The organism is Nonomuraea sp. NPDC049378 (assembly GCF_055586745.1).
On sequence record NZ_JBVJHP010000001.1, the window covers coordinates 412552 to 469018 of the forward strand.

At 71.9% G+C, this 56467-nt stretch carries 50 protein-coding genes and 1 pseudogene (1 of these 51 cut by a window edge); 29 read left to right on the top strand and 22 right to left on the bottom strand.

Going from position 1 to position 56467, the window contains the following annotated elements:
* Window positions 1-1020, bottom strand: a 1020-nt coding sequence (locus ACZ6SA_RS01820; RefSeq protein ID WP_465826061.1) for an ABC transporter substrate-binding protein, incomplete at its 3' end; no start/stop codon positions are given.
* A gap of 13 nt (window positions 1021-1033) precedes the next feature.
* On the bottom strand, window positions 1034-2035 hold the full coding sequence (locus ACZ6SA_RS01825; RefSeq protein WP_465826063.1) for a LacI family DNA-binding transcriptional regulator: 1002 nt from the start codon (window positions 2033-2035) through the stop codon (window positions 1034-1036).
* A 259-nt stretch (window positions 2036-2294) separates the two neighbouring features.
* Between ACZ6SA_RS01825 and ACZ6SA_RS01830 the strand changes: the two genes are divergently transcribed.
* From ACZ6SA_RS01830 to ACZ6SA_RS01840, 3 genes are all read left to right on the top strand, one after another.
* Window positions 2295-3794 (top strand): multicopper oxidase family protein, encoded by a 1500-nt coding sequence (locus ACZ6SA_RS01830; protein WP_465826064.1) that lies wholly within the window; start codon window positions 2295-2297, stop codon window positions 3792-3794.
* A gap of 119 nt (window positions 3795-3913) precedes the next feature.
* Window positions 3914-5320 carry an APC family permease gene (locus tag ACZ6SA_RS01835; protein ID WP_465826066.1) on the top strand — a complete coding sequence of 469 codons (1407 nt, stop codon included), beginning with the start codon at window positions 3914-3916 and terminating at the stop codon, window positions 5318-5320.
* Entirely contained in the window at window positions 5317-5955 is a 639-nt protein-coding gene (locus ACZ6SA_RS01840; protein ID WP_347641916.1) for a GOLPH3/VPS74 family protein, read from the top strand. Before ACZ6SA_RS01835 ends, ACZ6SA_RS01840 begins: the two co-directional genes overlap by 4 nt.
* Window positions 5956-5961: 6 nt before the next feature.
* On the opposite strand, the gene ACZ6SA_RS01845 is transcribed toward ACZ6SA_RS01840, so the two are convergent.
* On the bottom strand, window positions 5962-6306 hold the full coding sequence (locus ACZ6SA_RS01845; protein WP_465826068.1) for a hypothetical protein: 345 nt from the start codon (window positions 6304-6306) through the stop codon (window positions 5962-5964).
* Window positions 6307-6322: 16 nt separating this feature from the next.
* Window positions 6323-8077 carry a hypothetical protein gene (locus ACZ6SA_RS01850; protein WP_465826070.1) on the bottom strand — a complete coding sequence of 585 codons (1755 nt, stop codon included), beginning with the start codon at window positions 8075-8077 and terminating at the stop codon, window positions 6323-6325.
* 316 nt (window positions 8078-8393) lie between these two features.
* Here ACZ6SA_RS01850 and ACZ6SA_RS01855 point away from each other — a divergent pair, with 316 nt between their 5' ends.
* Window positions 8394-9044: a hypothetical protein gene (locus ACZ6SA_RS01855; protein WP_465826072.1), complete on the top strand. Its 651-nt coding sequence runs from the start codon at window positions 8394-8396 to the stop codon at window positions 9042-9044.
* Between the two features lie 65 nt (window positions 9045-9109).
* Here ACZ6SA_RS01855 and ACZ6SA_RS01860 read toward each other — a convergent pair whose 3' ends face one another.
* Window positions 9110-10237 carry an ROK family transcriptional regulator gene (locus ACZ6SA_RS01860; protein WP_465826074.1) on the bottom strand — a complete coding sequence of 376 codons (1128 nt, stop codon included), beginning with the start codon at window positions 10235-10237 and terminating at the stop codon, window positions 9110-9112.
* A gap of 88 nt (window positions 10238-10325) precedes the next feature.
* Entirely contained in the window at window positions 10326-10541 is a 216-nt protein-coding gene (locus ACZ6SA_RS01865) for a hypothetical protein (RefSeq protein WP_465826644.1), read from the bottom strand.
* On the opposite strand from ACZ6SA_RS01865, the gene ACZ6SA_RS01870 reads away from it, so the two are divergent.
* Entirely contained in the window at window positions 10479-11030 is a 552-nt protein-coding gene (locus ACZ6SA_RS01870) for a Gfo/Idh/MocA family oxidoreductase (protein ID WP_465826630.1), read from the top strand. The genes ACZ6SA_RS01865 and ACZ6SA_RS01870 overlap by 63 nt on opposite strands.
* Window positions 11027-11278 (top strand): hypothetical protein, encoded by a 252-nt coding sequence (locus ACZ6SA_RS01875; protein WP_465826076.1) that lies wholly within the window; start codon window positions 11027-11029, stop codon window positions 11276-11278. Before ACZ6SA_RS01870 ends, ACZ6SA_RS01875 begins: the two co-directional genes overlap by 4 nt.
* Window positions 11279-11281: 3 nt before the next feature.
* Here the strand turns inward: ACZ6SA_RS01875 and ACZ6SA_RS01880 are convergent, their stop codons facing one another.
* Genes ACZ6SA_RS01880 through ACZ6SA_RS01890 form a run of 3 tightly spaced genes read right to left on the bottom strand, consistent with a single transcriptional unit; the run spans window position 11282 to window position 14764 of the window.
* Window positions 11282-12394 carry a 5-methyltetrahydropteroyltriglutamate--homocysteine S-methyltransferase gene (locus ACZ6SA_RS01880; RefSeq protein ID WP_443150453.1) on the bottom strand — a complete coding sequence of 371 codons (1113 nt, stop codon included), beginning with the start codon at window positions 12392-12394 and terminating at the stop codon, window positions 11282-11284.
* A gap of 6 nt (window positions 12395-12400) precedes the next feature.
* Window positions 12401-13906, bottom strand: a complete 1506-nt coding sequence (locus ACZ6SA_RS01885; RefSeq protein WP_465826078.1) for an acyl-CoA synthetase — start codon at window positions 13904-13906, stop codon at window positions 12401-12403.
* A gap of 51 nt (window positions 13907-13957) precedes the next feature.
* Window positions 13958-14764, bottom strand: a complete 807-nt coding sequence (locus ACZ6SA_RS01890) for a PaaX family transcriptional regulator (RefSeq protein WP_347641909.1) — start codon at window positions 14762-14764, stop codon at window positions 13958-13960.
* Window positions 14765-14886: 122 nt separating this feature from the next.
* On the opposite strand from ACZ6SA_RS01890, the gene ACZ6SA_RS01895 reads away from it, so the two are divergent.
* From ACZ6SA_RS01895 to ACZ6SA_RS01930, 8 genes are all read left to right on the top strand, one after another.
* A complete protein-coding gene (locus ACZ6SA_RS01895) occupies window positions 14887-16083 on the top strand; it encodes an ABC transporter substrate-binding protein (RefSeq protein ID WP_465826080.1) in 1197 nt (398 codons plus the stop codon).
* A 21-nt stretch (window positions 16084-16104) separates the two neighbouring features.
* Window positions 16105-16842, top strand: a complete 738-nt coding sequence (locus ACZ6SA_RS01900; RefSeq protein WP_465826082.1) for an ABC transporter ATP-binding protein — start codon at window positions 16105-16107, stop codon at window positions 16840-16842.
* Window positions 16839-17498, top strand: a complete 660-nt coding sequence (locus ACZ6SA_RS01905) for an ABC transporter ATP-binding protein (RefSeq protein WP_347641906.1) — start codon at window positions 16839-16841, stop codon at window positions 17496-17498. The genes ACZ6SA_RS01900 and ACZ6SA_RS01905 overlap by 4 nt, the downstream gene beginning before the upstream one ends.
* A 48-nt stretch (window positions 17499-17546) precedes the next feature.
* On the top strand, window positions 17547-18407 hold the full coding sequence (locus ACZ6SA_RS01910; RefSeq protein ID WP_465826084.1) for a branched-chain amino acid ABC transporter permease: 861 nt from the start codon (window positions 17547-17549) through the stop codon (window positions 18405-18407).
* Complete coding sequence (locus ACZ6SA_RS01915; RefSeq protein WP_465826086.1) at window positions 18404-19393, top strand: branched-chain amino acid ABC transporter permease; 990 nt, start codon at window positions 18404-18406, stop codon at window positions 19391-19393. The genes ACZ6SA_RS01910 and ACZ6SA_RS01915 overlap by 4 nt, the downstream gene beginning before the upstream one ends.
* A gap of 58 nt (window positions 19394-19451) precedes the next feature.
* A complete protein-coding gene (locus tag ACZ6SA_RS01920) occupies window positions 19452-19892 on the top strand; it encodes a VOC family protein (protein WP_465826088.1) in 441 nt (146 codons plus the stop codon).
* 39 nt (window positions 19893-19931) lie between these two features.
* Window positions 19932-22691, top strand: a complete 2760-nt coding sequence (locus ACZ6SA_RS01925) for a helix-turn-helix transcriptional regulator (protein WP_465826090.1) — start codon at window positions 19932-19934, stop codon at window positions 22689-22691.
* A gap of 98 nt (window positions 22692-22789) precedes the next feature.
* Window positions 22790-23677 (top strand): alpha/beta hydrolase family protein, encoded by an 888-nt coding sequence (locus ACZ6SA_RS01930; protein WP_465826092.1) that lies wholly within the window; start codon window positions 22790-22792, stop codon window positions 23675-23677.
* Window positions 23678-23750: 73 nt separating this feature from the next.
* On the opposite strand, the pseudogene ACZ6SA_RS01935 reads toward ACZ6SA_RS01930, so the two are convergent.
* Together ACZ6SA_RS01935 and ACZ6SA_RS01940 are read right to left on the bottom strand one after the other, a co-directional pair.
* Window positions 23751-23875, bottom strand: a pseudogene (locus ACZ6SA_RS01935) (phosphorothioated DNA-binding restriction endonuclease); the annotation flags it as partial.
* Window positions 23876-24245: 370 nt separating this feature from the next.
* Entirely contained in the window at window positions 24246-25388 is a 1143-nt protein-coding gene (locus tag ACZ6SA_RS01940; RefSeq protein WP_465826093.1) for an RNA-guided endonuclease InsQ/TnpB family protein, read from the bottom strand.
* Here ACZ6SA_RS01940 and ACZ6SA_RS01945 point away from each other — a divergent pair.
* The gene (locus ACZ6SA_RS01945) at window positions 25309-25593 is read left to right on the top strand and encodes a transposase (RefSeq protein ID WP_465826094.1); all 285 of its coding nucleotides are present in this window, start codon (window positions 25309-25311) and stop codon (window positions 25591-25593) included. The genes ACZ6SA_RS01940 and ACZ6SA_RS01945 overlap by 80 nt on opposite strands.
* A gap of 386 nt (window positions 25594-25979) precedes the next feature.
* Here the strand turns inward: ACZ6SA_RS01945 and ACZ6SA_RS01950 are convergent, their stop codons facing one another.
* The 3 genes from ACZ6SA_RS01950 to ACZ6SA_RS01960 form a co-directional block, all read right to left on the bottom strand.
* A complete protein-coding gene (locus ACZ6SA_RS01950) occupies window positions 25980-26876 on the bottom strand; it encodes a lysostaphin resistance A-like protein (protein ID WP_465826096.1) in 897 nt (298 codons plus the stop codon).
* 179 nt (window positions 26877-27055) lie between these two features.
* Window positions 27056-27649 (bottom strand): hypothetical protein, encoded by a 594-nt coding sequence (locus ACZ6SA_RS01955; RefSeq protein ID WP_347641900.1) that lies wholly within the window; start codon window positions 27647-27649, stop codon window positions 27056-27058.
* A gap of 85 nt (window positions 27650-27734) precedes the next feature.
* A complete protein-coding gene (locus tag ACZ6SA_RS01960; RefSeq protein ID WP_465826098.1) occupies window positions 27735-28487 on the bottom strand; it encodes a class I SAM-dependent methyltransferase in 753 nt (250 codons plus the stop codon).
* 193 nt (window positions 28488-28680) lie between these two features.
* On the opposite strand from ACZ6SA_RS01960, the gene ACZ6SA_RS01965 reads away from it, so the two are divergent.
* Window positions 28681-29832, top strand: coding sequence for a COG1361 family protein (locus ACZ6SA_RS01965; RefSeq protein WP_465826099.1), 1152 nt, complete (start codon window positions 28681-28683; stop codon window positions 29830-29832).
* Here the strand turns inward: ACZ6SA_RS01965 and ACZ6SA_RS01970 are convergent.
* Entirely contained in the window at window positions 29793-30293 is a 501-nt protein-coding gene (locus tag ACZ6SA_RS01970) for an Lrp/AsnC family transcriptional regulator (RefSeq protein ID WP_132508840.1), read from the bottom strand. The genes ACZ6SA_RS01965 and ACZ6SA_RS01970 overlap by 40 nt on opposite strands.
* A 154-nt stretch (window positions 30294-30447) precedes the next feature.
* Here ACZ6SA_RS01970 and ACZ6SA_RS01975 point away from each other — a divergent pair, with 154 nt between their 5' ends.
* The 5 genes from ACZ6SA_RS01975 (at window position 30448) to ACZ6SA_RS01995 (ending at window position 36615) form a co-directional block, all read left to right on the top strand.
* Window positions 30448-33843: an indolepyruvate ferredoxin oxidoreductase family protein gene (locus ACZ6SA_RS01975; RefSeq protein WP_465826100.1), complete on the top strand. Its 3396-nt coding sequence runs from the start codon at window positions 30448-30450 to the stop codon at window positions 33841-33843.
* Window positions 33844-33845: 2 nt separating this feature from the next.
* A complete protein-coding gene (locus tag ACZ6SA_RS01980) occupies window positions 33846-34985 on the top strand; it encodes an acyl-CoA dehydrogenase family protein (protein WP_465826102.1) in 1140 nt (379 codons plus the stop codon).
* Window positions 34986-35407: 422 nt separating this feature from the next.
* Window positions 35408-35809: a helix-turn-helix domain-containing protein gene (locus tag ACZ6SA_RS01985; protein WP_465826103.1), complete on the top strand. Its 402-nt coding sequence runs from the start codon at window positions 35408-35410 to the stop codon at window positions 35807-35809.
* On the top strand, window positions 35809-36297 hold the full coding sequence (locus ACZ6SA_RS01990; protein WP_465826631.1) for a DUF6941 family protein: 489 nt from the start codon (window positions 35809-35811) through the stop codon (window positions 36295-36297). Before ACZ6SA_RS01985 ends, ACZ6SA_RS01990 begins: the two co-directional genes overlap by 1 nt.
* A 99-nt stretch (window positions 36298-36396) precedes the next feature.
* Window positions 36397-36615, top strand: coding sequence for a hypothetical protein (locus ACZ6SA_RS01995; protein ID WP_347641894.1), 219 nt, complete (start codon window positions 36397-36399; stop codon window positions 36613-36615).
* 78 nt (window positions 36616-36693) lie between these two features.
* Here ACZ6SA_RS01995 and ACZ6SA_RS02000 read toward each other — a convergent pair whose 3' ends face one another.
* The gene (locus tag ACZ6SA_RS02000) at window positions 36694-37149 is read right to left on the bottom strand and encodes a hypothetical protein (protein WP_465826105.1); all 456 of its coding nucleotides are present in this window, start codon (window positions 37147-37149) and stop codon (window positions 36694-36696) included.
* A gap of 254 nt (window positions 37150-37403) precedes the next feature.
* Here ACZ6SA_RS02000 and ACZ6SA_RS02005 point away from each other — a divergent pair, with 254 nt between their 5' ends.
* Together ACZ6SA_RS02005 and ACZ6SA_RS02010 are read left to right on the top strand one after the other, a co-directional pair.
* The gene (locus tag ACZ6SA_RS02005; protein WP_465826106.1) at window positions 37404-38546 is read left to right on the top strand and encodes an NADAR family protein; all 1143 of its coding nucleotides are present in this window, start codon (window positions 37404-37406) and stop codon (window positions 38544-38546) included.
* 86 nt (window positions 38547-38632) lie between these two features.
* Window positions 38633-39370, top strand: a complete 738-nt coding sequence (locus ACZ6SA_RS02010; RefSeq protein ID WP_465826108.1) for a phosphotransferase family protein — start codon at window positions 38633-38635, stop codon at window positions 39368-39370.
* 28 nt (window positions 39371-39398) lie between these two features.
* Here ACZ6SA_RS02010 and ACZ6SA_RS02015 read toward each other — a convergent pair whose 3' ends face one another.
* Both ACZ6SA_RS02015 and ACZ6SA_RS02020 read right to left on the bottom strand, forming a co-directional pair.
* Window positions 39399-40928, bottom strand: a complete 1530-nt coding sequence (locus ACZ6SA_RS02015) for an AbgT family transporter (RefSeq protein ID WP_347641890.1) — start codon at window positions 40926-40928, stop codon at window positions 39399-39401.
* A gap of 131 nt (window positions 40929-41059) precedes the next feature.
* Window positions 41060-42109, bottom strand: coding sequence for an Lrp/AsnC family transcriptional regulator (locus tag ACZ6SA_RS02020; RefSeq protein ID WP_465826110.1), 1050 nt, complete (start codon window positions 42107-42109; stop codon window positions 41060-41062).
* Between the two features lie 73 nt (window positions 42110-42182).
* Here ACZ6SA_RS02020 and ACZ6SA_RS02025 point away from each other — a divergent pair, with 73 nt between their 5' ends.
* From ACZ6SA_RS02025 to ACZ6SA_RS02035, 3 genes are read left to right on the top strand one after another with little or no spacing between them, the layout of a single operon-like run.
* Window positions 42183-43655: an amidohydrolase family protein gene (locus ACZ6SA_RS02025; RefSeq protein ID WP_465826111.1), complete on the top strand. Its 1473-nt coding sequence runs from the start codon at window positions 42183-42185 to the stop codon at window positions 43653-43655.
* Window positions 43652-44632 carry a threonine ammonia-lyase gene (locus ACZ6SA_RS02030; protein ID WP_347641887.1) on the top strand — a complete coding sequence of 327 codons (981 nt, stop codon included), beginning with the start codon at window positions 43652-43654 and terminating at the stop codon, window positions 44630-44632. The genes ACZ6SA_RS02025 and ACZ6SA_RS02030 overlap by 4 nt, the downstream gene beginning before the upstream one ends.
* Complete coding sequence (locus ACZ6SA_RS02035; protein ID WP_443150435.1) at window positions 44622-44972, top strand: RidA family protein; 351 nt, start codon at window positions 44622-44624, stop codon at window positions 44970-44972. The genes ACZ6SA_RS02030 and ACZ6SA_RS02035 overlap by 11 nt, the downstream gene beginning before the upstream one ends.
* A gap of 23 nt (window positions 44973-44995) precedes the next feature.
* Here ACZ6SA_RS02035 and asnB read toward each other — a convergent pair whose 3' ends face one another.
* Window positions 44996-46528 (bottom strand): asparagine synthase (glutamine-hydrolyzing), encoded by a 1533-nt coding sequence (gene asnB / locus ACZ6SA_RS02040; protein ID WP_465826113.1) that lies wholly within the window; start codon window positions 46526-46528, stop codon window positions 44996-44998.
* A gap of 86 nt (window positions 46529-46614) precedes the next feature.
* Here asnB and ACZ6SA_RS02045 point away from each other — a divergent pair, with 86 nt between their 5' ends.
* Complete coding sequence (locus tag ACZ6SA_RS02045; RefSeq protein WP_465826115.1) at window positions 46615-49779, top strand: ATP-binding protein; 3165 nt, start codon at window positions 46615-46617, stop codon at window positions 49777-49779.
* Here the strand turns inward: ACZ6SA_RS02045 and ACZ6SA_RS02050 are convergent.
* From ACZ6SA_RS02050 to ACZ6SA_RS02060, 3 genes are all read right to left on the bottom strand, one after another.
* Complete coding sequence (locus ACZ6SA_RS02050) at window positions 49761-50597, bottom strand: ABC transporter permease (RefSeq protein ID WP_347769720.1); 837 nt, start codon at window positions 50595-50597, stop codon at window positions 49761-49763. The two genes, ACZ6SA_RS02045 and ACZ6SA_RS02050, sit on opposite strands and share 19 nt — an antisense overlap.
* Window positions 50594-51595 (bottom strand): ATP-binding cassette domain-containing protein, encoded by a 1002-nt coding sequence (locus tag ACZ6SA_RS02055; protein WP_465826116.1) that lies wholly within the window; start codon window positions 51593-51595, stop codon window positions 50594-50596. Before ACZ6SA_RS02055 ends, ACZ6SA_RS02050 begins: the two co-directional genes overlap by 4 nt.
* 81 nt (window positions 51596-51676) lie before the next feature.
* Window positions 51677-52366 (bottom strand): adenylate kinase family protein, encoded by a 690-nt coding sequence (locus tag ACZ6SA_RS02060; protein WP_465826118.1) that lies wholly within the window; start codon window positions 52364-52366, stop codon window positions 51677-51679.
* Between the two features lie 164 nt (window positions 52367-52530).
* Here ACZ6SA_RS02060 and ACZ6SA_RS02065 point away from each other — a divergent pair, with 164 nt between their 5' ends.
* Window positions 52531-53790 carry a C39 family peptidase gene (locus ACZ6SA_RS02065; RefSeq protein ID WP_465826119.1) on the top strand — a complete coding sequence of 420 codons (1260 nt, stop codon included), beginning with the start codon at window positions 52531-52533 and terminating at the stop codon, window positions 53788-53790.
* 179 nt (window positions 53791-53969) lie between these two features.
* Window positions 53970-56467 carry the 5' portion of a caspase, EACC1-associated type gene (locus tag ACZ6SA_RS02070; RefSeq protein ID WP_465826120.1) on the top strand. Its footprint extends 2014 nt past the window's final position, so 2498 of the gene's 4512 nt are visible here — the first part of the coding sequence; the start codon lies at window positions 53970-53972; its stop codon lies beyond the right edge, outside the window.

Below are 56467 nucleotides of genomic sequence, written 5' to 3' on the forward strand. Positions count from 1 at the left end.
GGGTGGGCCTGCCGTGACTGCGATTGGGGGGGTGTGCTGGAGAACGCCCCAGAAGGGGGGGGTTGGGGTGGTTTGGGGGGGCACCAGCATGCTGGTGCCCGCCGCCTGGGTGACCTGCTCCTTGTTCTTCAGCGGCGGCGCGACGCCGAGGTCGATGTCGGCGCTGGTCTTCCTGATCGGTTCGAGGTCCCAGGGCCCGGTGAGGATCATCGCGGCGCGCTTGGCGGAGAACAACTTCTGCGGGCCGGAGTAGTCGGTGCTGGACACCGGCACCGGGGCCACCTTGTGCTTGTGGATCAGGTCGGCCTGGAACTGCAGGGCGGCGATCGCGTCCTCGATCGGCGTCATGACCTTGCCGGTCTCCGGGTCGAAGGGGGTGACGCCGGCCTGCATCATCCACGGCCAGATGTAGCCGTGGTCCTGGTTGAGCGCGACACCGTGCACGCCGTCCTTGGTCAGCTTCTTCGCCGCGGCGAGGAACTCCTCCCAGGTGGTCGGCGCCTCCACCCCGGCCTCGCTGAGCATGCCCTTGTTGTAGAGCAGCGTGTTGCAGGTCAGGTGGAGCTGCACGCCGTACACCTTGCCCTGGTAGGAGTTGCGCTCGACGGCGACCGGCTGCCAGTCGGAGGGGAAGCCCATCGCCTCGCCGTCGCGGTCGACGTAGTCCTGCAGCGAGCGGGCGTTGCCGGAGATGGCGAACTCCTGCACCCACCCGCCGGGCTCCTCGACCACGTCGGGCACCGTGCCGGAGGCGAAGTCGGCCAGCAGCCTCGTGCGCAGGTCGGGCCACTGGTATTTCTGCAGGTTGACCTTGACCTTGTTGGCCTGCTCGAACTCGGCGATCACCTTGCGGTAGGCCTGGTAGTCGTGGCCGGCGTTCCAGTAGACGGTGAAGGTGCCGGGGGCGGCGGTCCGCGCGGGCGGCGCTCCCGCGCAGGACGACAGCACCGGCACCGCGGCGGCGGCGCCGGCCAGGCGGAGCAGGTCGCGGCGGGTCATGTGGGGGGCGTGGGAAGACATCTCGGATTCCCTTCTAGGAGGAGCCCCGCCGCAGGAAGGTCCAGGAGCGGACGATCTCGCGGGCGGGCGGCGGCTCCTCGGCCTGGAGGCGGTCGAAGAGCAGGCGTGCGACGTCGGTGTAGTCGTGGCGGAGCGGGCCGACGGTGCTGAGCTGCGGATTGCTGATGAGACCCTCGTCGATGTTGCCGACGCCGACGACGGCCACGTCGTCGGGCACGCGCAGCCCGGCGTCCCTGGCGGCCCAGATCACGCTGATCGCGGCCCGGTCGGAGGCGGCGAAGATCGCGTCGGGGCGGTCGGGGGAGCTCAGGAGCTCGGCGGCCGTCTGGTAGGCCGAGACGCGGTCGTCCGCGCCGGAGGTGACGATCCGCTGGTCGACACCGTGTCGTTCGAGGGCGGTGGTGTAGCCGAGCAGCCGTCCCGCGGGTTTGTCGCGGTAGAGCTCGAAGCGGTGCGCCATGAACGCGATGCGCCGCCTGCCCCCCGCCAGCAGGTGCTCGACCGCCTGCGCGCACGCCTCGGTCTCGGGGGTGCGGACGACGTCGCAGCCCTCGAGCCCGCTCTCGTTGCTCAGCACCACCATCGGCAGGCCGGTGGCGGCGAGCCCGGTGAGCAGGTCGTGGGTGAAGTGGTCGCCGACGACGTTGACCAGCGCGCCGTCGGCGATGCCGCCGCGCAGCACGTCGACGGCCGCGGTCGCGCGCGCCTCCGAGTAGACCGTGAGCGTGACCACGGAATAGCCGCGGGCGTCGGCCATCTCGTGCAGGTCGGTGGCCAGCCGCTCGTCGCTGGGAACGCCGCCGAGCGAGCTCAGCACCAGGCAGACGCGCTGCGTGCGGCGCTTGCGCAGGCTCCTGGCGGCCTGGTTGGGGGTGTAGCCGAGCTGCCGGGCGGCCTCGAGCACCCGCTTCCTCGTCTCGGCGGCCACGGGGCGGTCCCGGCCGCTGAGCACGTAGGAGACGGTCGCCACGGACACGTTCGCCAGCTCGGCCACCTGTCGTGCGGTGGGTCTCATGTTAGTCGAATAACCTAGCATTTCCGACTGGAATACGGGGAATCTTTCTGGGCAAACATCGCGATCACGGCTGGAGTCGAGGGAGCTGCACACCTCGGCGTCTCAGGCGTGTGAATCGATTAACACCATAGTTTTCACCACCCCGCCCGATCAATAGGCGTGCGCGCCCGGAGTTCCAGCCCTCTGCCCGATCCCCAGCGTGGCGAAAGGCGTTTTCTGTCACTCTCCGTTACCTTTCCAGGTGAACGGGGGAGGATCTATGGAGAACCGAGCAATTGGGCGAGTATCACGCCGGACGTTCGTTACCGGCACGTTCGCGGCTCTGGGGTTGGGCGCGGCCCTGGAGGCGCCGGCGGCCGGCGTCGCGGCGCGGCCGCGCGGGACGGTGCTGCGGGCCGGGCCAGCCAAGGTGAGGCTGGGCAAGCGCACCGTCTCCACCTGGGCCTACAACGGCCTGCTCCCCGGCCCGCTCGTCAGGGCCACAGCCGGCGAGACGGTCGCCGTCCGGCTGGTCAACGACCTGCCCGCGCCCACCACCGTGCACTGGCACGGCATCAGGATCGACTTCCCCATGGACGGCGCACCCGGCTTCTCCCAGGACCCCACCCGGCCCGGCGGCACCTTCGACTACGTCTTCCGGGTGCCCGACCCCGGCACGTACTTCTACCACTCGCACGTCGGCACCCAGCTCGACCGCGGGCTGTACGGCCCGCTGGTCGTGGCCGACCCGCACGAGCCGCTCCGGTACGACGAAGAGTTCACGATCGTGCTCGACGACTGGCTCGACGGCATCGACGGCACCCCCGACGACGCCCTGCGCCGGCTGAACTCCTCCACCGAGCACGACGACACGCTGCGCAGCGAGGCGCTGGGCGGCGTGGCCGCGGAGATGCGCCACCCGCTCTACCTGATCAACGGCCGCCCGCCGGCCGCCCCCAAGACGCTCGCCGGCTCTCCCGGGCGGCGCGTCAGGTTCCGGGTCGTCAACGCGGCCGCCGACACCGCCTTCCGGGTCGCGCTCGGCGAGCACCGCATGACCGTCACCCACGCCGACGGATTCCCGTGCTCGCCCGTCACCGTGGACACGTTCGTCATCGGCATGGGCGAGCGGTACGACTTCGTCGTCACGCTCAAATCGGGCGCGTTCCCGCTGGTGGCGCAGGCCGAGGGCAAGGGCGGGCGGGCGTACGCGGTGGTGCGGACCTCGCGCGGGGCCGACACGCCGCCGCCGCGGGTCAAGGTGCCGGAGCTCAAACGACGGATGCTGAAATATCAGGACATGGACGCGCGGCCCACCGACCACCTCCCCCTCCCGACCAGAGCCGTCGCCGTGACACTCGGCATGCGCGAGTCGGGCAACGAGTGGACGCTCAACGACCGGCTCGCGAGCGACCCGCTGCGGCTGCGCGTCGAACCGGGCGAGACCCTCAGGATCGTCCTGGACAACCAGTCGCCCATGTGGCACCCGATGCACCTGCACGGCCACACCTTCCAGCTGCGCGCCCGCGGGCGGTCAGGGCCGCGCAAGGACACCGTGAACATCAAGCCGCGCGAGCGCCTGCACATCGACGTGCACGCCGACAACCCCGGCGAGTGGATGTTCCACTGCCACAACCTGTACCACCAGGAGCAGGGCATGATGGGCGCCATCGGCTACGGCCAGGCCCCGCCGCTGCGCCCCGGCATGATCCACGGCGGACACTCCTCCGGCGAGGAGAGCCACTCTCCTGGCAGGAAGGGCCGCCAGGGCGGCCGCTGACGCGCGCCGGCACTGCCATGTGGCACATCACCGTGATCACTCTTGCGACCCGGCACCGGGCTACGCGAGGATCGCCGGACTGGATCCCCGCCCTGCATGACGACACGGAGAGGCTTGTCGTGCGCGCTTCAGAGAACATCGAGCAGTTCGGTTACCGGCAGGAGTTACGCCGCGGGGTCGGGTTGACCGACCTCGTGTCCTACGGCCTGGCCTTCATGGTGCCGATCGCACCCTTCGCGATCTTCGGCCTGGTCTATGCCCGCTCCGGCGGCATGCCGGTACTGGCGTACCTCGTCGGAATGATCGCGCTCCTCTTCACCGCCGCCTCGTACGCGCAGATGGTCAAGGCGTTCCCCCTGTCGGGCTCCGTCTACAACTACGCCGGTCGCGGCATCGCCCCGCCGGTCGGGTTCATGACCGGATGGATGGTCCTGCTCGACTACATCCTCGTGCCCTGCCTGCTCTATCTGGTGGCCTCGCTCGCCATGAACGACCTCGTGCCGGACGTCCCCGTCTGGGCCTGGCTGATCGTCTTCGTGGCCGTGAACACCGGGATCAACCTGCGCGGCATCCGCATGACGGTCAGGCTCACCCGCCTGATGATCGGCTTCGAGCTGCTCGTCCTGGGGCTGTTCCTCGCCGTGGGCCTCTGGGCGCTGCTCCAGGGCAAGGGCCACGGGTTCAGCCTCTCACCGCTGTTCAACCTGGAGACCTTCTCGTGGCCGGTGATGTTCGCCGCGGTCTCCGTGGCGGTTCTGTCGTTCATCGGCTTCGACGGCATCAGCATGCTCGTCGAGGAGTCCACCGGCGGCTCGGCCCAGGTGGGCAGGGCGATGCGGGTGGCGCTGCTGCTCGCCGGTCTGCTCTTCGTCACCCAGGTCTGGGTCGCCTCCCTGCTGGTGCCCGACCCCGGCGGGCTGCTGGTCGAGGACAGCGGCACCGCGTTCTACGACGCCGCCGCCGTGGCGGGCGGCGCATGGCTCAAGGACGTCACCCTGACGGCCACCGCGCTCTCCTGGGGCGTGGCCAACACCATGGTCGCCCAGGTCGCGGTGTCGCGCCTGCTCTACGCGATGGCGCGCGACCGGCAGCTCCCGTCGTTCCTCGCCAAGGTGTCGGTCAGGCACTCGGTCCCGGCCAACGCCATCGTCTTCGTCTCCCTGCTGTCCGTGGGCATCGGCCTGTGGATGTCCAGCCGCTCCGACGGCGTCGACCTCCTCACCAGCCTGATCAACATGGGCGCCATGGCCGCCTTCATCGTCCTGCACGTGTCGGTGATCGTGCACTACGCGCTGCGCCGCGGCTCCGACAAGCTGTGGTCGCACCTCGTCGCGCCGCTGATCGGCATGGGCATCCTGGTCTTCGTGGTGATCAACGCCAACGTCCTCGCCCAGGTGGTGGGCCTCGCCTGGCTGGGCGCCGGCGTCGTGGCACTGGCCGTCCTCTATGCCCTGGGCCGCCGGCCGGCCCTGGACGGCATGCCCTCCCAGGCTGGACGGGAGCCGACGAGGACCTCCGCTCCATGAGCGCGCTGCCCCTCCACCAGGACCTCTACCTCATCGCCCACGACCAGTCGGGCAGGCCCCTGATCCATCAGTCGTCGATGTCGCTCGGGCTGGCCGGCGCCGTGCTGCTCGACCTCGCGCTCGGCGGGCGCGTCGCCGTCGCCAAGGGCCATGCCGCCGCCACCCGGCGCGCTCCCACCGGCGACGCGATCGCCGACGGCCTGGTCTCCCTCCTCCTGCGCCACCACGCCGGCAGGGAGCTCAGGTATCTGCTCAAGAAGACGGCGGACGGCATCCACGACCGCACCCGGGAGGCGCTGCTCGCCTCGGGCGTGCTGGTCCAGGTGAGCGGGCGCCGGCTGGGCGTGCTGCCGTACACGCGCTACGAGCCCGCCGACATCGCCTCGATCGTGCGGGCCTCCGCCGGGGCGCGCTCGGCGGTCGAGGGCTGGAAACAGCCGGACGCGCGGTGCGCCGCGCTGTGCGGGCTGGTGGCCGTGCTGCGGGTCGAGCAGGAGCTCTATCTGGACCAGCCGGGCGCCCGGCTGGTCGCCCGCCTGCGCGAGATCGCCCGCGAGAGCTCCCCCGTGGTCGGCGAGGTGGTCACGGTGGTCGACGCGCTCGTCGGCGAGGCCGCCGTCGCCGTCTACCGCTGACCGGCCTCAGGGGAAGAGGGCGCGGAGTTGCGAGACCACCTCGACGACGGGCGCCACCTCTGCGGCGCGGGCCGAGAGCCGGCTGAGCGCGTCGAGGATGCGCGACCGGTCAGGCTCGGTCTCCGCCAGCTCCTGCCGGATGTCACCCGCGTCCCTGCGCGCCCGCGCCGGCTCGGCGAGGTCGGCCTCGTGCGCCGCGAGCAGGCGCTCCAGCCGTTCCAGGAGCGCTCCCGCCTCGCCGCCCGCCGGATCGCCGCCGTTGACGACGACCGCGCGGGCGTGGACGCCCATCGCGATCGGCCCGCTGATCCGGCCGTCGCCGCTGACGTGCACGCCGTATTCGTCGCCCATGGGATCTCCTCGCTCGTCACGCGCCCGGCCGGGCACTGGTGTGGACGGTCGCCGACGCGTGCCGGCCGAAGGCGATGGGGCCGCTGACCGAGCCGCCCGCGCCCACGGACACGGTGTTCATGGTCACGCTGGCCGCCTGCAACCGGTAGGCCCCCGTGTCGACCTCGTGATCCTCCAGGAAGTCGAGGACGGCCTCGGTGAGCCGCTGCTCGATCATCCGGGTGTATTTCGCGACGTCGAGCACCTGGATGTAGGTCTGCAGGTCTTCGCTCGCCCCGAGCTCGCGGACGCTGAAGCGGGCGCCGTAGGGATAGACGATGTGTTTGTGCGGGTCGGGCGTCATCAGGCTCTGGCGCACGGCCTGCACCGCGGTGCGGGCGACCCGCGCGGGGGCGGCCAGCACGTCGCGCAGCAGCCGGAGCTTGAACATCTTGACCGCCTCCCACGCGATCCGCACGCCGGTCATCGTCGGCAGCTGGTCGACCACGTGGTAGGCGCCGAGGGCCGGCGGCAGAACGGTGACGACGAACTGGGTGTAGAGCATCCGCCCCTCGACCGCGAGGTAGATGAAGGCGGACGTCAGCGCCTCCTGGTCTTCCGCCGGGGCGACGAGGTTGCCGCTGGGGTCGCGGATCTCCTGGCCGTCGTTGTTGATGGTGAGCCGCTGGTAGTAGCGCACGCCGCCCTGGGGGTGGCGGATGATGGCCTCGATCTCCTCGGGCGTGACCTCGCATTTCGGCAGGCCGTGCTGGCCGATCATCGGATGCGCCGTCCTGGTGCGGTCACCGTGCCAGTCGCTGACCGTGAAGATGCCCCTGGTCACCACGTGGTCGCCGATGTCGAGGCGCTGGATGCCCTCGTTGGGCCGCAGGACGCGGTCGCGCATGTCCTTGAGGCGCTCGCGGACGAACGCGTGCAGCTCCACCGGGTCGATGTCGACGGGGTCGTTGCGCCGCCTGCTCACGTGGTCGTGGCGGACGCGGTCGAGCTCGACGGCGATCGACCAGCTGCGCTCGATGGACCCGGCGCCCATGAACGCGTCCTCGTTGGCGTACATCGTCACGTTGCCCCACTGGGCCCTGCGGATGTAGTCGAGGCGGCGGGCCGTCTTGGGGTGGGTGACCCCGGTGACCGGCTCGGGCGTGCCCGGCCTGAGCGTGCCGGCGAGCGTGAGGTAGATCGCCACGCGGTAGACCACGACGATGGCGAGCGTGGCGGCCGGGATGAACAGGATCTCGACCAGCGTGCTCCCGCCTCCGCCGGATGAGGACTCCGGCTCGTACGCGCTGGAGTAGGTCGAGCCGGAACCGGTCAGGTCGTCCAGCATCGGGGCCAGGCCGTACATGAAGGGCCACAGGACGACGAGCGCCCCCGTGAGCAGGATCGTCACGCGCACGCGCAGCGGCGCTCGGCGGACGCCGTCGACGGTGAGCAGGACGAAGGGGACGAGGACGAGCATCCACATGATCGTGGTGAACGGGGTGAGCAGCAGGCCGGCGGCGAACAGTAGGGTGATCATCCCGTCGCGGACGGTGAGGATCGCGCGGGCGCGGCGGCAGTGGTGGAGCACCGGCATGAGGTCGAAGCCACCGTAGGAGGGCGGGATCGCACGATAGGGGTCGAACAGCAACTCGTCGAGCACCCGGTCGCGGAAGCCGTTGTCGAGGTAGGCGGCGGCGCAGAGATAGCGCGTGGCGTTGCTGACGGGCGGCGGGCCCGATGACGAATCCGCGGTGCGCCGGAATTGCGCGGACGAGCTGTCTACTGCCATGTGTTCCGCCCTTCCTTTTACGTTCGGAACCGACCCTAGGGGAGCTTGTTCAAATAGTCTCGGCGTCAGCAAAGCGCGCGCAAAAAGGTGTAGGACAAATGCAGCATTTCGCCGGAATTGATGAAATATGCGGGAGGACGCGTTGACCCACGACCCCGGCTCCAGCCGCCTGTGCGGACGATGCGGGTCCGACGTCGGCGGCCTGCTCCAGTGCCCGCGCTGCCGGGCCCGGCTCTCCTCCCCCGCTACACCCTCGCCGGGCACGCACCGCCCCGGGCCTTGCCGTCCGCGGCGGCGCGCACCGCTCTGGCGGCGGATGCCCCTGCTCACCGGCCTGGCCGCCGTGAGCCTGGTGGCCGCCGTGAGCTGGTGGGCCGTCGCCGGCCGCGCCCCGGCGCCCGCCGGGACCGCCGGCGCGGGACAGGCCGGGGCGTCCGAGCCCGCGGGCGACGCGCTCCCGCCGGCCGCCGGCGAGACTCCCTCCGCCTGGCCGCCGGCCGACCCCACCCCCTCGCCGGGCGCGGCGGCGGAGCAGCAGGCCGGAGACGTGAACGACCTGCTGTCCAGCAGCAGCTACGCACGTACCAGCCTCTCCGAGGCGATCGAGCGCGCGCGGAGGTGCGAGCGGCGCGGGCGCGACACCATCCAGGACATCACCGACCGCCGGCGCGGGCAGCTCACCGACGCCCGCGCGCTGGATGTGACGGCGCTCGAGGGCGGCACGGAGCTCAAGGACGCCCTCGTCGACGCGCTCAGCGCCTCGTACGAAGCCGATGCGGCGTTCCTCGCCTGGGCGCGGCGGCAGAGCGGCGGAAATTGTACGGGCTCCACCGCCGGCGACCGCGACTTCCGCCGCGGCATCGACAGATCCGAAGACGCACAGGCGGCGAAAGTCCGCTTTTCCGAAATGTGGCGCTCAATAGCGACGAAATACGATTTGACCGCCTGGAAGCCGGACCACATCTGACGTATCGATATTCGCAGCGCGGTGCCGCTGTGTTACAGCTGGCTCACGAGCGCGGTGCGGCCGTGTTACAGCTGGCTCACGAGCGCGGTGCGGCCGTCGAGCACGCGGTCCTCGACGTCGTCGAGCGCCAGGCGTACGGCGCCGAGCACCACTCCCTCGTCGCCAAGCGCCGACATGCGCACCTCGGGCGTGCGGATGCACCAGCGGTCGAGCTCGCGCCTGAGCGGCTCGATGAGCACGTCGGCCGAGCGCGAGAAGCCACCGCCGACCACGACCATCTGCGGGTCGAGCGCCAGCACCAGCGCGGAGGCGCCGAGCGCCAGATCCTTGACGTAGCGGCGGACGGCCGCGGCGGCGGCCTTGTCGCCGGCCCGCGCGGCGGCGAACACGTCGCCCGCCTCGCCGCTGGCGGCGCTCAGACGTTCCTGCGCCCGGATCCACCCGAGCACCGGCAGCGCGCCGATCTCGCCCGAGGCGTTGGCGAAGCCCCTGTGCAGCTTCCCGTCGATGACCAGGCCCGCGCCGGTGCGGAACCCGGCCAGCAGGAACACCATGTCCTTGGCGTAGCGGGCCACGCCGCGCCAGCACTCGGCCAGCGCGGCGAGCTTGCTGTCGTTCTCCACCAGCACGGGGCCGGGGGCCAGCCGGCGCACGTGCGCGGCCAGGTCGACGCCGGTCCACTCGGGCAGCGCCTCCGAGAGCAGCACCCGGCCCGCGCCGTCGACCAGGCCGGTCGTGCCGACGCCCGAGGCCCACACGTCGCCACCGGCCAGGCCCGCCCCTTCCAGGCATTCCGCCGCGGCCCGGTCGACCGCCTCCAGCCGCTCGACCCGTCCCATCCCGGGCGTGACGGGCACGCGGGCGCTGTGCAGCACGGCGCCGTCCAGGTCGGCGACGACCGCGCGGATCTTGTGGCGGCCGATGTCGACGCCGAGCACCCGCCCCGCCTCGGCCCGGAAGCGGTAGCGCCTGGCCGGGCGGCCCACGCCCCCCGCGGTGGCGCCCGCCTCGGCGACCCAGCCCTTGTTCAGCAGCTCGCGGACGACGTCCTCGGTGGACGCGCGCGACAGGCCCGTGCGCTTGGCGACCTCGGTGAGCGTGAGCAACGGCCCGCCCTGCAGCGTCTTGATCACGGCGAGCGCGTTGAGCTGCCTGAGCCGCGACAGGTCACCACCGCTCAGTTCGCCGGCCATCGGTCCCCCTTGCTGTCAGCTTTCCCAGACCGAATAATGATGCTTTCCACGATATTTCTTCGGCGAAGGTTCCATGACTGAGGTGACTCTAGCCGTCGTCGGCGGCGGCCTGCGAGGGCTGACCTACGCGCGCCGCGCGCACGCCACGGGCGCCGGGCGGGTGGTGGCGGTGGCGGATCCCGACCCGCTCGCCGGCTGGAAGGAGCTCGCGGCGGGCGGGCGGGTCGCCGACGCGGCCGTCATCGCCACCCACGACCAGCTGCACACCGAGCCCGCGGTGACGCTGGCGGACCTCGGTTACCACACTCTCCTGGAGAAGCCGATGGCCACGAGCGAGCCGGAGGCGGCCAGGATCGCCGACGCGGCCCGGCGCAACGGCATCCTGCTCGCCGTTCGGTACACGCCGTACACGCGCCTGGTAGTGCCACGACATCGACTGGCTGGTGCACCTCTTCGAAAGGCAGCCCGCCCGGGTCTCGTCGTTCGGCTCCCTGTCGCGCATCCACGCCGGCGACCGGCCCGCAGGGGCTGCCGACCGGTGCCTCGGCTGCCCGGTGGAGCCGTCGTGCCCGTACTCGGCGCCCCGGCTCTACCTGGGCTGCCTCGGCGATCCGTCGAGCGAGTTCTGGCCGCTGTCGGCCGTCACCCCAGGCCGCACCGAGGAGGACGTGCTGGAGGCGCTGCGCACCGGCCCGTACGGACGCTGCGTGTACGCGTGCGACAACGACGTCGTGGATCACCAGGAGGTCGTGATGGAGTTCGGGCGACGGGGCGACGTGCTCGTTCACGATGAGCGCGTTCACCCCCATGGAGCACCGGCGCACGCGGCTGTTCGGCGCCCACGGATACGTCGACGGCGACGGCGGCGTGCCGCGCGTGGTCGACTTCCGTACGGGCGCCGAGGAGCTCGCCGCCGTGGCCACGGGTGACGCCACCCTGCTCCGGTCGGACGCGGCCGAGAGCCTGATGACGCACCGCGTGGTGTGGGCCGCGGAGCAGGCCCGCCTCACGGGCAGGGTCGTGACCCTCCAGGGATCCTGACGCTCAGCCCCAGATCTCCTGGGCGGTCTCCACGATCAGGGCGAGCTTGGCGAACTGCTGGTCGGCCGTGAGCTGGTTGCCCTCGACGGTGGAGGAGAACCCGCACTGCGGCGACAGGCAGAGCTGGTCGAGGTCGACGAACTTCGCGGCCTCGTCGATGCGCCGCTTGAGCGTGTCCTTCGACTCCAGCTCGCCCGACTTGGTGGTGACGAGCCCGAGCACCACCATCTTGCCCGGCGGCACGAACCGCAGCGGCTCGAACCCGCCCGACCGCTCGTCGTCGTACTCCAGGAAGAACCCGTCCACCTTCAGCTCGCCGAACAGCGCCTCGGCGACGAAGTCGTATCCTCCTTCCGCCGCCCAGGAGGAACGGAAGTTGCCGCGGCACATGTGCGTCGTGATCGTCATGCCGTCGGGCTTGCCGGCGAGCGCGGCGTTGATCTGCCGGATGTAGCGCAGGTGCATGTGGTCGGCGTCGTCGCCGCGCGAGGCCAGCTCCGCCCGCTGGGCCGGGTCGTTGAGGTAGGCCAGGCTGGTGTCGTCGAACTGCAGGTAGGTGCAGCCCAGAGCGCCGATCCTGCGCACCTGCTCGGCGTAGGCGGCGCTGAGGTCCCGCCAGAACTCCTCCACGTCGGGATAGACCGCGGGGTCGATGGCCGCGGGCCCGCCCCGGTAGTGGACCATGCTGGGCGAGGGGATGGTCAGCTTGGGCACGACGCCGGCGCCGCGGACGGCGAGCGTGTCGCGCAGGAAGGCGAAGTCGTCGGCGAAGACGGGCTCGTTCAGCTTGATCCGGTCGTGGACGCGCAGCGCCGCCGGGGTGAACTCGATGTCGCCCTGCTCGTTGTGGAAGCGGACCGTGATGTGCTCGTCGGAGGCCTGGCCGATGCCGCCGAGCTGGTAGATGAAGTCCATGTGCCAGGAGGCCCGCCTGAACTCACCGTCGGTCGCGCTCCGCAGCCCGGTCTCCTCCTGGCGGCGTACCACCTCTCTGATGGCCTCGTCCTCGGCCTCGCGCAGCGCGTCGCCGGTGAGGCTCTCGCGGGCGCGGAGCAGCGCGGGCGGGCGCAGGAGGCTGCCGACGTGGTCGGCGCGGAACGGGGGTGTGGTGCGCACTGCTGATCATCTCCTCGGATGGAGGCCGTGGTCGGGGCCCCCGTAGAGCGTGCGGAGCGGTGCTTTGAGCAGCTTGCCCGCCGCGTTCTTGGGCAGTTCGGCAACGATTTCCAGATATTTCGGGATCTTGAAGCGGGCCAGCCGCCCGTCCAGGTGCGCCAGCAGCTCGGCGGGCTCCGCCTTCGCGCCCGGCCGCGTCACGACCAGAGCCTTGCCGACCTCCCCCCACCTGTCGTCGGGCACGCCGATCACCGCGCACTCGGCGACCGCCTCGTGACCGTGAAGGACGCTCTCCACCTCGGCGGGGTAGACGTTCTCGCCGCCGGAGATGATGACGTCCTTGAGCCGGTCGGAGATGCGTACGTAGCCGTCCTCGTCGGCGACGCCGACGTCTCCTGAGCGGAACCAGCCGTCGGGCGAGAGCACCTTCGCGCTCTCCTCCGGCCGCCCCCAGTAGCCGGGCATCACGTTCGGGCCCTGGACGTACACCTCGCCCGGCTCGCCCGGCGCCGCCGTGGAGCCGTCGGGCGCGACCAGGCGGACGTCCGAGAAGAAACACGGCACCCCGGCCGTGCCCGCCTTGGCGATCGAGTGCTCGGCCCCCAGGAAGAGGGCGCCGGGCGCCGTCTCGGTCATCCCGTAACCCTGCAGGAACGTCAGCCCCCGCTCCTGGTAGGTCCTGATCAGCGGCTCGGGCACCGGCGCGCCGCCGCACAGCAGGTGGCGCAGGCTCGACAGGTCGGCCCCCGCCCAGCGCGGCGAGCTCGCGAGGAAGCCGAACATCGACGGCACCCCGAACATCACCGTGACCCGCTCCGACTCGATCAGGTCGAACGTGCGCTCCACGTCGAACGACGGCTCCAGGATCGCCCTGCCGCCCTTGAGCAGGGTCGGGATCAGCGTCTGCGCCAGCGCCGCGATGTGGAACATGGGGGCGCTGACCAGCGTCACCTCGTCGTGCGCGAGCGGCACGTCGACGAGCAGGTTGACGGTGTTCCACGTGAGGTTGCCGTGGGTGAGCATGGCTCCCTTGGGACGGCCGGTCGTGCCCGACGTGTACATGATCAGGCACACGTCGTCCTGTCCCACGGGCTCGTCGACGGGTTCGGCCGACCCGCTCCGCAGGAACTCCTCGTACGTGTCCGGCCGGACGTGCCCGCCGGGGAGGTCCGCGCCGTCCTGCCCCTCGCCCAGCACGACGATCCGGGCGCCGGCGTCCTCGATGATGTAGCGCAGCTCCGGCGTGGCCAGCCGGGTGTTGAGCGGGACGAACACCGCACCGAGCAGCCCGGCGGCGAAGAACGTCTCCACCATCGAGGGCTGGTTGGCCCCCAGGAAGGCCACCCGGTCGCCGCGCCCCACGTCGAGACCGGCCAGTGCCGAAGCCAGCCGGTACGAACGATCGCGCAGGTCACGATAGGTGTGGTCGCGCCCGCGGTAGCTCAGCGCCACCCGCTCGGGCGTCATGCGCGCCCTGCGTGCCGGCCACGAGCCTGTCCCCTGATTCCGCATCGGCACTCCTTGACGCTCAAGCCCTCAAGCTAGGCCAGATCGCGATCGCTGTCACCGTTCTGCCCAACTTTCGTCGGCGACCGTGTCGAGGAGCCCGTCCGCGACCGCCACCGCCTCGGGCCTGAACCGCTCGTGCAGCGAGTGGCAGACCCGCTGGGCCTTCTCCGCGGGCCAGTCGGTCGGCAGGTAGCGCAGCGGGAGCCGCGGATCGGCCCTGATGATCTGCAGCCAGCCGGTGAGCAGCATCAGGGAGCGGGCGAGGTCGTCGGGCGCCTCCGGCGCGGGATCGGCCCGGTCCCAGCGGCTCAGGAACTCCCGGTAACGATCGCCCAGGCCCTCCAGGTCGTACGCCTCGCGTACCAGGGTGTGCATGTCGGTCGGGCGCCTCGGCTCGGCGCGGAAGACCTTCACGTTCGCGCCGAGATCCTCGACCACCTGGGCGGGATCCACCTCGCCGGGCGCGATCCAGAGCCCGTTCTGCAGCGGCCCGAACCCGGCCCAGATCAGCCGCGAGCGCAGCTCGTGCCGCTGCCGCTGCCACGACTCGGGCAGCGAGAAGCCGATCAGCGTCCAGCGGTCGTCGCCCGCGTCGTTGACCACGCCGCTGTGCCAGATGCGCCGCTCGCCGTCCCTGAGCACCTCGGCGCTGGTCGGGGTGAGGCCGAAGTACATGCGGCGGCCCGCGCGGCGCCGGCGCAGCAGGCCGCGGCGGACCATCCGGGTCAGCGTCGAGCGCGTGGCCTCCTCCGAGATCCCCACCCTGGCGAACGCCTCGATGAAACTTCTCGACGCGACGCAGACCCCGCGACCGTATACGTGATCTCCAAGAAAGGTGAGAATCACCGATTGAGGCCGCATGGCAGCCCTCCCCAGATATTCGGCAATCTATTGACAGCCGTAATGTACCTGCCTACATTCAGGCCACACGCGACGGCTCCCTAGAGACCGAGCCGCCTCACGCAGTTGGCACGGAGGTCCTGATGCGCAGGTTGCTCCCGTCCCTGGCCGTCCTCGTGCTCGCCGTCGCCGCGTGCGGCGGCAGCGGCGGCGGCGGTGACGGACCAGGCGCGCAAGATCCGATCAAGGTGGGCCTCATCGTCTCCCTGACCGGCAACTACACCCCGCTCGGCAGCGAGGACAAGAAGGCCGTCGAGCTGGCGGTCGAGCAGGTCAACGCGCAGGGCGGGCTGCTCGGCCGCACCGTCGAGCTGGTCACCCGGGATGACAAGACCGCGCCCGACCAGGGCATCGTGGCCTACAACCAGATCAAGGGCGAGATCGACGCCCTGATCGGCCCGGTGTTCTCCAACTCGGCGCTCGCGATCGAGCCGCTCGCGCAGCGCGACAAGATGCCGTACCTGTCGCTGGCGCCCACCCAGGAGCAGGTCGAGCCGATCAAGCCGTACATCTTCGTCACCCCGGCCCTGTCCAGCATGTACGCCGAGCGCTACCTGCAGTACATCCAGGCCGAGGGCATCAAGACGGTAGCCGTCGCCTGGGACTCCAAGAGCGCCTATTCGGTCTCGGGACACGAGGCGATGGTCGAGCTCGCCCCCAAGTACGGCGTGACGATCGCCGTCGACGAGTCGTACGAGACCACGACCTCCGACTTCAGCCCGCTGTTCCAGCACGTGCGCGACTCGAAGGCCGAGGCGCTCGTCTTCTGGGGCTCGGGCGCGCCCGGCGTGACCGCCGCCAAGCAGTACGTGGCCTCCGGGCTCAAGACGCCGCTGTTCCTCACCGCTTCGCAGGCCAGCAAGCTGTGGCTGGAGCCGATGGGCGACGCCGCGGAGGGCATGACCGTGCAGAGCGCCATCGGCGTGGTCGGCGAGCACCTGTCCGACGGCAAGCAGAAACAGGTCATCGAGCAGATGGCCACGCCGTACGAGCAGAAGCACGGTTACCCGCCGCCGCAGTTCGCGCAGGACGGATACAGCGCGAGCCTGCTGCTGTTCGAGGCGGTGAGGAAGGCGAACAGCACCGACAAGACCAAGATCCAGCAGGCTTTGGAGACCATGGACCTGATCACGCCGAACGGCCGTTTCCAGTACTCCCCCACCGATCACTCCGGGCTCTCCCCCGACTTCATCTCGGTCAACACGGTGAAGAACGGCCAGTTCGTCCCCACCGAATGGGCCAAGGACGAGCTCGCCAAGACCGTCGCCGCGGCGGGGTAGCGCGTGCTGGAGGTCACCGGGGTGTCCCGATCCTTCGGGGGCGTCTACGCCGTCCGCGACGTCTCGCTGAGCGTCGCGGACGGCGAAGTCTGCGGCGTCATCGGCCCGAACGGAGCCGGCAAGTCCACGCTGTTCAACCTGATCACCGGCCATCTGGCGGCCGAGCACGGCCGCATCTCCTTCCTCGGGCACCGCGTCGACCGGCTCGCGGCGCACCGGCGGGCCAGGCTCGGCATGTCCATCGTCTTCCAGGCCGCCCGGGTCTTCCGCGGCATGACGGTCAGGGAGAACGTCATGGTGGGGCTGCACGGGCGCACCCGGGCGGGGTTCGTCTCGGCCGCGCTGCGGCTGCCGCGGCACCGGCGCGACGAGCTGGAGATCGCCGCCGAGGCCTCGCACGCCCTCGAACGCGTGGGCCTGGCCGAATGGGCCGACCGCCCCGCCGACCTGCTGCCCATCGGCCAGCAGCGGGCGCTGCAACTCGCCCGCGCCCTGTGCGCCGAACCGAAGCTGCTGCTGCTCGACGAGCCCGCGTCCGGCCTGCGCGGCAACGAGCGCGAACGCCTCGCGGCGCTGATCGAGGAACTGCGGGCGAGCGGCCTGACCATCCTGCTCATCGAGCACGACGTGGCCTTCGTGACCCGGCTCGCCGACCGCGTCGTGGTGCTCGACCTCGGTCAGGTCATCGCCGAAGGCACCCCCGCCGAGGTGCGGGCCGACCCGCTGGTGCTCGCCGCCTACCTCGGACAGGCCTCATGATCGACGTCAAGGACCTGGTGGTCTCGTACGGCACCGCGACCGCGCTCGAACACCTCACCCTCACCGTGCGGCGCGGCGAGATGGTCGCCCTGCTCGGCCCGAACGGCGCCGGCAAGTCGACGCTCGCCAACACCCTCGCCGGCCTGCTCAAACCCTCCTCCGGCACCGTGGAGGCCGGCGGCCGGGTCGCGCTCATCCCCGAGGGCCGCCAGCTCTTCCCCGACCTGACCGTGGCCGACAACCTCGCGCTCGGCGGCTGGCGCTCCGGGCAGCGCGACCCGTCCCTCGTCTACGGCCTGCTGCCCCGGCTCGCCGAGCTCGCCGGCCGGCGGGCGGGCGTGCTGTCCGGCGGAGAGCAGCAGATGGTGGCCTTCGGGCGGGCCATGATGTCGCGGCCCGACGTGCTCGTCGTGGACGAGCTCTCCCTGGGCCTGGCCCCCAACGTGACCGCCGACCTGGCCGCGCACCTCGCCGCGCTCAACACCGAGCAGGGGCTGACCGTGCTGCTCATCGAGCAGAACGCGCGGCTGGCGTTCGAGCTGTGCCGGCGGGCGTACGTGCTGGAGTCGGGGCGGCTGGTGACCGAGGGCGAGTGCGCGGTGCTGGCCGACGACCCGCGCGTGGCCAGCGCGTACCTGGGAGGGGCCATCACATGAGCGCGCCCGGAAAGGCGGTCACATGAGAACGCGCCGGGAGGCGGCCGCATGAGCGCCTTCCTCACCTATCTCCTGAACGGCCTGGCGGTCGGGTGCGCGATCGCGCTCATCGGCAGCGGCCTGGTCGCCATCCACCGGGTCACCGGTGTGGTCAACTTCGCGCAGGGCACGTTCGCCGTCGTCGCGGGGCTGTGCACGTCCTCGCTGCTCGGGTTCGGGTTCCCGCACGGACTGAGCGAGCTGGCCGCCGTGCTGGCCGCGGCGGTCGCGGGCCTGCTGACCGGGCTGGCCGCCATCGGCAAGCGCGGCACCACACCGCTGTCGGCGCTCATCGTCACGCTGGGCGTCGGCGTGCTCGCCTACGCCGTCGAGATCATCCTGTGGGGCGACCAGCCCCGCTCGGCGCCCGGCCTGGCCGGCTCCGTGACCCTGGCGGGCGCGCGCATCCAGACCCAGCACCTGCTCGTCATCGGCGTGACCGCCGCCACGTTCGTGCTGCTCGCGCTCTTCTTCGGCCGCACCTACCTGGGCAAGGCGCTGACGGCCTGCGCCTCCAACCCGTACGCGGCCCGCGTGGTCGGCATCGACGTCAGGAAGATGGGGCTGCTGGCGTTCGCGCTCGGCGGGCTGCTCGGCGGCATCGCCGGGGTGCTGGTGACGCCGCTGCGGCCCATCTCGTTCGACACCGACGTCACGCTCATCGTGAACGGCTTCGCCGCCGCCGTCTTCGGCGCGCTCACCCGGCCCGTCATCACGCTCGTCGGCGCGCTGGTGCTCGGCGTGGCCGAGACCATGGCCGCCGGCTACGGCTACGGCTCCCACCAGCTGGAGGTGGCGCTGGGGCTCATGCTCGTCGTCATGATCGTCCAAGCCAGCCGCCGCTCGGCCATCTCCCTGGAGTCCACATGATCAGGCTGCCGCTGAGAACCGGTGCCGGGCTCCTGATCGCCGCCGTCACGCTCGCCCTCCCCGCGGTGCTCGACGACAGCTCGCTGGCCGTGTACATCCTGCTCGGCCTGGCCGCCATGGTCACGGTCGGGGTGTCGCTGCTCATGGGGTACGCCGGGCAGGTCTCGCTCGGCCAGGGCGCCTTCTACGCCATCGGCGCCTACACCGCCGCCCTGCTCGCCCTGAACGGCGTGCCGCCCCTCGCGGGGCTCGTCGCCGCACCCGTGGTCGCCGCGCTGTCGGCGCTCGTGATCGGCACGCCGCTGCTGCGGCTGCGCGGACACCATCTGGCCTTCGCGACGCTGGCCATGCAGCTCATCCTGCTCTCGCTGGCCGGCCAGCTCGAGTTCACCGGCGGCGACATCGGGTTGCAGGCCATCCCGCCGTTCTCCGTCGGGTCGTTCGAGGCGGCGGACGCGGCCACGTACGCGTACCTGACCTGGGCGGGGGTGGCCCTGGTGATGCTCGTGACGCACAACGTCATCACCTCGCGGCCGGGCCGCGCCCTGCGCGCCCTGGCCACCAGCGAGACCGCGGCCGCCTCCTCGGGGATCCCGGTCGGGCGCTACAAGCTGGTCGTGTTCGCGCTGTCGGCGGCCTTCGCCGGGCTGGCGGGCGGCATCTACTGCTTCTACACCGGCTACGTGGCGCCGGGATCGTTCCCCGTGCTCATCTCCATCCAGTACATCGTCATGGCCGTCGTCGGCGGGCTCGGCACGATCTGGGGCGCCGTCGTCGGAGCGAGCGCGATCACGCTGCTCCTGCAGGTGCTGAACACCCTGGGCGCGCTGCCCGGCATGCCGACGTACGCGCCGAGCGTGCTCTCGTACGCTGTCTACGCCCTCGTCCTCATCGTGGTCGTCCTGTTCCTCCCCCAGGGCCTCCTGCCCGCCGTCGCCGGCCGGCTGCAGGGGAAGCGGCGAAGCACTCCCGTGGAGAGCCGCTGACGCGCGCCGGGCCGGCCGTCGGTAAGGTGGCCCGCGACACGTCGAGGAGGGGTGTGACATGCCGCACGAGTGGCCGGAGTTCCTGCCGGTGGGGGCGGTCCGCTTCGCCCGGCCGACAGCCCGCTTCGAGGACTGCCTGGTCTTCTACCGGGACGTGCTCCAGCTCCCGGTGATCGCCTCGTGGCGGGGGCACACCGGTTACGACGGAGCCGTCTTCGGCCTGCCCGGGACACCCGTCCACCTCGAGCTCACGCAGCACGGCGAGACACCCGAGATCCCGGCCCCGTCCACGGAGAACCAGCTGGTGCTCTACCTGTCCGGCCACGAGGCGGTGGCGGCCGTCGTCGAGCGGCTGGCCGGTCTGGGGCACAGGCCCGCGCCGCTGGACAACCCCTACTGGGCCGAGCGGGGCGCGGTCGCGTACGCCGACCCTGACGGGTGGATGGTCGTGTTCGCGCCATGGATCTTCGGCCAGGACCCCGTGCCCACCGTCGCCTGAGGCTTTCTCTCCCGTCGCCCCCGGGCGACACTGGACGACATGTCCAATATCGCACCCGTTCCCGTGTTGCGCGGTCGCGGCGAGGAGGAACGTGCCCTGCTCCGGTTACTGGACGGCGCCCGCTCGGGTTCCGGCGGGGCGTTGCTGCTGGCGGGAGCGCCGGGAATGGGCAAGACGGCGCTGCTCGACCTGGCCGCCGCGCACGCCGCCCGCGACTTCCGCGTGCTGCGGGTGGCGGGCGTCGAGCCGGAGTCGCGCCTCCCGTACGCGGGGCTGCACGGTCTGTTGCGCCCGGTCGCCGCGCACGCCGCGGCGCTGCCGCAGGCGCAAGGGCGAGCCCTGGCGGAGGCCATGGAGTCCGGGACGCAGGCCGGGCTCGCCCTGCCCGCCGCCGTCCTCGGCCTGCTGTCGGCGGTGGCGACCCGGCGGCCGGTCCTGGCCTGCGTGGACGACGCGCATCTGCTGGACCCGGCCAGCCGGGAGGTGCTCGCCTTCGTGGCGCGGCGGGTGCCGCACGAGCCGGTGGCGCTGCTGTTCACCACGAGAGCGGAAGGGATGGACGGCGTGCCGGTCCGGGTGCTGGGCGGGCTGGACGAGGTGGCCGTGCGGGAGCTGGCCGACGACCTGGCGCCCGGCAGGATCGCCGGCGACCTGCTGGCGGCGCTCGACCAGATCGCCCGCGGCAACCCCCTCGCGCTGGCCGAGCTGATCGGCGGCCTCACCCCGGACCAGTGCGCGGGCCTGGCCGCCCCGCCCACCGCGCTCCCCCGTGGCGGGCGGCTGTGGCACGAGCACGCGGGCCGGCTCGCCGCCCTGCCCGAGGACACCCGGCGGCTCCTGCTGCTGATCGCCGCCGATCCCGGCCTGGACGTGGCGACCCTGATCCGCGCCGCCCGCCCCGGCTGCGCGCTCACCTCGCTGGAACCGGCCGAACGCGCGGGCCTCCTGCACACGGCAGGTGACCGTTACGACTTCGACGATCCGGCGGTACGCGCGGTCGCCTACGACAGTGCTCCGCTCGCCCGCCGCCGCCACGCCCACCGCGTACTGGCGACGCTGCTGGAGGAGCAGCACGCGGAGACTCCCGAGGTCCGGCTGCGGGGGACCTGGCACCGGGCCTGCACGCTCGACGAACCGGCAGGACGGGACACGGAACGGCTGGCCGGCGAGTTGGCCGCGGCGGCGCTGGAGGCCCGGCCATCCGGTGACGGCCGTCCCTGCGGGCCGGAGCCGTACCTCGCGCTCGAACGCGCCGCCGAGCTCACCGGGCACGGTCCGGCCAAGGCCGACCGGCTGGCCGCCGCCGCCAGGCACGCGTGGATCGCGGGACGGCCCCAGGTCGCCCGCGCGCTGCTGGCCAGGCTCCGCTCGCTCACCGCGCCCGACGAGGTACGCGGCCGCGTACAGCTCCTGCACGGCAGCCTGGAACTGCTGCGCGGCGAGACCGGAAGCGCCCGCGAGGAACTGCTGGCCGCCGCGGCCCGCCTGCTGACCAGCCACCGCACGCTGGGCGTGCGCGCGCTCGTCAGGGCCGCCGACGCCAGCTACCGGGCGGGCGACAACCGGGCGTTCATCGCGATCGCCCGCCAGGCCGCCGCGCTGCGCCGCCCCGACGACGCCGCCCCGGCCCAGCTCATGTTCGAGTATCTGGCGGGCATGGCCTCCACGTTCAGCGGCTCGCACCAGGAGGCCGCAGGGCCGCTGCGGCGGGTGGTCGAGCTGGCCGGCTCCGTCCGCGATCCGGCGGTGCTCGTGTGGGCGTGCGTGGCGAGCCTGCTGCTCGGCGAGGACGCCACCGCGCACCGCCTGTCGGCCCGCGCGGTCGAGGCCGCCCGGGTGCGCGGCGCCGCCTCCGCCGTGCCGCAGCTGCTCGAGTACATGATCTACCCGGAGATCTGGATGGGCAGGTACGCCTCCGTCGCGACGACCGCGGCCGAGGGGCTGCGTCTCGCCCAGGACACCGGCCAGCTCAACACGGCGGCCCAGCACCTGGCCTGGCTGGCGATGACGGCGGCCGTCGAAGGCGACAGGGAGACCTGCCGGGTGCGTGCCGACGCCGCGATCGAGCTGGCCGACGCCCACGAGCTGGGCATCGCGGGCGCCATCGGCACCTGGGCGCTGGCCTGCCTCGATCTGGCCGCCGGCCGCCCCGCCGGCGCCGCCGCCCGGCTGCGCGCCGATCGGCGTAACAACCACGTCGTGATCCGCGTCATGGCCACGCCGCACTTCATCGAGGCGTCCGCGCGCACCGGCGACCGCGAACGGGCCGCCGCCGCGCTGCGCGTACTCGATCGCTGGGTCGGCAGCACCCGCAGCCCCGACCTGCGCGCGCTCGTGGCCCGCTGCCGGGCGCTGCTCGCCGCGCCCGGCGAGGCGGACGAGCTGTTCCGCGAGGCGCTCGACCTGCACGGGCAGGGGGTGTGCGAGTTCGAGTCGGCACGCACCCGCCTGCTGTACGGCAGCGCGCTGCGCCGCGACCGCCGCCCGGGCGCCGCCAGGAACCACCTGCACGCGGCGCTGGAGACGTTCGAACGCCACGGCGCCCGCCTGTGGACGGAACAGGCCAGGACCGAGCTGCGCGCGTCCGGCGACCCGGTACGCCTCACCCGGCCGGACACCACGCGGCAGCTCACGGCGCAGCAGATGCGGATCGCGCGCATGGTCGCCGAGGGCGCCACCAACAAGGAGGTGGCCGAGCGGCTCTTCCTGAGCAGGCGCACCGTCGAGCACCACCTCAGGAACATCTTCGACCGGCTCGGCGTCCGCTCCCGCGTCGAACTGGTACGCCTCATGTCCTGATCGGAGACCGGTGATTTCACCGATGCACGGCTGACTCCGCATCCGAACAATGGCGACAGACAGCAGTCACCCCCACTTCGAGCAGGGAGTAAGACGACGTGCAGCTCACCACCCCCCACCGCGGCGCGCGAACGTTGACCAAGCTCGCCCTCACCCTCGCACTCCTCGCCGGCGGCCTCGCCGCCGCTCCCGCCGCCCAGGCGGCCGGCCCGTACGAGCGCGGCCCGGACCCCACGGACGCCTTGCTCGAGGCGAGCCGCGGCCCGTTCTCGACGTCCCAGCGGAGCGTCTCCTCGCTGGTCGGCGGCTTCGGCGGCGGAGAGATCTACTACCCGGACGACACCAGCCAGGGCACGTTCGGGGCGATCGCCATCTCGCCCGGCTACACCGCCAGGTGGTCGAGCCTCGACTGGCTCGGCCCGAGGATCGCCTCGCACGGCTTCGTGGTGATCGGCATCGAGACCAACACCATCTACGACCAGCCCGCCAGCCGGGGCCGCCAGCTCCTCGCGGCCCTCGACTACCTGGTGGAGGACAGCCCGTCGACGGTCCGCGGCCGCATCGACCCGTCCAGGCTGGCCGTGGCCGGCCACTCGATGGGCGGCGGCGGCTCGCTGGAGGCCGCCGACGACCGGTCCTCGCTCCAGGCGGCCGTCCCGATCGCGCCGTGGAACCTGACGAAGAGCTGGTCGGGCGTGCGTGTCCCCACCATGATCATCGGCGGGGAGAGCGACAGCATCGCCCCCGTCTCCAGCCACTCCGAGCGCTTCTACGAGAGCATCCCGTCCTCGTCGGAGAAGGCGTACCTGGAGCTCAACGGCGCGAGCCACTTCTTCCCGCAGATTCCCGACACCACGATGGCCAAGTCGATGGTGGCCTGGCTCAAGCGGTTCGTCGACGACGACACCCGCTACGAGCAGTTCCTGTGCCCGCCGCCCAGCGGGCCCGCCATCGAGGAGTACCGCGACACCTGCCCCAGCTCCTGACCCCTCGCCCGGTGGCGGCCGCCTTCATCGGGGCGGCCGCCACCGGCGTGGTTGGACCCCGTCCGTGGGGGTTTCAGCCGCGGGCTGGTATGCGAAAGACCTGACGGCTGTGCCAGCTGATGTGGTCCTGTTCGACCGGGTCCAGGCCGGGCTGGGATCTCTGGCAGGGCGGCCGGCCAGAGCGAGCACCATGTCCCGGGAAGACCGGGCCAGGTCGGGCCATGTCCTTCCTTGACCCCTGGGCTCGCCTGGAAACACCGAGGAAACAGCTCAGGGCCAAACATGTCGCCATTGAGGGGGACGCGCGGGAGCCGACCGATTCTCCTCGAATTTCAGCGGGACCACCCGATCGAAAGGACCATGAATGCGATACCGACTCACCTCTCTGGGGGCCGCCGTAGCCGTTGCCGGCTCGGTGATCGCCTGCGCCCCGGCGGCGGCATCCGCGCAAGCCGGCGCGGGCGCCCTGGCCGCCCCGCCCAGGCAGTGCGAGCCCGTCAGCTTCTCGGCCGTAAACGACCGAGCTTGCAGCTCCTCGCCGTCGATGGCTTCGACGGTCTGGTCCGCGTTAGGCAGCGTGACTCACTGCCCAGCCCGTTTCACCGCGTGAGGCGATGTTGCGGGCTGCGTTGACGTCGGCGTGCTCAGCGAAGCCGCACGACGTGCAGGAGAAGGTGGCCTGGTCGGGCCGGTTGCGCCGGTCCACGTGCCCGCACTGCGAGCACTGCTGTGAGGTGTAGGACGGATCGACGTAGATGACGGCGACACCGGCCCGGGCCGCCTTGTAGTCGATGAAGCCGCCCAACTGGTGGAAGCTCCACCCATGCAGCGTGACCCGCTGGGGCTTGCGAAGCCGTACCCGCTCGCGGATGCCCTGGAGGTCTTCCAGAGCGATCCCGCGCCCGGTGCGTTCCGCCTCGGTCACGATCTGCTTGGCGATCACATGATTGGTGTCGGCCGCGAAACGGGCCTCCTTGCGGCGACGGCGCTTGAGCAGCCGCTTGGCGGACTTGGTGGCTTTGGCCTGCAACCGGCGGCGCAATGCACGATGCCGGTGCCGCACCGCGTTCAGCCCTTTACCGCTGCGCCGGACGCCGTCGCTGGTGGTGGCGATGTCGGCGATGCCCAGGTCCACGCCCAAGAACCCCTCCGGCGCGGCGGCCGGGACGTCGGGGACCTCGATGGTGGCGTGCAGGAACCACATCCCGTCCCGGCACACCAGATCCGACTCGCCACGGCGGTGGGCGGCCAGCAGGGCCAGGTGCTCCTCTGAGCCGGTGAAGGCCACCCCTTTCAGCCGGCCGACGGTCGTCCAGATCGACACCGTCCGCTGATCGTGCTGCCAGGACAGGCACCGGTCGTCATACGGCTGAGCCGCCAGCGGCCGGAAGGAGACCGGCTTGGCTTCGGCCTTGACCCGGCGCGGGGATCCGGGCCTGCCCAGATTCCCGGCGGCCAGGTTGGCGTGCAGCGTGCGATAGGCGTCGCACACCTTCTTGATCACATGCTGGGCGGCCTGGGCCGCCAGCCCGAACTCCGCCTTGACCTGATCGTAGGCGTGCCTGCGCAGATCGAAGTTACGGAAACAGCGGCGCTGGAACGCCAATGCCGCGACCAGATTCGCCGCCCGGTTGACGGCGTCCAGGGTCGCCTCCAACGCCGCCGCCTGCTGCGGCGTCGGCAGCAGCTTCACCTGCACCACCAGTTTCACAATCGAACACACTATCAAGGTCCACATCACAGCGCGGGGAAACCCGAACCCGATATCCGCGCTGTGCAAGGAGTTTCCAGTCCACATCCGCCGCTATCCGTGGGACAGCCGGCTCTGGTCCCCCTCGTATGTCGCCGCGTCCTGCGGCGGGCCACCCCTGTCGATCACCAAGGAGTACATCGAGAACCAGAAGCGGCCAGGCTGAGCCACCCCCACAGACGGCTGTCAGAGCACCGCTCGGGCCTGGCGGCCCTCCCGCGCTGTCGTTTCCTCCCGGGCGTAAACGCCCGGGGTTCCACGCCAGATCACGCTGAAGAACGGAACCGTCTGCATCACACTGCTCCAGAGCCCGCAGCGCATCAGGGTCACCTACAACAAGACGGGCGGGTCGCCCGTCACCGCACGCGTCGGATACAGGAGCAACCAAACAAGCACCGTCAAATGGGACTCCACGTGGTACACCGTGTTCGCGGGGCGGAGCATAACCAGGACCTGGAACGTCAGTTATCCGTGCGACCGTAAATGGATCGGGGCACTCCAGATCAACGACGGGAGGACCTTCGAGACGGCGGGGGCCAACTGCTGAAGCGGTCAGGCGGGGAGCTTGGCGCGGCGGGGGCGCCGCCGGATCCGGCCGGTACGGGCCGCCCGCCGCAGCAGCACGATCGTGGGCGCCAGGCAGACCAGCAGGGCGAGCAGGCTGGCCTCGGGCCCGAAGGCGCCGCCGGTCAGCGCGGACGGGCCGGAGAGCGTGACGTTCAGCAGGCCGTGGGGTGGCATGTCCGATCCGGAGATCATGACACCGAAGACCCCGGCGTGGGTGAAGTTCCAGGCGAAGTGCAGGCCGATGGGCAGCCACAGCGAGCGGGTGGCGATGTAGGCGGCTGCCGTCATGGCCCCGCCCGTCAGGGCGATCGCGAGCGCGCCCCACAGCGTGGCGTTGACGTTGACCAGGTGTGTCGCACCGAACAGCAGCGTGGATACGACCAGGGCGATCACGCTGCCGACACGTTCCTCCATGATGCGGAACAGGACCCCGCGGAACAGGAGTTCCTCGGCGACGGCGACGCTCGCCATCATGCCCGCGCCGCCGAGGAAGCCGCCGAAGGAACCCCAGGACACGCCCTGCCAGCCGCCGAACACCGCGATCAGCGCCATCAGCACGGTGAACAGGCCGGACCCGAGCAGCGTCCCGCGCAGCAGCTGCGACCCTCTGCCCGCCTTCTCGAGTTCGGGGACGGTCGGGCGGAGCTCGACGATCCGGCAGAGCCGGCGGTAGCAGGCCAGAGCGGCGACGGCCAGGCCGGCCCCCACCGGCAGGGCGAGCACCGGTACGGGCGCGACGAGCTGGTTGATCCCGGCGGTCGCCACCATCACGCCGAACAACGCGACCAGCAGGACGGGAAAGCGGAACGTGCGCAACCGGCGCCGGCCCGTGGAGAGGCCGGCTTGCGAAGGGGGGTTCTCCTGGTGCTCCGTGGATGCCACGACCGCGATCCTCTCGATCAGGTTCCCGCGGCGTTTTCCGCGGTCCCACGGAGGTTAGGGATCTGCGCGGGGCGTTCCATCCCCCTGCGACGAACAATCGCGGTAGCTCTCACGAGGGACGGCGATCTCGCTGCCACGGCCAGGACCGCTGCCGGCGCTCGATGAAGGGCGGCGCGGCCTCATGGGTCGGGCCGGCCGAACACGATCAGGCCGAGGGACGCGAGGGTGAGCAGGCCGAGCTCGGCTCCGGCGAGCACGGAGGCGTCCACACCGCTCACGGGCTCTCCGTCACCGGCCAACCGCGCGTCCACCCCTCCCTCGGGGTCATAGTGCACGCGGACGCGCTGGTTCACCCGCAGGATGAGGTCGGACTTCGTGATCGAAAGGGGGCCCAGGGCGTCGCAGGCCAGCCGGTGGACGTGAATGGCGGAGGCCCCGTTGAAGCCCTCCTCCTCGGTGACGGCCAGGACCCGGCACGTGGTGAACCGGCCGCGCTCGTGCAGCGCCCGCTCGCCGAACGCGGCCGGAACGGTACCGGCGAAGAACAGGGCGACGAGCCCGGCGACGACCATGCCAAGGGGGTGCGCCCCAGCCTTGGCCAGCAGGGCCACCCATCCCCCCGTCACCACGAGAGCAGCCACGACGAACGCCGGCAGCGCCCCTCCCCCTGCGCCGTCCGGCCCGGCGGTGATCGCCCAGGAGATGCCGGACACCGAAGCGGTGAACAACGACAGCAGCCCCACCATCGCGATGCATCTCAGAAGCCGCCGCACGTCTGCCTCCTCCGTCCGCTCACGAAAGAATCGCCCCGGCTGCGCACGATCGCGACACTCCGCACACCGGACAGCAGGCGGCCCTCTACGCCGATATCGCCGGCTGGGCCCGGCTACGGCGTACACACCTCATGACGAGGAACACGGGGAACCTGGCGGCGTCCGGGCGGGTCGCCGCCCACTCCCGGGCGGGCTCGGGCTCGTCCATCTCGTCCAGCCACAGGCCGTGGCGGCGCAACGTGTTGAGGTACGTCGACAGCGTGCGGTGGTTGGCGCCCACCTGGCGGCGCAGGGTCGAGCGCTCGCCGTCGGCCCGCCACCAGCCCTCCGCGTGATAGCCGGCGTCGCCCGGCCAGGAGCCGGAGACGCCCTGCCCACCGGGGAAGCATGGGTGCAGGAGGGAGCAGGCGAACACACCTCCGGGCCGGAGCCCGCGGGCGGCGGTCGCGGCCGCGCCCTCGAGGTCGTCGATGTCGGACAGGCCGAACGCGCACACCACGGCGTCGAACGCTCCCACCCCGGAGGGCTCGATCGCGTCGAGCGTGCCGGGCTCGGTCGCGTCGGCGTGGACGTAGCCGATGCCGAGCGGGCTTTCGCGCTCGGCCTCCCGCGCCCTCTCGACCAGCGCCGACGAGAGGTCGACGCCCACGACAGCGGCCCCGCGGCGGGCGAGTGCGCGGCTGATCCGGCCGTGACCGCAGGCGACGTCCAGCACCCGGCGGCCCGCGAGCAGCCCCAGCAGGTCGAGCAGGCGCACGGACGCGGGGTCGTCGACGTCGTCGGGCCAGCCGGCCGCGTAGAAGCCGGCGACGTCGTCATAGCGGGCGGCCTTCGGCATGACGCCGACCCTACGCGCCGCCGCGGGGCGGGCCGAGAGATGTTCGTCGAGCGCGGAACGGTCTCCCGGCAAAGAATGTGCCACGGCAGCGCATGATTCCGGTGTGCAGCCCGCCGCCGCCTCTGCGGCCGATAGAAAGATCGGCTCCGGGGTCGAGCAGGCACGGCGGTCAACGCGGGGGTAGGAGATGGGCATGGCCCGGGTGGCGGCGGTCATCGCGCTGGCCGCGCTGGGCGGCGGCGCAGCCGCTCCGGCCGTGGCGGGCGGATCAGCGGCGGGCGGACCGGGGGTGGGCGGACCGCCCTGGGCGAGCGAACCACCGTCGGCGAGCCTGCGCATCGGGCAGGCCGCCGTTCCCGACCCGCTGGTCATCGGCGGTCAGGCCGTCTACACGGTGACCGTCACGAACGCGGGCGACACGGCCGCCGAGGCCGTGACCATCACCGGCACCCTCGACGAGCACGTGGCCCCCGGCCCTCTCCCCGACGGCTGCGTCCTCAACGGCCGGACCATCACCTGCGGCGGGCCGGCCCTGACGATCCCGGCGGGCCGGAGCGTGACGCGTGCGTTCCCTGTCGTGATCGACCCCGAACTCTCCGACGGCACGGCGCTGTCCAGCCGGGCCGAGGTCTCCGCGTCGGGCGCGCAGGGCGACTCCGCGCAGTTGGTCACCGAGGCCAGGGCCGCCAGGGCCGACGTCACGATCACCAAGGCGGCGACGCTCACCGCCGGCGGCGCCATCGCCTACGCGGTGACGGTCGTCAACGAGGGGCTCACGCCGGCGACCGGCGTGACGGTGCGCCATCCGGGCGGCGGCGCGACGATCGCCGACCGCCCGCCGGAGTGCCCTGGAGGCGGGCCCGCCCTCGTCTGCCCCCTCGGCACGCTCGCGCCGTCGGAGCGCAGGACGTTCATGTTCACCCTCGCGCCCGGCGAGCCCGGTCTGGTCAGGAACTGCGCCACGGTCAGCGCCGACGGCGACGAGGCGAACACCGCGAACAACCGTTCCTGCACCTCCACCGCCGTGGAACCCGTACGGGCGGCCACCACGGACGGGCCCGCCCCCGACGAGCCGGCCCCTGCCGCTCAGCCGTCGAAGGTCGAGGACGCGGAGCCGAGGCCCGAGCCGCGCGCGGCCGCCCCCGGCGAGCGGGCGGGCCGGCACGAGCACCGATCCGCGGCGCACGGCCGGGCGCCGCGCGCGGAAGGGCTCGAAGACCCGCGACCGCTCCCCATGACCGGCGTGTCGATCTGGGTGCTCGGTCTCGGGACGGCGGTGCTGCTGGCGATCGGCCTGCTCGTACGCTATTTCTCCCGCCGCGACCGGGCCAGCGGGATGCCCTGATTCCAGCCGCTGCGCGGCGCCAGCGCGTCGCGCGTCCACGTCCCGAGCACGAGCAGCGTCTTCGTGCCCGTCACGTCGCCGGCCCTGCGCAGCCTGTCGATGACCTGCTGGAGGTGCCCGAGGTCCCGCACCCGTACGTGGATCAGCGCGTCGGGGTCGCCGGCGATCGTGAAGACCTCCTGCACCTCGGGCACGTCGGTGGCCGTGCGGACGATCTCGCTGACCGGGGTGGTGCCGGGGTAGCGCAGCTCGGTGAACGCCTCGATGCCCCATCCGAGCTTGGCGTAGTCGATCTGCACGGTGAACCCGGTGATCACGCCCAGGTCCCTGAGCCGGTCGACGCGCCGCTTGACGGCGGCGACGGACAGGCCGACCCGCTCGGCCATCTCGGAGAACGTCCTGCGCCCGTCCTCCCGTAGCAGGCGCAGCACCTGGTGGTCGATGTCGTCGACGTCGGGCATGCGAGAACCTTCCCCCTGGGCGCAAACATCTTCGGACATGAGGCATGCTGACGTACATTGTTTGCGTCTTACGCGTGCTTTCTCATCTCATACTTGCGCATCGTGTGCCGCATTGCTGTGCTGGGGATCCCACGTACGAAGCCAGGAGGTCCGCATGAGCCCCAGCGAGACTCCCGCCCCCGTGTCACTCGACGACAAGTACGCGGCGCTCGACGGCCGGGTGCTCATCTCTGGCGTTCAGGCGCTGGTCCGCCTGACGCTGGAGCAGCGCAGGCTCGACCGGGCGCGCGGGCTGGACACGCGGGCGTTCGTGTCCGGTTACCAAGGGTCCCCGCTGGGCGGTGTGGACCTGGAGATGGGGCGGGCGTCGCGGTTCCTGGACGACATGGGCGTGGTGTTCAAGCCGGGCCTGAACGAGGAGCTGGCGGCCACGGCGGTGGCCGGCACGCAGCTGCTGGACCAGGTGCCGGGCCGCCGCCACGAGGGCGTGACGGGCTTCTGGTACGGCAAGAACCCCGGCCTCGACCGGGCCGCCGACGCCATCAGGCACGCCAACACGGCGGGCACGGCCCCGCTCGGCGGCGCGGTGGCCTGGATCGGCGACGACCCCGGCTGCAAGTCGTCCACGCTGCCCAGCACGTGCGAGCCGATGTGCCAGAGCCTGGCCATGCCGCTGCTCGCGCCCGGCTCGATCGCCGAGATCATCGAGTTCGGGCTGCACGCGGTGGCCCTGTCGCGCGCGACCGGGCTCTGGGCCGGGCTGAAGATCGTGGCCGACATCGCCGACGCGTCCGCCACGGTCGACCTCGGCCCGCTGCGCGAGCACATCCCGTTCCCGGACCGCGCCGCCCGCGCGTCGTCCCCGATCCTGCTGGGCGCGGCGGCGCTGGACGCCGAGCACGACCTGCTGACCCGCCGCCTCGATTTGGCCCGCGCCTACGCCCGTACGCACCGCCTGAACCGGGTGATGGCCGGCGAGGGCAACACCGCGCTGGGGATCGTCGCGTCCGGCACGACGTACGCGGTGGTCCTGCGGGCGCTGGCCGACCTGGGCCTCGACCGGTCCGCCCTGGACGACGCCGGGCTGCGGCTGATCCGGCTCGCGATGCCGTTCCCGCTCGACCACGCCGAGCTGGCCGCGATGACGTCCGACCTCGACCGGGTGCTCGTGGTCGAGGACAAGGTGCCGTTCCTGGAGGGGCAGCTCAAGCAGGCCCTGTACGGCCGCGACCGGGTGCCGGCCGTGCTGGGCAGGGAGCTGCTGAGCGCCCGCGGCACCCTGAGCGCCGAGGACGTCGCCAAGGCCCTGGTCGCCTGCCTGGACCCCGGCCGGCTGCCCCGGGCCTCCGTCACCACCGGCCCGGCTGCGAAGAAACCGCGCCCCCTGCTCCCCCTGGTCGCCGCGCGCACGCCGTACTTCTGCTCGGGCTGCCCGCACAACACCTCCACCCGCACCTCCGACGGGACGCTCGTCGGCGTCGGCATCGGCTGCCACGCCATGATCGCGCTGGACGGGCACGGGCGCGGCACCCAGGTCGGCATCACCCAGATGGGCGGCGAGGGCGCCCAGTGGATCGGGCTTGCGCCGTTCACCGAGGACCGGCACTTCGTGCAGAACATCGGCGACGGCACCTTCCACCACTCCGGCTCGCTGGCGATCAGGGCGGCGGTGGCCGCCGGGGTGACGATGACGTACAAGCTGCTCTACAACGACGCCGTCGCCATGACCGGCGGGCAGCGCGCGGAGGGCCGGCTCGACGTGCCCACGCTCACGCGGGAGCTGGCGCTGGAGGGCGTACGCCGCGTCGTGGTCACCACGCCGGAGCCGGAGACGTACCGCGGGGTGCGGCTGGCGCCCATCGCATCCGTACGGCACCGCGACGACCTGCCCGAGGTCGAGAAGGAGCTGGCCGCGCTCGACGGCGTGACCGTGCTCATCCACGACGACCGGTGCGCCGCCGAGGAGCGGCGGCTGCGCAAGCGCGGCAAGCTGCCCACGCCCACCGAGAAGGTCGTGATCAACGAGCGGGTCTGCGAGGGCTGCGGCGACTGCGGCGACGTCTCGACCTGCCTGTCCGTGCAGCCGGTCGAGACCGAGTACGGCCGCAAGACCCGCATCCACCAGGCGTCCTGCAACACCGACCTGAGCTGCCTCAAGGGCGACTGCCCGTCGTTCCTGCTGGTCGAGCCGGGCACCAGGCGGCCGCACCAGGCTCCGGCGCCGCCCGCCGAACCGCCGGAACCCGCCGTCCGGGTGGGCGACGACGTGCTCATCAGGATGCCCGGCATCGGCGGCACCGGCGTCGTCACCGTCTCGCAGATCCTGCAGATGGCGGCGCACCTCGACGGCCTGCACACGGCCGGGCTCGAGCAGACCGGGCTGGCGCAGAAGGGCGGGCCCGTGGTCAGCGACGTGCGGATCTCGCCGCGCCCGCTCGCGGGCTCCGTACGCGCCTCGCACCGCATGGCCGACGTGCTCATCGGGTTCGACCTGCTCGGCGCGGCGGCCGACGCCAACCTCGCCGTGGCCGCGCCCGAACGCACCATCGCCGTGCTGAACACCTCCGTCGTGCCCACCGCCGCCATGGTGACCGGCCGCGCGCCGGTGCCTGGACACGCCGGCGCGGTCGCCCGCGTCGAGCCTGCCGTCAAGGCCGTCGAGTGCGTGGCCGCCCACGAGCTGGCCGACGTCCTGTTCGGCGACCACATGCCGGCCAACCTGCTGCTGCTCGGCGCCGCCTACCAGCTCGGCTGCCTGCCGGTCTCGGCCGCGTCCATCGAGCGGGCCATCACCCTCAACAGGGCCTCCGTCGAGCAGAACCTCGCCGCCTTCCGCTGGGGCCGCACCGCCGTGTCCGACCCCGCCGCGGTGCGCGAGATCACGGCGCCCCCGCCCGTGCCGGAAGGATTCGACGAGGTGGTGGCCGCGCGCGCCGCCGACCTGACCGGCTACCAGAACGCGACGTACGCCCGCACGTACGCCCAGGACGTGCGCCGGGTGCGCGCCGCCGCGGTCCAGCGCGCCGGCAAGCAGGCGGGCACCGAGATCGCCCTCGCCTACGCCCGCGGCCTGCACAAGCTCATGGCCTACAAGGACGAGTACGAGGTCGCCCGCCTCCACCTCGACCCGGCCGAGCAGGAGCGGCGCGAGCGCGAGTTCGGCGCGGACGCCACCGTGTCCGTGCTGCTGCACCCGCCGCTGCTGCGCGCGATGGGCATGAAGCGCAAGATCAGGCTGCGCCGCTCGGCCCCCGTGCTGTTCCGCGGGCTGCGGGCCGCGCGGGTGCTGCGCGGGACGGCGCTCGACGTGTTCGGCCAGGCCGAGGTACGCCGCGTCGAACGCGCGCTCGTCACCGAATATCGTGATCTGGTGCGCGCCGCCCTGTCCCGGCTCACCCCCGGCACGGCCGCCGCCGTCACCGAGATCGCGGGCCTGCCCGACCTGATCCGCGGGTACGAGGACATCAAGCTCGCCCGGGTCGCCGACTTCCGCGAGCGCGCCAGGACCGCCCTGGCGCGGCTGGACGAGCCCGCCCCGACCCAGGAGTGACCGTGACCGTCGACCGCCTGCTTCCCGACCAGGACGCGAAGGACCTCATCGACCTGACGCGCGAGATCGCCGACAAGGAGCTCGCGCGCCGCGTGGACGAGCACGAACGGGCCGAGACCTACCCCGACGGGCTGTTCGCCACGCTGGGCGGCGCGGGGCTGCTCGGGCTGCCGTACCCGGAGGAACTGGGCGGCGGCGGGCAACCGTACGAGGTCTACCTGCAGGTCATCGAGGAGCTGGCGATGCGGTGGGCGGCCGTCGCGGTCGCGACCAGCGTGCACACCCTCGCCTGCTTCCCCGTCCACGCCTACGGCACGCCCGAGCAGCGCGAGCGGTGGCTGCCCGACATGCTGGCGGGACGCGTCGTCGGCGGCTACAGCCTGTCGGAGCCGCAGGCCGGATCCGACGCCGGCGCCCTCGCCTGCAAGGCGGAGCGGGTCGAGACCGGCTACCGGATCACCGGCAACAAGGCGTGGATCACCCACGGCGGCATCGCCGACTTCTACGCCCTGTTCGCCCGCACCGGTGAGGGGTCGCGCGGCGTCTCCTGCTTCCTCGCCCCCGGGACCGCCGAAGGGCTCTCCTTCGGGCGCCCCGAGGAGAAGATGGGCCTGCACGCCGTCCCCACGACCAGCGCCCACTGGGACGGCGCCGTCCTGGACGCCGACCGGCTCATCGGCGAGGAGGGGCAGGGACTGCAGATCGCCTTCAGCGCCCTCGACTCCGGCCGGCTCGGCATCGCCGCCTGCGCCACCGGCCTCGCCCAGGCCGCGCTCGACGAGGCCGTCGCCTACGCCAAGGAGCGGCAGACGTTCGGCAAGCGCATCATCGACCACCAGGGGCTCGGGTTCCTGCTCGCCGACATGGCGGCCGGGGTGGACAGCGCGCGGGCGACGTACCTCGACGCGGCCCGCCGCCGCGACGCGGGGCTGCCGTACGGCCGGCAGGCGAGCGTCGCCAAGCTGGTCGCCACGGACGCGGCGATGAAGGTGACGACGGACGCGGTGCAGGTGTTCGGCGGGTACGGGTACACGCGGGAGTTCAGGGTCGAGCGGTACATGCGCGAGGCCAAGATCATGCAGATCTTCGAGGGCACCAACCAGATCCAGCGAATGGTGATCAGCAGGCACTTGGCCAAGTAGCGTCCGAAATGCGGAGACCCGCTTCCTTGTGAAGGGAGGCGGGATTCGCCAGCTACGCGGCAGTGGTACACCACCCCCTCCGGCGCTGAAGTCGCCAGCAAAGAGATCCATGAGGTTCTACAAGGCAAGCCCCCTCTCATCGAGTTGGGCCACCTGATGTGGCGGATCGAGCACGACAGGGTGATGGATCGGGATGTGAGGGCCCTGGGTAAGGGTCTCAGTGAGGCTCGCCTCAGCTACGGGGGCAGCGAGTACCGCCTGTACTACGCCGTGCTTACAGATGGTGAGCACCTACTGCTCGGCCTCAAGTTTCACAAGAAGGGCAGCAACGGAGCCCAGCAACGGGCCATCGAAACCGCCCGGGATCGGCCAGCCGAATGGCGAAGCAGAATATAAGGTAGACCCGATAAGGGGAGGTAGGCGTGGACCGCGACATCGCCGCACTGCTCGGCATCGATTCAGACGACCCCGAGGTTCAGCGTGAAAGCGCAGCAGTCGAGCGAGACATGCGTCTCATCGAGACCCTGGTCGGAGTGCGCAAGCGACTCGGTCTGACGCAGGCTGACGTGGCCGCGAAGATGGGGCGCAGTCAGCCCGCCGTGTCAGACTTTGAACGGGTTGGCGGAGATCCTCGCATGTCCACGATCCGCCGCTACGCATTCGCGATCGGCGCCGAAGTGTGTCACGTCGTGAAGACACCCGACGTAGTCCCTGACACCACATCGGCCGCTGCCCGCGTCGTTATGCATGGGCCCGCAGGGGTCATTGATGGAGCCCTCACCTGTGGGGCGGGAGCGCTGGAGCTGAAAAGGGCTGCCTCGTGATGGAAGGTTTTCTTGTCCTGAGTGACGCCGCGAGTACTGATGCGGCGACCGGGAAGATCAACGTACTCGGAGCGGGTTGGTCTGTAACAGGGCCCACGGTGCCGATGGCAGCCGTTGTCGGCTTCTTGCGAGCTCCATGGGAGGAAGTGCGACAGAGAATCCGCTTCGTTGTTCGCCTGCAAGACGAGGAGGGACAGCCCGTCCGCCCCTTCACCGACGGAGACGGGGCGCTTTCTTTCAGCGGAGAGTTCGCACCTGACATCGATCAGGCGGAACCCATGGCGAGGCGAGTCCCGTTGAACGTTAGCTTCGCCATCCCCATTCCACCGTTGCCTCTAACCGCTGGCCATGTCTATGAGTGGATCCTGGCGGCGAACGATGTCGAGGTCGCTTCCGTGAGCTTCGTCGTCAGAGCCGAAGCACCTACGAATGGTGCACGACAGGGAAAGACAGATGAGGCTCGCATCTCAGGTTCTAACGTCGGGTAACGGACCGCTGCCGGCATACGCCCTTGGAAGCCGATCAAGGTGTACGAGCGGCGGAGACGTGCCGCTTGACTGCGTAGTCGACAAGATCTGCTCGTCGAGATGATCGGCCCCAAGGGATGGAGCCGTGAGGCACGGGTGGCCTGGCTGGCCTGGACCTGCGTCGTCGCGGGTTTCTTTCTGGTCGATCTCGCCATCGACTACTTCTTCGAGGATCCAGGACAGATCACGGTGATCTACCTGACGATGCGCCCCCTGGCATACGCGGCCTTCTGGCTGGTCGGGGTCCTCGTGATCGAACGGGTCATGCGCTCCAAGTGATCGGACGGCTCACGTGTCGAGCGCGGACCGCTCTTACCCCTGCCCTGTGGCGCGATCAGGGCAAAGACCCCGAAAGGATCAGAGACTGTTGGTGCTCGGTTCCTGTTGACCCCGAATCTGAGTGCATCGAGGGAGGTCTTCGATGCCGCCGCCTTCCGGGATCATGCCCCAGAGGAACGGGACCAGGTAGTGAGGGGCTTCGCCCAGGAGCGCGGCCAGGTCGTCCTCGGCGACGGTGAGGGTGAAGGGTGAGCCCGGTTGCTCCGGGTTCCATCCCTGGTCGCGGGCCCTCCTGATGCATCCGGCGACGAGGACGGGACGGATCGCGATGGTTCGCTCCCCCAGCCAGTTGTCCGGCCGGGCGCAGGGAAGTGACACTATGAGAACGCCTCCCGGATCGTCGGCTCGCTCGACGGCGAAGCGGAGCGGGGTCCAGCCGTTGCCCTGGCAGTAGGTCGGCTTGTGGCGGACCCGCCAGCGGAAGACGGTGCCATCGACGGTGATGAGCCGCGAGCCCTTCTTCGGCATCGCCACGTGCGCCTCCTGCTCGGCTTGTTCCGTCGCTGTTTCGTGGGAGCACCGGAATCAGCGAGAACTGATGTGACTCGCCCGCAAGCGTACGCGCTGCTCGCCGTCCACAGGTGGGAGCGCTTCAGCGGTGCCCGGAAAAGACTTCCCGAGCAGATCCAGCGCCTGGTGATCAGCCGTCACCTGGCCAGGTGGCCTCTGAGATGATCACGGAACCGCGCGTTGAGCCCTGTTCGGGCGCAGGGCCTACGCTGGCTCGGATGATGAGGAATCGGACCTACCGCGTCGTCGACGGGGAGCGGATCGAGGGATACTTGCGGCCGATCTTCATTCGGAACGGCGGCGACTACTACCTGACCGATCTGAAGGTCTTCGCGGACGGTGCGATCTTCTTCTGGGAGTGGGGCGACCTCGACGGGCTCCGCGCGAAGCTCGAGGCCGGCTGGGTGGCGACGGCTCTCGAGGAGGGCGCCTGGGCGAGCGCGCATGATCTGGCACGCTGGCGGTTCGGCGAGGTCGTCTCCTGGACCACGGCCGAGGAACTGCTCGGGGAGGTCGTCGACGCGATCGACCGCCTGAACGGGCGTCCGGATTCCACGGACCGGTGCGTCGCGGCGGCGCTGCGCTATGTCGGCTCGCGCTCGGAGACCGACCGGATCGTGCTGCGCGATGCCTACCTGGCGATCCCGGCGCATCACCGGATCTACGCGCTCGGCGACATGGACGCCCGCGACATTCCGCTGCGCCTGCTCATCTCGGAGGCGGGCGAGACCTGGGACGAGTACGTGTTCTTCGAGTTCGAGGACGGCAGTGAGGCGTTGGACGAGGGCGGCGTCGTCACCGAGGACGGCCGGCGCGGGGCGTTCCGGTACTTCGCGGACTGGCGGGCGCCGCATCCGGCCGCGGAGGCGCTGCGGGAGGCCGACGGACCCGCCGAGGCCGGATCGCCGACCGTGCACCTCAACTACGGCCGTCCCGTGGATCCGCGTGCGCACGGGCTGCGCAACGAGTTCCCGGCCGTGATCGAGGTCGCCGATGTTCTCTATCCGACGGTCGAGCACGCCTACTGGGCTCTGTCCACCGACGACGAATCCCTGCGCGAGCGCATCCGTACGGCGCCGGACTCCCAGGCGGCGCGTGCCATCGCGGTCGGGGCCGAGCGGCGGCCGCGTTGGGCGGACGTGCGTCTCGCGGTCATGGCCGATCTGCTGCGCGCGAAGTTCGTCCAGCATCCGGACCTGGGCGAGGTGCTCCTGGCCACGGGTGACGGGCGTCTCCATTACGGCTCCGCCAGTTCGCAGTTCTGGGACATCCGCGACTCTGCCGGGCGCAACTGGATGGGCCGGCTTCTCGAACTGGTTCGTGCCGAGCTCGTGGCCGGGCGGATCGGCTTGCGGCTCTGACCTCTCCCCTCAGCAGTGCGGAAGGCTCCGGTAGCGCGAATCAAACCCGTGGCGACGTCGGTGATCATTCCGTGAGAATGACCGGCATGGATGAGGTCGAGGTCGTCGTCGCCCATCGCCAGTGCGCGACCCTGCGTGTCGGCGGCGTGTTCTTGAAGATCGACTCCGATCAGCGGCGTAGCGACGTCGAGGTCGAGGCGATGGCCAGGGCGCCGATCCCGACTCCGGAGGTCCTGTGGCGCAGGCCGCCCGTGCTCGCGCTCGCCGCGCTCCGGGGGACGGCGCTCGGCCGTCTCGGCGAGCCGTCGACCGCGTCGCGTGCGGCGTGGCGTGCGGCGGGCGCCGCCGCACGGACGTTGCACGACGCGCCGCTGCCGCCGTGGCCCGGCCGGAGCCTCGACGAGATCGCCTCGCGCCTCGACGGCGAATGCGAGTTGCTCGTCACGAACGGTGTCCTTCCCGCCGACCTGGTCACGCGCAACCGTGAGATCGCCGAGGCCGCGCTCCGGCCGCGGACCCCGGTGTTCGCGCACGGTGACCTGCAGATCACCCACGTGTTCGTCGACGGTGACGAGATCACCGGCGTGATCGACTGGACCGAGGCGGCCCCCGGGGACGCCCTGTACGACCTCGCCGTCCTGACCCTCGGGCACGAGGAGCGCCTGGGCGACGTCATCGCCGGCTACGGCGCCCCCGTCGACGTCGACGTGATCCGCGCGTGGTGGTCGTTGCGAAGCCTGCTGGCGATCCGCTGGCTGTTCGAGCACGGCTTCGACCCGGCCGCACCCGGCTGCGAGGTCGACGTGCTGAAAGCCCGGATGTGAGGCCGCACGCCCGGCGGCGGGTGGCCGATCAGGGGAGGTGGATCGGTGCGCCCGGGCCCACCGGCAGGCCGGCGAAGTAGAAGATGGCCAGCACGCCGGCCCACACCAGGCCGAACGCGGGCACGAACGGCAGGAGCCGGGACACCAGCGTGCCGAGTTTGAGGTCGGGCTCGTACTTCTGCGACGCGGCGAGAATGAAGTACAGGAAGATGTGCATCGGGGAGATCGCCTGGGTGATCGAGTCGCCGATGCGGTGGGTGGCCTGGATGATCGCCGGTGACAGCCCGAGCAGCATCAACGCCGGCACCATCACCGTCGACTCCAGCGACCACAGGCCGGAGCCCGAGGTGATCACCAGGTTCAGCACGGTGGACAGCAGCATGAGGAAGACCAGCGCGGGGAATCCGACGAGCCCGACGGCCTGCGCGGTGTTCGCCAGCTCCACCGCGAGGAAGGTGGCCAGCCCGCTCCAGGAGAGCACGCTCAGCGTCTGGGCCACGATGAAGATGAGCGTGATGAACCCGCCCATCTCCTTGATCGCCGTGGTCATCATCGTGTACAGGTTGCGGTCTTCCTTGGCCAGCCCGACCGCCCGGCCGTACGTGTAGCCGAACAGGAAGAACACCAGCGCGATGATCGGCACCAGGTTGCTCAGCAGCGGCGAGGGGATCAGCGAGCCGCCGGGGCCGCGCAGCGGGCTGCCCGGGATGAGCCAGGCCAGCACGACCAGCGCCAGGAAGCCGGCCACCGCGAGCCCGCTGGCCAGCAGTGCCCGCCGTTCCCGCGGCGTCACCTCGACGCTCGCGCCGTCCTGGCCCGCGTCGGTGGTGGTCGCCGGCAGCCGCGGTTCGAGCACCCGGGAGATCAGCAGCCCGCCGACGATCGGCAGGATCAGCCCGGCCGCGGCGCCGAAGTAGTAGTTCATGGCGATGTTGGTGGTGTAGCCGCCGGCTCCCGGCAGCAGGGCGGCGGCCTTCTCGGTGATGCCCGCCAGGCTCGCGTCCAGCGTGCCCATCAGGAGGCCGCCGGCGTACCCGGTGCCGAGGCAGGCGTAGGCGCCGATGAGGCCGGCGAGCGGATGCCGTCCGACGGCGCGGAACACCAGTGCCGCGAGCGGCGGGATGACCAGGAACGACGCGTCCGACATCACGTGTCCCTGGCAGGCGACGAAGGCCACCACGTAGGGCACCATCGAGCGGGGCACCCGGTAGAAGGCCAGGCGCACGGCGGCTTCCAGCGCGCCGGTGCCCTGCGCCACGCCCACTCCGAGCACCACGGTCAGCACGGGGCCGAGCGCCGGGAACTCGACGAAGTTGTCCACCGCCGAGTCGAGCAGCTGCACCAGGCCCTCGCCGGACAGCACGCTCTTGACCGGCGTCACCTCGGCCGCGCCGGGCAGCCGCACCGTGGCGCCGAGGGCGGCCGCGATCGACGAGGCGAGCGCGATCAGGACGAACAGCCCGAGGAACATGACGAACGGGTTGGGCAGCCTGTTGCCGAGCCGTTCGACTCCGCCCAGTATCCGGTCAAGGGTCGTGGGTTGCCCGGTCTTCAGCATGAGGGGATCCTTCGTCGGCCAGGGGGTGGCTCTCTTCGCAGTGCGATTTGCGAAAGTATGGCCAGCACAGTCATGGAGACCGGTTGATGGCCGGAAACCGTCATGGGGTGCGGCTTATCTGCAGGTATCGGTCAGGTCCCGGTGAACGCGCCCCCGCGGGGAGCGTGCTCGCCCAGCGCCCACAGGTCCAGCGGAGTCGTCGACGACCAGCGGCCGACCGGGTCGAGGACGCGCCCGTACAACTTGACCTGGCGGAGCACCATCTGCCGGTCCACGATCGTGGCGTGCGGGAAGTCGTGGCGCAGCCGGGTGACCAGCCCGTGCAGGTCGGCCACGCTGTGCAGGCCCACGGTGAGCATGAGGTTGTTGGGCCCGGCGATCGCCGCGCAGGTGCGCGTCTCCGGCCAGCGCAGGAGCTGCTCGCCGGTGCGTTCGAGGTGGTCGTCCGGCATCGAGAGCCACAACACCGCCGAGTTGTGCCAGCCCGCCAGCCGCCTGGCCAGGTCGCAGCGGAAGGTGATGTCGCCGACCGCGACCAGCCGGTTGACCCGGCGTTGCACCGTGCGGGCGGACAGCCCGAGTTCGGCTTCCAGCTCGGCGAAACTGCGCCGCCCGTCCACGCTGAGCGCGACGAACAGGCGGCGGTCGATCTCGTCCATCGGCCGCGTCACCGCGGGCGTGGTCTTCGCCGGTCGCAGCCGGCCGGCCTGGTGCTGGTTCAGCACGCGCAGCCGCCATCGCCTGCTCAGGTCGAACGCACGGGTCGCGATGTGGGTGCGCACCCTCGTCACCCCGGGCTGCTGGGGCAGCCGGCGCAGGAGGTATTCGGACAGGCTGACCAGGTCGGGGGCGATCGCGATCGTCCACAGGTCGTAGGAACCGGCGATGTGCTGAACGGTGATCATGTGGGGTTGCCGCGCCAGCTCCGCGGCGACCTCGCTGGCGGCGCCCGCCTCGCAGGTCAGCTCCAGGAAGGCCACGCTCATGGTGTGCAGCTGGCGCTGGCCGAGGGCGACCGTGCACCACGCGAGCCGATCGTCCACCAGCCGTTTCCAGCGCCGGGCCGCGGTGGCCGGGTCCATGCCCAGCACGGCGCCGACCTCGGCCCAGGGCGCTCGGGGATTGACCTGGAGCGAGTCGATCAACTCCAGATCGTTCTCCCGCAACATGGCGGATTGCATGATGATAATGCTCCCTGAATGTCGGATTCATGCAGTGTAGGTCTAGGTCAAGCCAGATCGCGAAGATTGTTGGGTGAATGACCTACTGTTGCGCGGCGCCCGCGTGGTGGATCCAGAGACAGGGCTGGACGCGGTCCGCCACGTCGCCATAACGGGCGACAAGATCACGTCAGTGTCCGAGGTGCCGGTGCCCGCCCGGCGCGAACTCGACGTGTCCGGCCGCGTGCTCGCGCCCGGCTTCATCGACCTGCACAGCCATGCGCAGACCGTGGGCTCGTTGCGGATGCAGGCCCTGGACGGGGTGACCACGGCCCTGGAGCTGGAGTCGGGCGCGGCACCGGTACGGACGGCGTACCGGCGGGCGAGCGACGAGGGCCGCCCCGTCAACTTCGGCTACTCCGCCTCCTGGGCCATGGCGAGGATGAAGGTGTTCGACGGCGCCGAGCCGGACGGCGGGTGGGAGAGCTTCGCCGCCCTGTGCGCGGGCCCGCACTGGCGCGACCGGGCCACCGCCGCCCAGCTCGACCTGACGCTGGCCGAGCTGGAAGCGCAGTTGCACGAAGGCGCGCTGGGCATCGGGGTGCTGCTGGGCTACGCCCCTCAGACCGGGCGGATGGAGTACGTTCGCGTCGCGCGCCTGGCCGAGCGCTACGACGTGCCGACGTTCACCCATGCCAGGTTCAAGAACCCGGACGACCCGGGAACCGCGCTGGAGGGGATCGCCGAGGTGGTCGCCGCGGCGGCGGGCACGGGTGCGCACATGCATCTGTGCCACATCAACAGCACCTCGTTGCGCGCGATCGACGAGATCGGCGCCGTGGTCGCCGGGGCGCGCCGGCACGGGCTGAAGGTGTCCACCGAGGCATACCCCTACGGCGCGGGAATGACCACCATCGGCGTGCCGTTCCTGTATCCGGAGAATCTGCCCAGGCTCGGCATCACGCCGAGCGATCTCGTCGTCGCCGCCACCGGCGAGCGGCCGAAGGACGCCGAGCGCCTGCGCGAGATCCAGCGCACCGACCCGGGCGCGATGGCCGTCATCCACTACCTGAACGAGGACGACCCGGCGGACTGGTCGGTGCTGGAGCGCGCGCTGCTGCTGCCCGACACCGCGGTCGCCTCCGACGCGATCCCGTTCGCGGCCCCCGACGGCCGGCTGATCACCGACACGTGGCCGTTGCCGCCCGGAGCGGCCGGTCACCCGCGCACGAGCGGGACGTTCTCCCGGTTCCTCGCGACGATGGTGCGGGGCACCGACCACCTGTCGCTGATCGAGGCGGTACGGCGCTGCACCCTGCAGCCCGCCGAGGTGCTGTCCTCGGTGGCGCCGCAGTTCCGGCGCAAGGGCCGGGTGCAGGCGGGCGCGGATGCCGACCTCGTGGTGTTCGACCTCGACGGGGTGTCCGACCGGTCGACCTACGCCGAGCCCGGGCGCCCCTCGACCGGTGTCGACCATCTGCTCGTCGGCGGCGAGTTCGTCGTGCGCGACGGCGAGCTGCTGCCGGACGCGATGCCCGGCAAGGCTGTGAAGGGAAGGCTGGCATGACAGGGCCGGTGACGCTGGCGGACATCCGCGCCGCCGCCGAACGGATCTCCGACACGGCGGTGCGCACCCCGCTGGTGCCGTTCGCCCCGGCGGTTCCAGGACGGCCGCTGTGGATCAAGCCGGAGTCGTTGCAGCCGACGGCGGCCTTCAAGCTGCGCGGCGCCTACAACAAGATCAAGCAGTCGCTGTCCGAGGCCCGCGAGCGGGGCGTGGTGGCGCACTCCAGCGGCAACCACGCGCGCTCCGTGGCCTGGCTGGCGCAGCGGCTCGAGCTGCGCGCGGTGATCGTGATGCCGGACACCGCGCCCCCGAACAAGGTCGACGCGGTACGGGCGCTGGGCGCCGAGGTCGTGCTGGTGCCGCCGAGCGAGCGCGACACCCATGGGTTCGTGCTCGCCGAGAAGTACGGTTACCTGCCGGTGCCGCCGTTCGACGATCCGGCGGTCGTGGCCGGCCAGGGCACGGTGGGCCTGGAGATCATGGAGGACCTTCCCGGCGCTGACGTGGTGCTGGTGCCGGTCAGCGGGGGCGGGCTGGCCGCCGGGGTGGCGACCGCCGTCAAGGCGCTGCGGCCGGAAACCCTGGTGGTCGGCGTGGAACCGGACCTGGCCTCGGATGCGGCGCAGAGCCTGCGCGAGGGCCGGCGCGTCGCGTGGGAACCCGAGCGGACGTACCGGACCGTGGCCGACGGCCTGCGTACCACCGGCCTCGGCGTGGTGCCGTGGGAGCAGATCCGCCGCCATCTGGACGAGATCGTGACCGTCAGCGAGGAGCAGATCCTGGACGCCGTACGGCGCCTGGCGGTGGACGCCAGGCTCGTCGCCGAACCCAGCGGCGCGGTGACCTTCGCCGCCTACCTCGCCGGGCACACGACCGGCAGGCACGTGGCCATCCTCAGCGGCGGTTCGGTGAATCCCGAGCTGCTCGCGCGCGTACTGACCAGGCCCGACCGCCAGGAGGCTCCTCATGACCGCTGATCCGAACCACCCGTACAGCCCGGCCACGGTCGCCTGCGGGCTGGTCTTCGTCTCCGGCTCGCTGCCGCTGCGGGAGGACGGCACCGTGGTGGCCGGCGGCCGGGCGGCGCTGGACGCGGCCGTGGACACCATGCGGCGGCGGATGGCCACGGTGGGGGCACGGGTGGAGGACGTGGTGAAGCTGACCTATTTCGTCACCGACATGGCCCTGCGCGACGTGGCCAACCAGCAGTTCCTCGACCTCTGGCCCGAGCCGAGGCCCGCCCGCACCGTCGTCGGGGTGTCCGAACTGCCCTACGGCAGCCAGGTGGAGATCGACGCGGTGGCGAAGGCGCCCTGACCGGCGCTCACGCCATGGCCGGTTCAGGCGGTGGCGAAGCGGGTGAGCACCGCCTCGGGACGGACGAGGGGCAGCGCCCGCCGGAACACCCGGTAGTAGGCCAGTTCCTCCTTGGTCCGCAGCTCGATGCCGGACTCCTGGACCGCCGCGGCCAGCTCGCCGTCGCCCACGCGCGCCTCGAAGTGCGGCGTCAGCAGGTCCTGGGCGCCGCTGCCGGTGCCGAACTGCACCTTGCGCCGCCACAGCAGCCGTTCGGGCAGCCAACCGGTGAACGCGCGGCGCAGGTGTCCCTTCTCCATGCCGCCGGGCTCCAGCGACTTGAACTCGGGCGGCAGGGACATGGCGTGCGCGATGACGTCCGCGTCGAGGAAGGGGACACGGGCCTCCAGGCCGTGCGCCATCGTGACGCGGTCGCAGCGCTGGAGGTTGAGCCCGTGCAACTGGCCGAGGGTGCGCTCCAGCTCGGCCTCCAGCCGGCCGGGCGCCGCGTGGCCGCGGTGGTAGTAGTCGTAGCCGGCGAACAGCTCGTCGGCCCCTTCCCCGGTCAGCACCGCCTTGACGTGCCGGGAGGCCAGCTCGGACAGGAACCAGTTGGGTACGGCGCTGCGGATCAGGCTGGCGTCGAACGACTCCACCGAGGTCACCACCCGGTCCACGACGGAGACGGCCCGGTCGGCGTCGAGAAGGGTCTCGTGGTGCTCGGTGCCGAGGAACTCCGCCACCTCGCGGGCCGCCAGCAGGTCGGGCGAGCCAGGGGTCCCGACGGCGAACGTCTTCAGCCGTTCGCCCTTCGAGCCGTACTCGGCGGCGGCGACGGCCGCGACGATGCTGGAGTCGAGGCCGCCCGAGAGGAACACGCCGACGTCCACGTCCGCCATCAGGTGCCGGACGATCGAGCCGGCCAGCACCTCGCGGGTGGCCGACTCGGCGTCGGCGGCGGGGACGCCGTCCCACCGGCGCGTGCGGCCCCGTGGCACGGCCCCGGCGAAGCGCGCCAGGCCGGCCTCCGGCGTCCAGTGACACCCGGGCGGGAACGCCTCGGCGGCGGCCTGCGCCTCGGGCGGGATGGCCCGCAGCTCGGAGGCGAAGTGCACGCGGCCGGCGGTACGCGCCCAGTACAGCGGCTTGATGCCGAGCGGGTCCCGGGCGGCGACGAACCGGCCGTCGGGCGCGGCGGCGCACAAGGCCCACATCCCCTGGAGGCGCTCCAGCGCGTCCGGCCCGTGCATCCGCAGCAGCACGAGCGCCGGCTCGCTGTCGGAGGCGGTGGCGAACCACTCCTGCCCGAGGCTCTTGCGGAGGTCGGTGTGGTTGTAGATCTCCCCGTTGCAGACCAGCGACCAGCCGTCCGGCGCGGCCATCGGCTGCCTTCCCCCCGCCAGGTCGACGATGGACAGCCGGGTGTGCCCTAGCCACGCCCGCTCGCCGACGAGCCGGTCGTCGATGTCGTCCGGGCCGCGGTGCGTGATGCGGGAGAGCATCCACTCGCCCGCGGCGCGGGTATGGAGGGGGTCGGTTCCGGTCTGTTCGCTGTAGAGAGCCGCGATGCCACACATAACATTCGAACGTAGTCCCGGCCGGCCGTCATCGACAAACCCTCGCGCGAGGAGCTCCCCCGGCCCGGCTTCCGTAAGCTGAGGGTGTGTCCCCCGCACTGATCCTGCTCGACGGCGTCCGCTGGCGGGGTGCCCGCGTGGTCGGTGATCGCGCGCACACCCTGCTGGCCGTGCTCGCCCTGCACGGGCGGGCAGGGGCCAGTGACGAGCGCCTGGTCGAGGAGTTGTGGCCCGACGAGGCGCCGGCCAACCCGACGAAGGCGCTGCAGGTGGTCGTCTCGCGGACCAGGGCGGCGACCCGCGCCGACGTCGTGGTGCGGGTCCGGCGCGGTTACCGGCTCGGGCTGGCCGCCGACCAGGTGGACGCGCTGCTGCTCGGCACGCTGGTGGAGCAGGCACGGGCCGCGCTGGCCCAGGACGACATGGCGCTCGCGGTCCGCCGCGCGGAGGAGGCCATGAGTCTGGCGGCCGGCGGCGTGGACGGCGCCACGGGCGCGGTGGCCGAGCTGAAGGACGCCGCGGCGGCGCGGGCGGTCGAGGCGCGGCGGGTGGCGGCGATCGCGCGGGGCAGGAGCGGCGCTCACGAGAGCGCGCTGCCGCTGCTGGAGGAGGCCGCGGCCGACCGTCCGCACGACGAGGAGCTGCTCGCCTGCCTCCTGCGCAGCGAGGCCTCCGTACGCGGCGCCGCCGCCGCTCTGGAGCGCTACGAGCGCTATCGCGCGCGCCTGGCCGCCCGGCTCGGCACCGGGCCGGGGCCCGGGCTCACCCGCGTGCACGCCGAGCTTCTCGCCGCGGACCGGCCGGTGCGCACGGGCATCCAGTTCGACGGTTCCTCGCTGCTCGGCCGTGGCGGCGACATCAGCGCGGTGCGCGCGCTGGTGCAGGCCAATCGGGTGGTCTCCATCGTCGGCCCCGGCGGGCTGGGCAAGACGCGGCTCGCCCACGTCGTGGGCAGGAACGCCGCGCAGCCCGTCGCTCACTTCGTCGAGCTCGTCGGCGTCTCCTCGCCGGAGGGCGTGGTGGGCGAGGTGGGCTCGGCGCTCGGGGTCCGCGACTCGGTCAGCGGCCGGCGTGCCCTGACCGCCGAGCAGCGCTCAGACGTACGCGCCCGGATCGCCCAGCATCTCGACCAGGCTCCCGCGCTGCTCATCCTGGACAACTGCGAGCACGTGATCGAGGCCGTCGCCGACCTGGTGGCCTTCCTGGCCGTGACGACCCGCGACCTGCGGGTGCTCGTCACCTCGCGGGCCCCCTTGTCGATCCCCGCCGAACACGTCTACCTCCTCGGCGAGCTGCCCCCGGGCGACGCGGTCGCGCTGTTCCGCCAGCGCGCCACGGCCGCCCGCCCGGACGTGCTGATCGAGGCGGGCGCGGTCGAGAAGGTCGTCGCCCGCCTCGACGGACTGCCGCTCGCGATCGAGCTGGCCGCGGCCAAGGTGCGGGTGATGTCGGTGGAGGAGATCGAGCGCCGCCTGGCGGACCGGTTCGCCCTGCTGCGTGGCGGGAACCGTACGGCCCCCGACCGGCATCGGACGCTGCTCGCGGTCATCGACTGGTCGTGGAACCTGCTGGGTGAGCAGGAACGGCGGGCGTTGCGGTGGTTGTCGCTCTTCGGCGACGGCTTCACGCTGGCCGCGGCGGAGCACGTCCTCGGCCAGGACGCCCTGGGCGCCGTGGACGCGCTGACCCAGCAGTCGATGCTGAGCGTCCGCGAGACGGCGTACGGCCTGCGCTACCGGATGCTGGAGACCGTCAGGGAGTTCGGGCGGATGCGGCTCAAGGAGGCCGGCGAGGAGGCGTCCGCACGGGCGGCGCAACTGGCCTGGGCGACGGCATACTCCGAGGAACACGTCTCCGCCCTGTTCGGCCCGGCGCAGTTCGCGGCGGCGGACGCGTTGCGGGCCGAGGAGAGCAACCTCGCCGATCTGCTCAGGAGGGCCCTCGGCGAGCCCGATCCCGCCACGGCGGTCCGGTTGCTGGTCGGCGCCGGCGCGCTGTGGTCGATCCGCGGCGATCACGTCAGGATCCTCGTGCACCTGGACGCGATCACCGACGTGGTCGGCGGCTGGGCGCCGCCGCCGGACCTCGTCGAGGCGACCAGGGTCGCCGTTCTGATCACGCTGATGAACACCATGATCATCACCGACCGCCGCGGCGACCCGCTGCGCGACCTCCTGCGCAGGCTGCCCGCCAGCGACGCGACCGATCCCCGCGTGGCGGCGATGGCAGCGGTGGTGCTGGCGAGCGCCGACGGCGACGACGTACGCCCCCGGCTGGAGGAGTTGCGCGGGAGCGCCGACCGTGACGTGGCCCTGGCGGCGGCGCAGGCGAGCGTGCACGTCCTGGAGAACGCGGGGGACCTGACCGGGGCGACCGAGGCCGCGGAACAGACCCTGGCGATGCTTCACGACGACGAAGGCCCGTGGATCGCCGCGACCATGCATGCCGTGCTGGCTCACCTGGCCACGCACCTCGGCGACCACCGGCGGGCTGTCGGGCACGCGCGCACCGCCATCCCGGCGCTGAGCCGGCTGGGCGCCGTCGACGACGAGACCCAGCTCCGCGCGGTGCTGCTGACCTCGGCGCTGGCCGACGGCGAGGTCGGCGCCGCGGAGGCCGAGCTCGCCAGGATCGTCCGGATCAACGACAACGAGGCGGTGCTGGGCGGGGTCGCGCTCGTGTCGCTGTGCGCGGCCGAGCTCGCCCTCGCCCGGGGCGAGACGGCCGCCGCGCTCGCGGAATACCGCCGGGCCGTCCAGCGGGCGCGCGACCTGCGGCCGCCCGGGGTGCCGCGCACGGACACCACTCCCTGGACGATCGTCGCGGAATCGGTCGCCCTGACGGCGTACGCGTACCACGCCGGGCCGGACGACGTCCGCTACGGCGAGGAGCTGTTCGCCGCCGTGCGGGGCCACGACCTGCTGGCCGGGTCCTCCCCCGTGCTCGACTTCCCGCTGTGCGGCTCGATGCTCTTCGCGCTCGGCGCGTGGGGGCTGCTGCGGGAGGTGACGTCCCCCCGCGACGCGATCAGGCTGCTGGTGCTGGCCGAGCGTTTCTCGTTCAACAGCGGCATGCCGACCATGGCCTTCGAGCGGATCGAGCCGCACGCGGAGCGGGCCGCGCCGGGCGTGATCGCCGCCGTGCGGGCCGGATACGGCGGCCGGCGCGGCCCCGACCTGCTCGACGAGGCCCGCAGGCAGGTCGAGCAGGTGTCCGGCCGCGACGGCGGCGGTCACATGTGCCGTTTGTAGCTCCGCACCGACAACGGCGCGAAGATCGCGATGACGATCAGGCAGGCCAGGAGCGTCCAGGCCACCTCTCCGCTGACCAGGGCGCTGTTGGCGAGGTCGCGGGCGGCCGTGACCAGGTGGGAGACCGGGTTGACCCGGACGAACGCGGCCAGCCAGCCGGGCAGGGTCTCGACGGGGACGAACGCGTTCGACAGGAACGTCAGCGGGAACAAGATCATCATGGAGATGCCCTGCACGGCCTGGGCGCTCCTCGCGATCGTGCCGATCCACGTGAACACCCACGCCAGCGACCAGCCCGTGAAGATCGCCAGCAGGATCGCGGCGAGCACGCCGCCCGCGCCGCCGCCCGGACGGTAGCCCATCACCAGGCCCATGCCGAAGGTCAGCGTGGCCGCGATCGTGTAGCGCAGGAGGTCGGCCACCATCGGCCCGGCGAGCGGCGCGATCCGGGCGATCGGCAGCGACTTGAACCGGTCGAAGACGCCCTTCTCCATGTCCTCGCGCAGTTGCGTGCCGGTGGCCATGCACGTCGTCAGCACGGTCTGGGCGAGGATGCCGGGGATCATGAGGGGGAGGTAGCTTCCCACGTCGCCGGAGATGGCGCCGCCGAAGATGTAGGCGAACATCGCGGTGAACAGGATGGGCTGCAGCGCCACGTCGAAGAACTGCTCCGGGTTGCGCACCATCTTCTTGAGCGCCCGCCACGCCATCGTCATGGTCTGGCCGATCGTCTCCCCCATGGTGACACGCCGCCGGGCGGCCGCCACGCGGTCGGCGGCGCGGACCGTCTCGTGGGCGGGAGCCAGCGTGGTGGTCATCGGGTCTCCTCCGTTCCGTGGCCGGTGAGGGCGAGGAACACCTCGTCCAGGCTGGGCTTGGCCACGCTCACCGAGGAGATCGACACCCCTGCGGTACGCAGCGCGATCAGCACGTCGCCGGCCAGGTCGGCCTGGCCGAGTGCGACGTTGAGGCGGCCCCGCTCCGGGCTGAGCACCGGATCGGAGCCGAGGACGCGCCGCACCACCTCCACGGCGGCGGGCACCTCGTCCGGCTCGGCGAGCAGCAGCTGGAGTGCGGAGTCGCCCACCGCGCTCTTCAACTCGTCGGGAGTGCCCTCGGCGACCTTGCGGCCGTGGTCGATGACGGCGACGCGATCGGCCAGCTGGTCGGCCTCGTCCAGATACTGCGTGGTCAGCAGCACCGTGCACCCTTGGGCGACCAGGCCGCGGATGGTGTCCCACATCTGGCCGCGCGTACGCGGATCCAGCCCTGTGGTCGGCTCGTCGAGGAAGATCAGCGGTGGCCTGGTGATCAGGCTGGCCGCCAGGTCGAGGCGCCGGCGCATGCCGCCGGAGAACTGCGCGATGGCCTTGTCGGCGGCCTCCTCCAAGCCGAAGCGTTCCAGCAGTTCGGCGGCGACGCGCCGGGCGCGTGGCGCCGCGACGCCCTGCAGGCGGCTGAACAGCCAGAGATTCTCGCGGGCCGTCAGGTTCTCGTCGACCGACGCGTACTGTCCGGTGACGCCGATCAGCTGGCGGATCACGTGCGGGTCGCCGCCCGCGTCGACGCCGAAGATCTCGGCGCGGCCCGCGTCGATCGTCAGCAGGGTGGCCAGCATCCGGAGCATGGTGGTCTTGCCGGCGCCGTTCGGGCCGAGGACGCCGAAGATCTCACCGGCGCGTACGTGCAGGTCGATTCCGTCGACGGCACGGTGCTCGCCAAACGCCTTGACCAGCCCTTCGGTGCGTACGGCCGGTTCCGTGCCCCCGCCGGGGGCCGGGCCGCCGCCGGTGCGGCCGAGTTCTGTGATGCTCATGGCCTCACTCTGGGCGGCGGCGGTTTCACGGCGCCCTCGACCGGGTTTCACCGGTTGCGGGAGGACCCTCCGGGAGTGCGGTCAGGCGGTCTCACCGGGGCGGGACGGTGTGTGGGGCGGGAGGCCGAGGCTGGCGCGGATGGCCTGCTGGACCGTGGTCTTGCCGGCGCGGGCGTCGACCGTCATGACGTACTCCTTGCGCCGGAACAGCTCCAGCACCGGATCGATCTTGGTGTGGTAGTCGCGCAGCCGTCTGGCCAGGGCGTCGGGGGTGTCGTCGGTCCGGGTGACGAGTTCCCCGCCGCACACGTCGCACCGCCCCTCGGTCGAGGGCCGGTGCGCGATCAGGTTGTAGTCCATCCCGCAGCGCGAGCACAGCCGCCGGGCGAGGACGCGCCGGCGTACCTCCTCGTCCGGCAGGTCGAGATGGATCACACCGTCGATGTCGTAACTCTCCAGGAAGAACTCCGCCTGGCGGCGGTTGCGCGGGAATCCGTCGATGATGAACCCGTAATTCCAGTCGTGCAGATGGAGCCGGTCGCTGACGACGTCCTCCACCAGGTCGTCCCCCACCAGTTCCCCCGCCGCGACGAGGCGGCGCACCTGGGCGCCGAGCTTGGTGTGGTTCTTGACGTGCCAGCGGAAGATGTCGCCCACGCTGATGTGCACCAGGTCGAGGTCGCCGGCGAGCAGGGCGCTCTGGGTGCCCTTGCCGCTCCCCTGCACGCCCATGATCACATATTTCCGCATGTCGCACTTCCCGGGGGTCATTTCTTATCTCTTGCGCATCGTCACCATCCCAACTGTATTCATGCGGACCGGGCCGGGAATTCCCGTCATGAACGAGGGATGGCGATACGTAGATTTCCCGATGCTTTACGGACCGGTTGCGCCTATTGTCAGCAAGATCGAGCGCCTTCGGAGAAGGTGGGTCCATGCGTACGCTGCCCGTGTTCCTGTCGTTGTTGTCAGGCCTGCTCATGACCGCGACGTCCGCCGCTCCGGCAGGCGCGGCGGCGAGGCCGGGGAAGGTCGTCCCCGACGTCGTCTTCCAGCGGGCCGACTTCGCCACCGGCACGCCCGAGGGCACCGCGGCGGGCGACGGGCTGACGTTCGGCTCGGCCGCGGGCACCGTCTCCTACACCGACGCGCTCGGCACCAGGACCTGGGAGTACACGCGCTGGACGGGCCCCGAGCGGGTCGTCGGGTTCCCCGCCACCGAACTGATCGCCTCCTGGACGGCGGTCGTCCCGGCGGGCTCGTGGATGCAGGTCGAGACCCGCGCCAGGAACGCCGAGGGCCTCACGAAGTGGTATTCGCTGGGCAGGTGGGCGTACGCGGACGGCGACATCCGCCGCACGTCGGTGCCCGGGCAGGGCGACGACGACGCGTCGGTGGCCGTGGACACCCTGGTCGCGGCCGCGGGCAAGCCCGTGACCGCCTACCAGCTGCGGCTGACCCTCTACCGCGCGCCCGGCTCCTCGGCGACGCCGCGGGTGCGCACGTCCGGCGTCATGGCCTCCAACGTGCCCGACCGCGCGACGGTGCCGGTCAGCCCCGGCGGCGGCGCGTGGGGCACCGAGCTGGACGTGCCGCGCCGCTCCCAGAACGTGCACCAGGGCCACTACCCGGAGTGGGACGGCGGCGGCGAGGCATGGTGCAGCCCGACCTCGACCACCATGGTCCTCGGCTACTGGGACAGGTGGCCCAGCGCCCAGGACACCTCCTGGGTCGACCCCTCCGATCCCGACCCCGAGGTCGACTACGCCGCCCGCCACACCTACGACCACGCGTACGAGGGCGCGGGCAACTGGCCGTTCAACACCGCCTACGCGGGGCGGTACGGGATGGACGGGTTCGTCACCCGGCTGCGCTCGCTGACCGAGCTGGAACTCCTGATCAAGGCGGGCATCCCGGTCGTCACCTCGCAGTCGTTCAAGGCGAGCGAGCTGCCCGGTGCCGGCTACGGCACCAACGGTCACCTCATGGCGATCGTCGGCTTCACCTCCGGCGGCGACGTGATCGCCAACGACCCGGCCTCCTCCTCCAACTCCGCCGTACGCCGCGTCTATCCGCGCGCGAACTTCGAGAACGTGTGGCTCCGCGGTTCGAGCAGCGGCGGCGTGGCGTACGTCATCCACCCGCCCGGCCACACCCTGCCCGCCACGACCCCCGGGCTGCCCGCCAACTGGTGACGACCGACTCGACGACGGGCGGAGACCTGCGTACCCTGTCACCCGGGGAAGGCGGGCCAGCCCGTTCGATTCCCTGCGTACAACGCCGATCGGGGGGTCGTCCGGTGAGCTGATGTCGCTGCGCACGGCGCCCTCGACGCCCGTGCCCGACCCATCTCCCCAATGCCGTGGAGCGCCGGATGACCGAGGACGATGCTGCGACGCTCGAGAAGACCCGGCTGGTGTGGCCTCCACGGCGAAGCGGGCCTTCCCTGCTGCTGGCGGACGAAGGCGCCCGCGTGCTGGTCGCGGGCACGGGCGCGCACCGCGCGCCGTCGCGGCTGCCGCAGGTGCCCGCCGTGCCGCCGACCGTCAACGACGTCGCCCAGTGCCTGGTGGAGCGGGCGGGCCTGGCCGCGTCCGGCCTGAACGTGCTGCTCGACCCGGCGACGCCGGCCGCGCTGGGCGAGGCGCTCGAGCGGGCGGCGCGCGAGGCCACGTCCGTGCTGATGTTCCACTACGTCGGCCACGTCGTGTCCGGGCCTGACGACGAGCCGCACCTGGCTACGCAGGCCACCGTCGACCTCGGCGACGGGGTGCCCGGCTACCAGGCGCTCCCCTGGTCCGCGGTGCGCGACATCCTGGCGTCCTCGCGGGCCGGGCTGACCGTCGTGGTCCTCGACTGCTGCTTCACCGGCGCCGGCCGGCCCGTGCCGGCCACGGCGATGGAGAAGGTGATCGACGCGTCCTGGCCGGGCGCTCACGTGCTCGCGTCGTCCGCGAAGGACGAGAACTCGTGGGCACTGCCCGGCGTCCGCCACACGGCGCTCAGCGGGGCGCTGCTGCGGCTGCTGAACGAGGGCGACCCCGCGGGACCTCACGACTTAACCCTCGACCACGTCCATCACCACCTGGCCCGCGTGCTCCCCGAAGGAGGGTTCCCCCGCCCGCGCAGCCAGGCCGCCGGCCGGCCGGCCGGCCTGGCCGAACACCCGCCGCTCGCGCCCAACCCCGCCCAGACGAGCCGCCGCTCCCAGGCAGGCCCGCCGATCGCCTCGCCGGGCGACCTGTCCAGCCCCTACCGCGGCCTGGTCCCCTACACGGCCGAGCAGGCCGAGCTGTTCTTCGGCCGGGAGAGCGCGACGAGGTCCCTGGCCACGCGGGTGCGGCAGGCCCTGCGGGAGGACCCTCCGCCCGTCGTCGTCGGCTCGCAGGCGTTCGAGGCCGGCGGGCCGCTCATCGTCACCGGCGCCTCGGGCTGCGGGAAGTCGTCGCTGCTGCGGGCCGGGCTGGTGCCCGCCGTGCGGCGCGACCTCGGTGACGAGCTGTCGTGCCTCGTGCTGACCCCCGGCGCGGAGCCGACGGCGGCGCTGGCGCGCGAGCTGGCGGCGCTGGGCGGCAGCGCGCCCGACCGGCTGCGCGCGGCCATCGATTCCGATCCGGGCGCGGCGCGGCGGGCGCTCACGGGCGTCAGGGGACGCACGCTGCTGGTGGTCGACCAGTTCGAGGAGCTGTTCATCGCCTGCACCGACGAGCGGGCCCGGCGCCGGTTCGTCGAGGCGCTCTCCGGGCTGTCCAGGAACGTGGCCGTCGTGCTCGCCGTGCGCGCCGACTTCTTCGGGCGCTGCGCGGCCTACCCCGGCCTCCTGGAGGCCATGAAGCGGCCCGAGATCGTCTCGCCCATGACCGGGGCCGAACTGCGCGCGGTGATCGAACAGCCCGCCCTGCGCTCCGGTCTCTCGCTCGAGCCCGGGCTCACCGACCTGCTGCTGGAGGATCTCCAGGCGAACGCCGACGCGCTCGAACGGTCGGGCGGCCCGCTGCCGCTGCTCTCCCACGCCCTGCTGGCCACCTGGCAGCGGCGTTCCGGCGGCACGCTCACCATGGCCGGCTACCGGTCGGCCGGCGGCGTCACGGGGGCGCTGGCGTCGAGCGCCGAGGACACCCTGCGAGGGCTCGGCGCGGAGTTCGAGCCGATGGCGCGCGACCTGCTGATCCGGCTGGTCCAGGTGGACGACCAGATCGGCGGTACGAAACGCCGGGTCGCGCTCGCCGAACTGCTGCCGGGCAACCCGTCGGTGGCCGGGCAGGTGCTGGCCGAGTTCGTCCGCACCCGGCTCGTCACCGTGCAGAACGACGAGGCGGAGATCACCCACGAGGCGCTCATCCGAGCCTGGCCCAGGCTCGGCGGCTGGATCGACGCCGGCCGCGCCGGGCTGCTCGTCCAGCGCCGTCTGACCGAGGACGCCCGGCTCTGGCAGCAGCAGGAGCAGGACCCCGCCTACCTGTACGACGCGGGCCGTCTCGCGGCCGCGCTGGCGGCGGTGGGCGGCCGCCCCGCCTCCCACGGCGACGTGCCAGGTCCTGCGGGCACCGGCGGCGCCGCGCCCCCCGGCCCGGCGCCCGTCGAGGACGTGATCGCCCGGACGGAGCGGGAGTTCCTCGACGCGTCGGAGCGGCGGCAGAACCGCCGCGTGCAGATCGCCCGCGGGGTGATCGCCGCCCTCTCTGTGCTCCTGCTCGTGGCCGCGGTCGGCGCCGTGGTGGCGCTGGTGCAGCGAGGCCAGGCGAGCAGCCGGGCCACGACGGCGGCCACGCAGCGCGACCAGGCCCTGTCGCGCCAGGTCGCCGCGACCGCCGGCCGCATGCCCGACACGTCGCTCGCGGCGCAGCTCGCGCTCAGCGCCTTCCAGGTCTC

Coding starts and splice junctions, on each gene's coding strand:
- ACZ6SA_RS01825 (WP_465826063.1), bottom strand. CDS start 2,035: ATGAGACCCACCGCACGACAGGTGGCCGAGCTGGCGAACGTGTCCGTG.
- ACZ6SA_RS01830 (WP_465826064.1), top strand. CDS start 2,295: ATGGAGAACCGAGCAATTGGGCGAGTATCACGCCGGACGTTCGTTACC.
- ACZ6SA_RS01840 (WP_347641916.1), top strand. CDS start 5,317: ATGAGCGCGCTGCCCCTCCACCAGGACCTCTACCTCATCGCCCACGAC.
- ACZ6SA_RS01845 (WP_465826068.1), bottom strand. CDS start 6,306: ATGGGCGACGAATACGGCGTGCACGTCAGCGGCGACGGCCGGATCAGC.
- ACZ6SA_RS01850 (WP_465826070.1), bottom strand. CDS start 8,077: ATGGCAGTAGACAGCTCGTCCGCGCAATTCCGGCGCACCGCGGATTCG.
- ACZ6SA_RS01855 (WP_465826072.1), top strand. CDS start 8,394: ATGCCCCTGCTCACCGGCCTGGCCGCCGTGAGCCTGGTGGCCGCCGTG.
- ACZ6SA_RS01860 (WP_465826074.1), bottom strand. CDS start 10,237: ATGGCCGGCGAACTGAGCGGTGGTGACCTGTCGCGGCTCAGGCAGCTC.
- ACZ6SA_RS01875 (WP_465826076.1), top strand. CDS start 11,027: ATGAGCGCGTTCACCCCCATGGAGCACCGGCGCACGCGGCTGTTCGGC.
- ACZ6SA_RS01885 (WP_465826078.1), bottom strand. CDS start 13,906: ATGCGGAATCAGGGGACAGGCTCGTGGCCGGCACGCAGGGCGCGCATG.
- ACZ6SA_RS01890 (WP_347641909.1), bottom strand. CDS start 14,764: ATGCGGCCTCAATCGGTGATTCTCACCTTTCTTGGAGATCACGTATAC.
- ACZ6SA_RS01895 (WP_465826080.1), top strand. CDS start 14,887: ATGCGCAGGTTGCTCCCGTCCCTGGCCGTCCTCGTGCTCGCCGTCGCC.
- ACZ6SA_RS01905 (WP_347641906.1), top strand. CDS start 16,839: ATGATCGACGTCAAGGACCTGGTGGTCTCGTACGGCACCGCGACCGCG.
- ACZ6SA_RS01910 (WP_465826084.1), top strand. CDS start 17,547: ATGAGCGCCTTCCTCACCTATCTCCTGAACGGCCTGGCGGTCGGGTGC.
- ACZ6SA_RS01915 (WP_465826086.1), top strand. CDS start 18,404: ATGATCAGGCTGCCGCTGAGAACCGGTGCCGGGCTCCTGATCGCCGCC.
- ACZ6SA_RS01920 (WP_465826088.1), top strand. CDS start 19,452: ATGCCGCACGAGTGGCCGGAGTTCCTGCCGGTGGGGGCGGTCCGCTTC.
- ACZ6SA_RS01925 (WP_465826090.1), top strand. CDS start 19,932: ATGTCCAATATCGCACCCGTTCCCGTGTTGCGCGGTCGCGGCGAGGAG.
- ACZ6SA_RS01960 (WP_465826098.1), bottom strand. CDS start 28,487: ATGCCGAAGGCCGCCCGCTATGACGACGTCGCCGGCTTCTACGCGGCC.
- ACZ6SA_RS01965 (WP_465826099.1), top strand. CDS start 28,681: ATGGCCCGGGTGGCGGCGGTCATCGCGCTGGCCGCGCTGGGCGGCGGC.
- ACZ6SA_RS01970 (WP_132508840.1), bottom strand. CDS start 30,293: ATGCCCGACGTCGACGACATCGACCACCAGGTGCTGCGCCTGCTACGG.
- ACZ6SA_RS01975 (WP_465826100.1), top strand. CDS start 30,448: ATGAGCCCCAGCGAGACTCCCGCCCCCGTGTCACTCGACGACAAGTAC.
- ACZ6SA_RS01990 (WP_465826631.1), top strand. CDS start 35,809: ATGGAAGGTTTTCTTGTCCTGAGTGACGCCGCGAGTACTGATGCGGCG.
- ACZ6SA_RS01995 (WP_347641894.1), top strand. CDS start 36,397: ATGATCGGCCCCAAGGGATGGAGCCGTGAGGCACGGGTGGCCTGGCTG.
- ACZ6SA_RS02005 (WP_465826106.1), top strand. CDS start 37,404: ATGATGAGGAATCGGACCTACCGCGTCGTCGACGGGGAGCGGATCGAG.
- ACZ6SA_RS02010 (WP_465826108.1), top strand. CDS start 38,633: ATGGATGAGGTCGAGGTCGTCGTCGCCCATCGCCAGTGCGCGACCCTG.
- ACZ6SA_RS02015 (WP_347641890.1), bottom strand. CDS start 40,928: ATGCTGAAGACCGGGCAACCCACGACCCTTGACCGGATACTGGGCGGA.
- ACZ6SA_RS02020 (WP_465826110.1), bottom strand. CDS start 42,109: ATGCAATCCGCCATGTTGCGGGAGAACGATCTGGAGTTGATCGACTCG.
- ACZ6SA_RS02030 (WP_347641887.1), top strand. CDS start 43,652: ATGACAGGGCCGGTGACGCTGGCGGACATCCGCGCCGCCGCCGAACGG.
- ACZ6SA_RS02035 (WP_443150435.1), top strand. CDS start 44,622: ATGACCGCTGATCCGAACCACCCGTACAGCCCGGCCACGGTCGCCTGC.
- asnB (WP_465826113.1), bottom strand. CDS start 46,528: ATGTGTGGCATCGCGGCTCTCTACAGCGAACAGACCGGAACCGACCCC.
- ACZ6SA_RS02050 (WP_347769720.1), bottom strand. CDS start 50,597: ATGACCACCACGCTGGCTCCCGCCCACGAGACGGTCCGCGCCGCCGAC.
- ACZ6SA_RS02055 (WP_465826116.1), bottom strand. CDS start 51,595: ATGAGCATCACAGAACTCGGCCGCACCGGCGGCGGCCCGGCCCCCGGC.
- ACZ6SA_RS02060 (WP_465826118.1), bottom strand. CDS start 52,366: ATGACCCCCGGGAAGTGCGACATGCGGAAATATGTGATCATGGGCGTG.
- ACZ6SA_RS02065 (WP_465826119.1), top strand. CDS start 52,531: ATGCGTACGCTGCCCGTGTTCCTGTCGTTGTTGTCAGGCCTGCTCATG.